The sequence below is a fragment of the Paenibacillus harenae DSM 16969 genome (genome assembly GCF_000422465.1).
GTDB classification, from domain to species: domain Bacteria; phylum Bacillota; class Bacilli; order Paenibacillales; family Paenibacillaceae; genus Pristimantibacillus; species Pristimantibacillus harenae.
The window spans coordinates 1-57,435 of sequence record NZ_AULV01000021.1 but is presented as its reverse complement, the minus strand read 5'-3'; the positions used below and the strand labels follow the sequence as shown (position 1 = coordinate 57,435).

Below are 57,435 nucleotides of genomic sequence, written 5' to 3'. Positions count from 1 at the left end.
ATCGAACTCCTCGACCAGCTTGTCCGCCAGCTTATCCATCGCCCCATAATCAATAAATCCATATCGTCCATATTGAGGCTCAAAATAGTTGCCGAGTATCATGTTCTCGCTAAGCGTGAAATCAAGCACAAGCCCATGCTTATGCCGGTCTTCCGGAATATGTCCGATGCCCGCCACCGAAATCTCCCTCGGCGATCGATTCGTGATATCCCGTCCATTGAGCTTCACGCTGCCCCCGCTGACGGAGCGCATACCCGTAATCGCATAAATAAGCTCGCTTTGACCATTACCGTCAACGCCGGCGATCCCGACGATTTCGCCAGAGCGCACATCAAAGCTTACGCCGTTCAATGCGTTCTTGCCCTGCTCGCCTTTCATTTGCAAGGAATCAACCGACAGCACGACTTCTCCCGCCTTGCGCTTTGTCTTCTCGACCTGAAAATTAACGTCACGGCCAACCATCAGCTCAGCAAGCTGCTGTTCGTTAGTCTCCTCTGTCGAGAGCGTCCGAATGACCTTGCCTCTCCTGATGACGGTCACCATATCGGCAAGAGCCATTACTTCCTTCAGCTTATGCGTAATAATGATAATGGACTTGCCCTCAGCCGCCAGGCTGCGAATGATTTCAATGAGTTCCTCAATTTCTTGTACGGTCAGCACCGCGGTAGGCTCGTCGAAAATAATGATTTCCGCTCCGCGATACAATGTTTTTAATATCTCTACCCGCTGCTGCATGCCAACGGTAATATCTTGAATCCGCACCTGCGGATCTACTTTCAAACCATAGCGCTCGGATATGTTCCGAACCTTCTCATTTGCAAGCTTATAATCGATTTTCAGCCCTTTGACAGGCTCATTGCCGAGCACAATATTTTCTGCAACCGTGAAAGGCTGTACCAGCTTAAAATGCTGATGCACCATACCGATGCCAAGATCGATCGCCTTAGCGGCACCATCAATTACCGTTTTCTGGCCATTAACCCAAATTTCGCCTTCCTCAGGCTGATATAATCCGAAGACAATGTTCATAAGCGTAGACTTGCCTGCTCCATTCTCGCCAAGCAGGGCATGAATTTGGCCTTTCTTTAACTCAAAATCAATCGAGTCGTTCGCAACAAAGCTGCCAAAGCGCTTCGTTATTCCTTTCAGCTGTACGGCTGTCAAGCTCCGGTCCATTCCTTATCATCTCCCCCGGAAAACATTTACTTTCATGCGTTTAAAAAAGGATAAAGACCGGCCGAAGCCGGTCTTGTCTGATACATCGACAAACGATCCTCACACAAAGGATACCTTTGGATGACGGAAACTATTCAGTCGGCACCTTAATTTCGCCGCTTACGATTTTTTGTTTATATTCTTCAACCTTTGCCAGTACATCGGCAGGAACATTCTTCGACGACGTCTCCGGCAAGCCTACCGCGTCATCCTTCAAACCTAGCTCTTGTGTAGTTCCGCCGGCCCAATTGCCTGCGATCAGATCCTTGGATACTTTATGAACAGCCGTATCTACGCCCTTCATCATCGAAGTAAGCGTAACTTCATCGCCAAATTCCAGCGATTGGTCTTTATCTACACCGATAACCCAAATCGCATCGCCGTTCTTCTTACGTGTAGTCGCCTCGTTGAATACCCCGTTACCTGTACCGCCTGCTGCGTGGAAAATAATATCGACGCCGGCATCGTACATCGTAGCTGCAGCCAGTTTGCCAAGATCCGGCTTGCCGAAATCGCCCGTATAGTTGATTTCAAGCTTAGCGTCCGGGTTAACGGCCGCAATCCCGGCTTTAAATCCGGCTTCAAATTTTTTGATAACCGGAATCTCCAAGCCGCCTACAAACCCGATTTTATTCGTTTTTGTCATCAAGCCTGCAACAACGCCGACTAGATAGGAGCCTTCATGCTCGGCGAAAGTAACGGAAGCCACGTTCGGCGCTTCAATAACGCTGTCGATAACCGCAAGCTTGGAATCCGGGTTCTCAGCCGCTACCTTAGTCAACGCGTCAAAAAACAAGAAGCCGATACCCCAAGTCAGATCAAAGCCTTCTTTAACGAAGCTGTTCAGGTTAGGCTCCATGTCAGCGTCGCCTTTACTTTCCAGTACTTTTATTTGTGCACCAGTCTCGGCCTTCACTTTCTCAAGAGCTTCCCATGCGCTTTGGTTAAACGACTTGTCATTTACGCCGCCAACGTCAGTAACCATCCCGATCCTGAAATCTTTGCCGGTCTCGTCCGAAGCGACCTCATCTTTATTGGTATTCGTGTTTGCGCCTGCTCCGCCCTCGTTGTTCGTCTTCGCTCCGCATGCCGATAACACAAGCGTCAGTGCTACGACCAGCACTAGCATTAAGCTAAATGTCTTTTTCATTGGTGTGCTCTCCCTTACTAAATTTTGTTTTGGCCTGCAATGCAACCCCGTTTACCTTCTTATTCTTGCTGTTCCCGGCCGCTATTATTTCATTATAGTTACAAAAAATTAAACGTCAATGATTAGATGTTAAGTTTTCTTACATATAATCAGTATTTGCGTTTACGTGTAACATGTATGTAATATTTTGGCCAAAAAAGATAAACCTTCGCGTTAGATTTCAAGTTTTTGCTGAAAGGTTTATATCCATATTATAGGCTAAATCCGAACATTAATAAAGCAAAAAATAGTCGTCCCCTACTCATTGAGTAATGGAACGACTATTTGCTTCATTCGCGGGTCGTGGGCCTACTCTTTGGTGTCCGGATCTTCAGGAAGATCGCGTTTCTCAAGGACAGGACCTTGAGACTGTTCATCCTGATCACGGGTTTGAATACGCACCTTCACGTCTCCAACCGTCTCTACGAGCGGTTCCGCTGTGGAATCGGCAGCCGGCGTTTCCGAAGATGAACCGCCTTCTCCGCCTTCTTTGCCTTTCAACGTACCCTTCTCGATCAGGCTCTTGATTTGCTCAAGCTCAAGCGTTTCTTCGCTAAGCAGCGTCTGAGCAATCAGATGCATTTCCTTGCTCTTCTCCGTAAGAAGCTTCTTCGTACGGTCGTAGCAGGTTGTAATAAAATTCTGCATCTCTTGGTCAATCTCATACGCGATCGCATCGGAGTAGTTCTGTTCATGTCCGATATCGCGTCCCAGGAATACCTGTCCTTGCGAGCTGCCGAACTGCATAGGTCCCAGCTTCTCGCTCATTCCGTACTCCATGATCATGCTGCGCACGATGCCTGTAGCTTGTTTAAAGTCGCTGTATGCGCCGGTTCCGATCTCGCCGATGAACAACTCTTCCGCTACGCGGCCAGCAAGCAAGCCGCACACTTTATCAAGCAGCTCCTGCTTCGTCACAAGCATACGGTCTTCCTTAGGCAGCATGATAACGTAGCCGCCGGCGCGTCCGCGCGGAATGATGGTAACCTTGTGCACCGTATCCGCATGCTCCAGGAAGAATCCTGCGATCGTGTGTCCCGCCTCGTGGTAGGCAACGATTCTTTTCTCGCGATCGCTGATGACACGGCTCTTCTTCTCCGTACCGACGATAACGCGGTCAATGGCATCGTCAACCTCTACCATGGCGATATCCTTCTTATTGCGGCGGGCGGCAAGAAGCGCCGCTTCGTTGAGCAAATTCTCGAGATCCGCGCCGCTGAAGCCCGTCGTGCGCTTCGCGATGACATCCAGCTTAACATCCTTCGCCAACGGCTTATTGCGGGCATGTACCTTAAGTACCGCTTCACGGCCCTTCACATCTGGACGGTCAACCGTAATTTGACGGTCGAAACGGCCTGGACGAAGGAGTGCCGGGTCAAGTATGTCCGGACGGTTCGTTGCGGCAATGATAATGATGCCTTCATTTGCGCCAAAGCCGTCCATCTCGACGAGCAATTGGTTGAGCGTCTGTTCGCGTTCGTCATGCCCGCCGCCGAGTCCGGCGCCGCGCTGACGGCCTACCGCGTCAATTTCATCGATAAAGATAATACAAGGCGCGTTCTTCTTCGCGTTCTCGAACAAATCGCGTACGCGCGATGCGCCGACACCGACAAACATTTCGACGAAATCGGAGCCGGAGATGCTGAAGAACGGCACACCCGCTTCGCCGGCAACCGCACGGGCCAGCAATGTTTTACCGGTACCCGGAGGACCGACAAGCAATACGCCCTTCGGTATGCGAGCGCCAACGAGATTGAATTTACGCGGATCCTTCAAGAAATCAACGACCTCAACGAGCTCTTGCTTCTCCTCGTCTGCCCCCGCCACATCTTCGAAAGTAATCCGTTTCTTCTCTTCGTTGTACAGGCGAGCCTTGCTCTTGCCAAAGTTCATCACTTTGCCGCCGCCGCCCTGAGCTTGATTCATTAAGAAGAAGAACAGGACGAAAATAATGATAAACGGAATAATGGAAGTAAGGAACGTCAGCCAAATGCTAGGCTGGTCCATCTCTTTATTGCTTAAAGCAAAACCGAACTCTTCCGACCACTCGCGCATCTGCGCTTCCGCGCTGATCCCTATCCTTGATACAAACTGATCGGTTTCCGCGTCTGCAGGCTTGTTATTATATTTACCTGTAACATAATACGTTTGATTCTCATACTTGAGGCTAATTTCTTTGACATTGCCCGATTCAATCGCAGCCCGAAGCTCGTCGTATCGCAATTCAACGTTCGGGTCATTTTGGCTGCTGATAAATTGAAAAATCCCAACGGTTACCAAAAAGATAATTAAATAAAAACCAGTATTACGGATGATCCGATTCATCCCCAACCTCCTCTCAGACGCTTAAAATATTTTACCATAGCATGACTTTCCATAACAATAGAGGTATACGGAGAGGGCATGTACGGGTGAATCGCTATTTCATTACCGCTATTTCTCATAAACCTGCGGCTTCAAAATACCTATATAAGGAAGATTGCGGTATTTTTCGGCGAAATCGAGACCGTAGCCGACGACAAACTCGTCCGGCAGCGTGAATCCCGTATAATCAGCTTGCAGATCGACCGTACGGCGCGCAGGCTTATCGAACAAGGTTACGACCGTAACCGATTTCGCATTGCGGCGCTCCAGCACGTCAATTAAATAACTAAGCGTCAGCCCGCTGTCAATAATATCCTCCACGATGAGTACAGCCCGGTCTTCGACGGATACGTCGAGGTCTTTAATAATCTTGACGACGCCGGAAGATTTCGTTGACTGCCCGTAGCTGGATACTGCCATAAAATCAATTTCAAGCGGCACCGTAATTTCCTTCACCAAATCGGCCATAAAAATAAATGCGCCTTTAAGGACGCAAATAACGAGCGGATTACGTCCGCTGAAGTCCTTGCTTAGTATAGCGCCCAGCTCTTTCACTTTCTCGCTGATCTGCTGCTCGTTGTACAGTACTTCTTGAATATCGTTCTGCAAAGTAGAAATCCCCCTACGCCTTAACTATGTTTATGAGTGTACCAGTGCTTCTTATTCGTTGTGCGCCCTTATGAACAGCACGTCTTGCGAGCGGGCTTCCGTAAGCGCGTGATTCGACCTGCGAATGCCGGGAATCCAGAGCAAACGCCCGGATGCATCGAAGAGCAGCGGGTACCGCTCCCGCTCCGACGGGGCAATTTTCTCGTCAACGAACATATCTTGCACTTTTTTTGAACCATTTAATCCTAAAACTTGAATTCTGTCGCCTGGACGCCGATTTCGAACGATAAGCGGGTAGGTCAACTCCGATGCATCAAAGCAGGCTTCATAACGCGAAGCAGGCTTGCAGCTTAGTCCCGGAGCCGTTTGGACGAAATGAAACGTCCAGCCGCTTGGTTCAGCCGTCAAGCTGCCCTGATCTCTTGCCACTTCATACTCATAATCCCGGGAGCCTTCAAGCGTATGCAGCCGCAGCCATCGCATCGCATCGTATTCCCGTAAGCAGCGAATTCCTGCCCCGGCATCCATTCGCCAAGTCCCCGGCGCATAATCGGAAGCGGCAAGCCGCATCGTCTCAATCTGCTCGAAGGCGATCTTTTCCGTTTCGGTAGAAAGATAACTTAATATTAGTTTAATCAATCTCCTTTGTAAAGCGACATGGAGAGCGCTGAAATCGATGCAGCTAACCGCACATTCATCGGGGGATAACGTTACGTGCTGCGCGAATAGCGCCTCGGTCTGCTTCTCCATCCAATCGTCTTCCGCGCCGGCCACTTCTGCCAGCCGTTGTAACGATTGGGACAGCTGCGGGTTATACTGCGACAAATAAGGCAAAATATCCAGCCGGATGATATTCCGGAAATAATAGCGTTCCTTGTTACTGCTGTCGATGCAGAACGGCACATGATGTTCTTCGCAGTAACGAAGAATGTCTGATTTCTTCATACGAAGCATCGGGCGAATAAGTTCCACGTTTTTTTCGCGTCTTTTGCTAAGCATGCCGGCGAGCCCCGTTAGGCCCGTTCCTCGGAGCAAACGCATAAGAACGGTTTCGGCCTGATCGTCCGCATGATGCGCAAGGGCAATGCGGGAAGCGCCGTAACGCTCTGCAATCTCATGCAAAAATGCGTACCTCCTCTCACGGGAAGCAGCTTGTCCGTTCAAACGCGTCTCTACTATATAAGAAGGCATATCCAGAACGATGGTCTCGCATGGCACACCCAGCTTCTCTGCGTAGGCCTTCACGGTCTCCATCTCATGAGCAGATTCTTTCATGCGAAAACCGTGATTCACATGCGCTGCGATGACCGTCAGCTTCCCCTCCCGAGCGAGGGCAGCCAGCATGTGAAGCATTGCCATGGAATCCGGACCGCCGGACACGGCCGCTACGATCCGGGCTCCTTCCGGCCACAGCAGCCGTTCCGCTCCGGCTCTCTCTAGTTCGTTTCGCAGATTCATTCGTATCCTCACCCTCATCTCTCTACAACGCCGGGAACTAAAGCATATACCGCAGCAGCCAAAATGCCGAAGTCGCCAGCAGCGCGGCCGTACCTGCAGCCAGTCCCTTCAACCACCCCGGAATACGGGAAGACCTGTGCGTATCCCGCCGGTGCATCAACTGCCGCCATGCCGCAGCCCCTTCGTCGGCATCCGTGAATTGCCCGGCGAACGCTTTACGCAGCCAGCCCGCAACCGGCTTCAGCGCCGCGCTTGCTTCCGCGATTTGTACAAGATCGTCTGCGCAACGGTTCTGCGGCAGCATTTCTTTCGTAAGCTGATGCAACCGCTTTGGTTCATGCAGCTGGATGCAAAGGACGCCGAAGGAAAATAAATCGTATTTCGCATCTGCCTGCCTCGAGCCCTCGTTCCAATAGCCGCGGTCATATATCTCCGTAAACTGGCGGATGCTTTTGCCGCACGCCGTTACGCCGCCGTAATCGACAAGCTCAACATGAGCATAATCGGCCACTAGCACATTTTCCACCTTCAAATCGCCGAAAACCCAGCCTGCCAGATGCAGTCTCGACAGCTTGACGAGCAAATTCAGACCCACTAGCGGAAACCACTCCGGTCCCTGGTTTTTCAAATATTCGGCAAGCGTCGAACCGAGCACATAACGCATAATATAGAAAGGATATTCGCGCCCGTCGGGTCCGTATAAATCATCTACGTCGTACAGGAAGGACTCGTGCCCCTGCTGCCTCTGCTTAGCCAGCGACTGCAGCACATTAATCTCCGACTGCAGATCTACGGCATCCGAACCCAGCTTTAGCGCAAACCAGTTCCGATCGCGCTGTACAAGATATACTTTACCGTTTGCGCCTTCCCCAAGCAACCGCTCCACTTTGTAGCTGCCCTGCTTCCACTTGCCGGTCACCACCATGCCGCGGCGAAGATCAACTTTAAACGACGTAGCCACTCATCATCCCATCCGTTTCGTCTCTGCTCTGTCTACCATAATCCCCCCGCCGATAAAAATCAATCACATGCATGATCGCAGGGCCCGTTGGCGTCGTGCCTCCCATCTGCAGCCTAGGAAAGATAGCCTGAACGCCGTTCAGATGGGTCGTCCAGTCCAGATCCATGACGCAGTCGTCACCGTGCTTTGTTCCCGGGAAATGAAATACCGCTATTTCGCTCTTGCCCTGTCTGGCCTGCAGGCTGAGCATCAAATCGCGAATCGCCTCTTCCACCGCAGCCAGCTTCGGCTTCATGCTGGCGCTTGCATCGATGAGAAGCGCAACCTGCAGCCCGGAGGTCTCGCCGAGCTCATCAATGACCCGAACGACTTCACCCCGTTTGTCCGGCGGTAACGCTTCGATCGCCCCGTTACCGAGCACTTGCTTTAATTCCTTCTGCACAGCGAGCTGAATCGTCTGCACTACGGTCTTGCGCGTCATCATTTGCACCGTCTGCGACAGCTGCCGCATATTCACGAGCCTGCTCAATCCGCCGCCGGCGCGGGCAATCTCATCTATCTCGGCCGCCCCCAGCTCACCGACATCGCCATGATCGAGCACACCGACCACATTAACGGAAATTCCTTCCGAGCTCGCATGCGCGGCAGCGACTACCGGACTTAACCCAACATTGGAGCATCCATCGGTAATCAAAAGAATTTGTTTCATCGTTACCCCTCCTGAGATGTTTGCGAAGCAAACATTGCTTCGTAAGCATAAGCTTGGTTTGCGAAGCCCATTTCGTATAGCACAGCTTCGTCAGCGCAGACTTTGCGTCAGCCTTTCTACCAGCTTTGCCTTTTTTGGGAGAGATAAACCGCTAGACTGTAAAAAGATACAAGCAGAAACGCCTGCCTTTCGTCCTTGCCGGAAGACGCAAACCGTTTCGCTGAGAATTCTAAGCGCATAAAAGTATAAAACTTATAGAGTCTTAGAATTGAACATATGCATCGTCCTTCTTCCGCACAAGACCGGAAATGGCCGATTATTTTCAACTATGGAAACTATCAATCGAAAAACCTATGTATATCGCGCGTGTTATATTCAATTATTGAAATGACCCTCCGATTTCATTTCAAAAACGCTGTCCCGCCGAAATCTTCCTTCCACGCCAAAAAAGCCCGTTAGCCGCCGGTCGCGAAAAAACGCGATTGGAACCGACAGCCTAACAGACTTCTGCAACAATCACCCGATCATGCCTCCTCCCGGATCGTTTTCCAATGCATGATGCCTTCTCCGATCCTCCTTTCCAAACCAGCTTAATGGGACTGGATTAACTCACCGTCCTTGGACGCTCCATGCGCGATACGCCCGGAAAGCGGAAGGACGCCCATTCCGGCAGATGCTTGTCGATACGCGCAACCAGCACGGTCATGTCGTCGATAATCTCCCCGTCGTGGTGACGCACCACCTTTTCTAGCAAGGCATCCGCCAGCTCCTGCGGGTCGTCCGTGTCCAGTTCGCTAATGATCCGTTTCATCCACAGCTCCTTGTTCACCGCATGTCCCGGCGCATCGTAGATACCGTCACTCATCATGACGAGCGTATCGCCGGACTGCATTTGCATCGATACGAAGTCCACGTCGATATCCTGCAGGATGCCGATCGGCAGGTTGTTAGCCGTAACCGGAATGACTTCATTTCCGCGTTTGATAAAACTCGGCGTCGAGCCGATCTTCATAAATGTCGTTTGTGCCGTATATAAATCGACGATCGCCAAATCCACCGTCGCGAATACTTCGTCACTGGACCGCAGCAGCAGCACCGAATTTACTGATTTCACGGCCAGCTTCTCATCCATCCCGGATTGAAGCAGCTGCTGCAGGATCGACAACGCCGCGCTGCTCTCCTGGCGCGCACGCTCGCCGTTGCCCATGCCGTCGCTTATCGCGACCGCAAACTTCCCGTTTCCGAGCTCGACCATACTGAAGCTGTCTCCGGACAGCAGATCCCCTCCCTTTGCGGCACCCGCAATGCCGGTCTCCACCTCGTACTGCTTAGCCGAACAAAAAGCGACGAGCGTCGGGTCGCCGTTCTTCACGGGCGGCACCTCGGTCCTCACGGCGATATGCTCGCCCAAAATATCACTGAGCAGCGGCGCTATGATTTTGCGGCATTCATCATATCCTTTCTCGAATGAGTGATAGACCTCAATGTCCACATTTCCCTCCTCTAAGCTCACAATATCGATGCCTTGAATCGATAAGCCGAGTCCTTCCACCGCCTCCCGTATTTGCTCCTCCTGCAAATGCAGCGTCTGCCCTTCCCGTTTGATTTCCTTCGCCAGATCCTCCATCACCTGCGACACGCCTTGTAATTGATCGGCAACAAGCTGACGGGAGTCGTATATTTGCTTCTTCCAGTGCATATTATTTTTATAAAGCTCGTACTGCTGACGCATGTCCACCAGAACCTGCGAAGATTTGACGCAATGCGCCGACCAGGCGCGCGGGATTTCTTTTCCCGCCGGAACACGGTCCTCCTCCACCGTCGTCATCATTTCGGTCATCATATTGTAGGTATGGAAAAATTTATCCTCCCAGCATACATGCTGCCGGTGACAGCTGACGCAGCTTCGCTCCGCTACGGCGTTCATAAAATGCGCGACCTCATCCTCCTTCTTCGGCGCCGACACCGATTTGTTCAGCTGGCCGAAGCTGCGCGACAGCTGAAGGAACACTTCCGAGTACTGCGACACGCGGTCCGCGGTCACTTCGCGAACCCGCTTCGCATATTCATGCTGCGATTTCGCATGCTCATTCGTCCCCGGCACATACCGGGAGATCGTCTTAATCATGCTGCGCGGCGTCAGCATAAGCAGAGTCGCAGCCGCAACGGACTCCCAGGTCGAGCTCATCACATCGGCCTGACTGCCAACATATATAGATAAAATCGATGTGCCGAGAAGCATTCCGAAGGCAGCCGCCATTTTACCGCCTTCACGCAGCAAGCCCGCAAGCAGACCCGCAAAGGCAAGCATGCTCATCTGCACGACCGCCCCGAAATCCGCTAAGCTCAGAATGAGTCCCGCAACTACACCGACCGAAGCACCAAGCGGCGCACCGCCTGCTAATGCGAACAGAAGAAGCATGTACCGTGACATTACGTGCTCGGCTGACATGCCGTAGAACACCCAGCCAACCGCACCGGTCATTACCGATGCGAGCAGTATCATTAAACAAATAATTTCCTCGTTCCTGAGCGTCGCTGACTTTTTGGTCATCGTGAGAACGGGAATCGCTTGCACAAAAACGAGTGTAAGCACAAATCCGAGAGCCGCCTCTACAACAACAAGCATAAAATTATACCAGCTCAGCGTATCCCCGATAAATACGCTAAACAGCTGTACGAGCAGCGTAGATGCAAATACCAGTATCGGCGCTGACGACAGCTCCGCCTTCTCGTACGCCTCCAGTCCTTTCAAGAAAAGAAACAGCACCGCAATTTCCATTGCGATCCACATCGGCGCAGGATCAGCTGTCAGCCAGCTGCCCGCTACCAAGGAGACCGCTACCCAAGGGTATATGTCGCGTCTCATGAAATAGATGACGGCAAAATAGGCGATTGCAAACGGCATGAGCGATTCCAATATAACCGCCCGTCCTAATAAGAAGGCGACGCCGACCAGCAGAAACGTCCATTTCTTTGCCAGCAAGACTTGAATGAAGCGTCGGGCTGCAGCCCATTCCCTGCCTTTTTGAATCGCCTTGCGAATTGGATTCGTCCGCTTCACACCGGGCAACACCACTGCGTTTTCCTTTTCCACTAACAGACACCACCATTCCGAATGTAATGTGTTTCCCATTATAGGAGGTTGTCCGCATGAAGTTTGTCAGTTAACGTAACATGCCAAAAATTTTTTTCCGACAAAAATAATTGATGACGCAACCATTGTCACTGCCCTGTCAAATGTACGCCCCGTATAGGTTTGCCTTATCCGCCGCCTATCCTCCCGCCTTTAAGCGACAACAAAAAGCGTGCTCTATTTTTTCTGAATGATGGCGAATAGACGTAGGAACCTGTCGGGAATGATGGAGGATGAGAGAAAAGTATTTTTTCGGAGACGGCATATGGCGTGAATACGACATCGGCCCGCTCCTGCATGCCTTTCGCCTCCCGCCGGCGTCCATTCGCCCTCGATTCGAGTCCTCCTTCGACAGAAAATTAAAGCGCTTGCAAGATTTTCAGGCGAAATCTGCAGAAAGAAGCAACCTGTAAATTTATATATAAGAACAAAGCTGCCTATTGGCAGACCTGAATGGTTAAGATGAGGGAACGAATGCCCGTCTGCAATCGATGTAACTCATCATTTCCTAACCAATCAAAAAAGGCAGAACCATTAATGGTTCTGCCCTAAGTATGATTTTATAACGATTCAGCTTATACCCGCTTGGCTCCGCGTCCGCCGCGTTTGCCCTCCGTATTCTTCTTCAGAGAGGAGATGCGCTCTTCGCTGTCTTTCAGGAAACGTGACATTTTATCTTCGAATGACGGTTTGCCGTAAGCCGGCCTGCCAGACGATTGCTTGTTGAAGGGACGTCCACCGCCACCGCCGCCGCCTCCGCGGTTGAAACGTTCACCGCCGCCGCCCATGCCTCCAGCACTGCCGCCGCCGCTGTGACGCTCGCGTTGTTGTGGCGCTGGTTGGCCTTCCGGCCGGTCAATGGCTTGCTTAATGGAAAGTCCGATCTTACCGTCTTTGTCCACGTTGATCACTTTTACCTTCACGACATCATCGATCTTCAGGTGATCCTTCACGTCCTTGACGTAGTTATCGGCAATTTCCGAAATGTGAACAAGGCCCGTGACACCTCCCGACAAGTCGACAAATGCCCCAAAATGCGTAATGCCTGTCACTTTTCCTTCTAACTTAGCGCCCACTTCAATTGCCATAAAATAAAATGTTCCTCCCTAAGAGATTTGCGGAGCAAAGCTTACTCCGTAAGCGATACTGAGATTTTTGCGAGACCGCTGTTAACGTGATTATAACCGAACGGTTCAAGTAAGGTCAACAGACGTTCACCCGATTTGAGGCCCGTATTTAATCGCTGAATATTTGCTGCTCGCCCTGCTTCACCATCCCCTGGTCCTTGGTGGCAAGCTGTTCGATATATTCCTGGTCGTTCAACCGTTCAATCTGTCGTTTGAGCTCCTCGGTTTGTTTCGTCGAAGCATCGATTTGGCTTTGAATGGCAGACATTCTCAGGACTGTCTCTTCCTTCTGCTGCATTTGGCCGAAGACCGTATACGCCGCCCAGCCCATAAATAGAACGATAAACATCATCCATAGCTTAAACCGACGTTTCGTACCGGCATTACCCGGAGATTTATTTACAGCAGCTGTTGCCATGAGCGGTGTTACCTCCTAAACCACTTACTCCAAAATCGAGCAATTATTTGTCCGGGCTTGGCCAGTCTCTCGCGAATTCGCCACTTGCTCACGATCGGCGACAGCAGCCGTTCGATCCATCGAAACAGCGGCCGAACCGTCCATGCGAGCAAACGCCAAAATGGACGTACCAATTGTATCACAATTTTGGACAGGAAAATAGTGAGTGCGGTCCCAAATCCTAAAATAACGATCAAAAGCTTATACAGCAGCTTAATCGGCTTCACAATGAGGATGTCCAAACACTTAAGCACGAATTCGATCAGCTTGCGAAAGGCGTGTATGACCCATTTTACTAGAATGACAACCAGCTTGCTCAATAATAAGTAATATAGGATAACCCCGACAGCAAGTCCGATAAAAACGTACGCCCGCACCTCGCCATTATTGCTGGCGTACAATACCCGGAAGACGACCAGCGCTGCCGCCATCCAATAGACGACGTCAAGCACAGGCAGCCACCAGCGCGGAAACTTCAGCTCATTCGATACGACCCGATAGCCGTCGAACACCGTTCCCATGCCTAAACCGGATAGCAGCATGACCGCCATCGTCATCCACTGCATGCTCAGCGTCACTTAAACAGCTTCCCGAGCAGCCCTTTGGATTTCGAGGCGTTGGCACTTCCATCCGAATAGGCGAGCGAATGGACCAGTCCCTCAATAATAACCAAGCCCTGTTCAAGGCTAAGATGCTTCATATGCAAATTTTGGCCTGAAACCGTCAAAAAACCAAGCTCCGTCTCAAGCAGAAATTCCTCGCTGTCGAAGCTTTCCACCTTCAATACGCCGGTCAGCTCCAGCTGCTTGCGGTTTACCAACTTGACTTCCTGCCGCTTCTGTCCCTTACCCTGATCCATCATGGACTCGTCCCCCGCTTCGTTAACATATCAAGCAGAAACTATTTTAAGACTAGCATATGGGAGGCAGCCGGAATTTAGAACAAAGCGGCGGGAAGCGGCATCGTATAAATCAAGCAGAAACGCCCGTCGGCGTCCTTGTCATAGGAGCCAAACGTATCATGAAAAATTCTAAGCGCATACGCATATAAGTGTGAAACTTATAAATTCTTAGAATGCAATGAAAAAAGCCGCCTGCAAAATAGCAGGGCGGCTCTCATATTATTACTTGGGCTCCCATTCGAGATCGTTCTCGCGCGGGCGCTGCTCTTCTTTCACCAAGGTGTAGAGCTCACCGGCTTCATCCTTACGGGTCGTCTCCGCAATCCGTTCTATACGAACGGTCACGATCTTCTGGCCGTATTGGATTTGGAGCTCATCTCCCGCTTTGACAGTGCTGCTCGCTTTCGCTTCGCGGCCGTTGATCCATACGCGCCCCTGCTCGGATACATCCTTCGCAACGGTGCGGCGTTTAATCAGCCGGGATACCTTGAGAAATTTATCTAATCGCATTAGACTACTTGATTGCTTCTTTCAGTTTGTTGCCGGCTTTGAAAGCAGGAACTTTCGCTTCCGAAATTTCGATTGGCGCGCCCGTTTGAGGGTTGCGGCCAACGCGTCCGGAACGTTTGCGAGTTTCGAAAGTACCGAAGCCGATCAGTTGTACTTTGTCTCCGCCGGCAAGCGCGTCAGTTACTTCGCCCAAAAATCCGTTAAGCACAGCTTCTACGTCACGTTTAGTCAAGCCGCTTTTCTCTGCGATATTGTTGATCAGATCTGTTTTGTTCATTGTAAATTCCTCCTAATTTTAAATGCCTTATTTGTGGTCAGCGCTTGCGCGCTGCCTTGTTTGGAATTTTTTACTCTCACGAAGAATAGTTATTCTGCCTTCAAGTAAAAAAATCCTGCCGGTAACTGAAATTTTTTTGCGAATAGTGCGGAATAAAGGCGTTTTGTGCCGAAATGAAGCTAGGATTGACGCTTGGCCTCTTCCCACCATCGATCCATTTCTGTTAAATCAGTCTGGTCAAATTTCTTGCCGCTTATACGAAGCTGCTCCTCAATATACGCAAATCGGCTGCGAAATTTTTTGTTCGTTCGGGTGAGCGCTTCCTCCGGATCCGCATGGATGAACCGTGAAGCATTCACAACCGCGAACAGCAGGTCGCCAAGCTCGGCGGCTTGCTCCTCCTGATCCTTGCCCGCGATCGCTTCGCGCAGCTCGGCTAATTCCTCTTCGATTTTGCTCAGAACAGGTTCGAGCTCGTCCCAGTCGAAACCGACCTTGGCCGCTTTTTTCTGCAGCTTGTACGCCTTCATCAGCGCCGGAAGGTCCGGCGGAATGCCGTCGAGCGCCGATTCCCGGTTCTCTCCCTTCCTCCGTTTCTCCTCCGCCTTCATCTGCTCCCAATTGCCAAGCGCCTCCTGCGAATCGGCTGCGCTCTGATCGCCGAACACGTGGGGATGGCGGAAAATAAGCTTCTCGTTGAGCGATTGAATAACGTCGTATACGGAGAAAGCGCCGGTCTCCTCTTCCATCTGGCTGTGGAGCATGACCTGCAGGATTACGTCGCCGAATTCCTCCTGCATCGCATCCGGATCGTCATTATCGATCGCCTCAAGCGATTCATACAGCTCCTCGATAAAGTTTTTGCGGATGGACTGGTGCGTCTGCTCGCGATCCCATGGGCAGCCTTCGGGACTGCGCAGAATCGAGACGATTTCGTGCAAACGCTCGAAGGAACGGTTGCGCAGCGCCGGATCGTCGGTCCGCGGCACCCAGATTAGCGAGAGATTGCCATAACCCGGCGTACGGTCAAGCTCATACAACGGGACGCGCAGAATCCGCTGCTCCCCCTTCACGCCAAGCGAATGTCCGACGATGACCTCGAAATCGTCCGGATAACGCTCCATCAACGCAAGTTTTACGTCGGAAGCCGTGAATGCGTCATAGACTTGCCCGATGAGCGTATGGAGCTGGGGCTGAATCTGAAAGGACTGAAGCTCGGAAGCATCAAGCAGCGCAAAACCTTCTATCGGGTCAAAGCCCAGGCTGACGAAGGCTTGGTCCAGAAAGCTCTCGCCGCCGATAATTTGCAGCCCGACGCCCGTTCCCGGACATTGTTCGCGCAGCAGCTGTACCGTGCGTTCCGCTACCATCGGATGACCCGGAACGGCATAGATAATCGAATCCGGTGCGGCGGAGCCGGCGCTCACGGCTTCGGCAATCAAGGCTTCGGCAATCGCTTTGTACACATCGGGAAACGATTCATGCTGCTCGTATAAGGCATCGAATGAAGTATACGCGATGTCGCTCTCATGCAGCAAGTTCATAGCCGGGTGCTGCGCTGTGCGGACGAATACGCGCTCCGCCTTTTGCAGCCTGCGCCATACGCCCAGCGTTAGTTGATCCGGATCCCCCGAACCGAGCCCAACGACCGTGATTTTTGGTGCTGTCATGTATGTGAAGCCTCCTTCATGTTTGGTTTGCAGGGTGTGGCGATGCCGGGTAATACTTTGCAATACGGTGTAATATGTTGAGTTCATTTAAGGTTATATATGTATTGTGCCACATAATGAGATGTGGAAACAAATGGACATGGCTATTGTGCGTTTGGCGCGGAAATGCATTGCGGCAACATTTTACATAACAACTGCCCGTTTGGAACGGATGAGAGCTATTCGCGGGTTAAAGAGAATCACGCTGTTCAGCGGTACGTTGAAACAACCTCCGTTAAGCCATGTAATGCCCGCCTGCGGGCAGCAGGGATTCGATCTGAAATACGGATGGAGATCAATATTGGAAGATCCGTCATAGCCCCGATTATCGGGCTATGACGGCACCTATCGCGGGCAGACTCCACGATAGGCAGCTCCAGGATCGCTAACCGCTGCGCCCGGGTTAGCGCTCCCGCTCCGCCGGCGGAAGAAGCCGCCAGCGTCGCAACCGGGCGGCCCATGCGCCGCCGCCCGGCAGCGCGCGCAATTCGCGCGCGCTAATGGCGCCGCCGCGCAATGCCGCGGCGCTGAAGGCGCAAGCGCCGACGGCAACGCCCGTCAGCGCAAGCGCCGTTGCTGCCGCCCGCGGCGGCAGCAGCCCGCCGAGCGCGGCGCCCAGCACTCGCTCGGCGATAAGGAGCGCTACGGCCATGACCGCGAGCGCGAAGCACGTGCCTGCGGCCGCGCGGCCAGTGCGCGGCCTTCCGCTCCACCGCTCCTCTGCGCGTTCCCGCTCACTCCCTCGCTCTCCGCTCCACTCTTCTCCGCGTCCCCGCTCACTCCCGCGCTCTCCGCTCCGCTCTTCCTCGGGCACCCGCTCGCTCCACCGCTCCGCCAGCTCCTCCTCGCGTTCCCGCTCGCTCCCGCCGAAACGGAGCCAGGCGCTCCCAACCGCTCCCGAGGCAGCGCGGCGTACGGCGAATGCGCCGAGCAGGGCGACCAGACTCAACGCGGCGACGCCGGCCAAGGCCGCGCCTTCGATTCCGTAGAATGGCACGAATGCGGCGTTTAACGCTCCCTTCAGCAGTGCGGCGACCAGCAGCAGAAGAGCAGGCGTGCGTATAGTACCCATTGCCTGGAGCACTGGCGCCGTCACCGCGTTGACGCTGCCGGCCAGAGCCGTGCAGCCTATCAGCGCAAAGGCTGCCGTCCCCTTCGCGTCTTCATACAGCATCACGTTTAGCGGCTCCGCCAGAAGCCATATGCCGATCGCCGCTGCTGCGCCTATGGCCCATGCCGCCCGCTCTGTCAGGGACAGTTGGAACCGGAGCTGCACGTAATCCCCGCGCATGCGGGCATGAGCCAAGCCTGGCACGAGAGCGGCCGCTGCGGCTCCGGCAACCATTGCAACCAGCTGAACGAGCGGCTGCGCCCGGCTGTAGATGCCGAACATCGCCATTGCCTCAGCCTCGACAAGCCCGTTTTCCCGCAATAATCTCGGCACCGTAAAGGCGTCCACAACGCCAATTGCAGGTACGACAACGGCGCCTAACGCTACCGGAAACGCAATAGCCGCAAGCCGTCTTATTTCCGCTATTATGGCTCCCTTCGCGCGTACAAGCCGGTCACGCCGGCGCCCGCGCCAGGAGAAGCCGGCCAATACGAGCAGGGAGACGCTCGCCCCAATCGCCGATCCGCTCATCACGCCGGCCGCAACGTCAGCATCCGCCCACCCGGCTGACCAGCTGACGGCAAGCACCAGCAGCATTACTGTCACACGAACCATTTGCTCCACAACTTGGGAAGCGGCTGAGAGCGCCATTCTTCCTAATCCTTGGGCATATCCGCGCAATACCGCGACAACTGGCGCAAGCAGCAGCGCTGCCGATATTGCGCGAATCGCGCGCGCCGTTTCCGAATCTCCGATCCAGCGTGACACTTCGCCGGCACCGGCCCACATGAACCCGAAAGCGGCGATTCCCGTGGCGCCCAGAAGCAGCAGCGCCGCATACAGCGTTCGTCTCGCGCCGTCCGCGTCGTTCCCGCCGCGAAGCTTCTCGGCAATTAATAAGGAAACCGCCGTCGGAAGGCCAGCCGTCGCAAGAACGGCTGCCAGCTGATAAAACGGATACACCGCATTAAAAATACCGAAAACCCGGTCGCCCGCTAAATTTTGAAGCGGAATTTTTTGAAATACGCCAATAAATTTGGACAACAGCGCCGCTCCGGCCATGACGACAACGCCATTCATCCAAAGCCGCCGGGTTTGTTGCCGTTTGTTCCTGTTTTCTTCCCCGCCAATCTCCCCGGTCTGTTCGAATTCCGGGCTCTTTCGATCCTCTTCCTTTGCCCCAGCTTCCCGTCTTTCCCGTCCGTGTGTCGCTGCAGCATGCCGCTTTATATCCGGCTTGCTTTTCATTTAAGTCCCGCCCCTGCCTGTCCATCGATTTGGTCAATATTATACCGCACAACTTGCCCTTTTGACGGCAAAATAATTTCCCGGCGGATTCCATCGAACATGAAAAAAGCCTCCTCATCCAAGTTTTTGCCTTGGTTAAGGAAGCTTCATGCTCTTCAGCGGTGTTATTGTAGATCCAATATCTACTATGTTCTACTGCTCCATTTGCTTCGCCAGAAAACCGGCTGCCGTCTCGGCCATCTTGGTTTCCATATTCGCCATTTTAACCGACTCGTCTTTGCTTACCAATACAACCGTGCCGATCGGATCGCCGCCAGCTATTATCGGCGCCACTACAAAGGAGCTGTAAGTATCTTGAACATCCTTCACCAGCTCGAACGAGCCGCCGTTCATTTCGCTCATCGTTTTACGGTTTTCCATACAGCTTTCCAGAACCGGTCCGACCGCCTTATCGAGAAGCTCTTTTTTGGAAGCTCCGGCTACGGCTATGATGGTATCCCGGTCCGTTATTAACGTAATGTGATTCGTGCCTTCAAACAGAGACTCCGCATATTCCTTCGCAAAATCGCCAAGTTCACCGATAGGAGAATACTTCTTCAAAATCACTTCGCCATCGCGATCGACAAATATTTCTAGAGGGTCTCCCTCGCGAATACGCAGAGTACGGCGGATCTCCTTCGGAATCACCACACGCCCGAGGTCATCGATGCGACGTACAATTCCAGTTGCTTTCATTTCTTGTTGCCCCGCTTTCCTAGAGGTTTTTGAATCGGCTGGATACTTGCAGCTTGTTTATAACGAAGAGGAAAGATCCTTCAAAATTTTGAATCTGCCCATAGTATTCATCCGCTCCCAGTATCTTATGCACGGACTGAAGCTTGAACCAGACAAGCCATTTTTCTGGCGAAAAGGGTACGATTACCGTCCCATGCGACAGCAACCTACTCCGCTTTCTTGCCGGGATTTCCGGATTTCTGGTCGGCCGAGTGGTTCGTCATCAGCTTCCATATGTGCTGCGCGGCTTCGCGTACGGTTCTCGGCTTATATCCGCTTGCCCCGTCCAACATCCGAAACGGACGAACAAGCCGGGGTAAATGCAAATCCGCCTGCTTCAGCAGTTCATCGTCAAACAGTAAATCCGTCGTACCCGAAGCAAGGAGCCGTCCCTCTTTCAGCAGCAGCACCCGACTCGCCCATTCCGCGGCAAAATCCACATCGTGAGTTGCCACGATCAGCGTTAGTCCCGATGCATGCATCGTTTCAAGCAGCGCTTGCAGCTCGTCGCGGCTCTTCGGATCCAGAAAGGCCATCGGCTCGTCCAAAATCATAATATCCGGTTCCATCGCCAGCACGCCGGCAATCGCCACTCTCCGCTTCTGCCCGTAGCTGAGCTCGAATGGAGAGCGGGAACGCTGATCCAGCATATGAACTGCATGTAGCGCCTTATCCACCCGGACACGCGCTTCCTCTTCCGTTAACCCGAGGTTCCGGGGGCCAAAAGCGACATCCTCCTCCACCGTTGTGGAAAAAATCTGATCATCCGGATCTTGATAAACGACGCCAATCCGGCTCCTCATCCGCTTGCCCGACTGCTCGTTCATCACTTCTCCAAATACGTAAACCGCGCCCTGGGCAGGCTTTTCTATTCCGTTCAGTAATGCAATGAGCGTGGACTTCCCAGCCCCGTTCGGCCCCATTAATACGACCTTATCGCCTTGCTCGACCTGAAAGCTGACATCGTTTAATGCGGATGTATTTCCGTAGCTGTATGTCGCATGCCGCACTTCGATGGCCGCATTCCGCTCATCCTTCTCCAGCATTCCCCGAACTCTCCTTTTGCTTGCATTTTGATTGTACATCGGGGTTGCCTGCATAAAATGACCACCGGCTTCGAGTTCCGCGGCATTCGTCAGTCCTCCGTCAAATCCGCCGCGGGCTGTAATCGACCGGTAAATCCGTTCACTTCGCCCATATGCCCGTATGAACAATACGCCGAGCATTTCACCCACTCTTTTGTAAGCTTTCCTTCCATCCCGGCCCTTCAGCCGCAAGCCCCGCGAGCGCTGCGCCTTCACCATGCTTTGCGCTTCTTCCTTCACCAAATATAAATACCTCAGCATTAAACTGATGATTTCGATCAGAACCTTCGGAATGCCTATCGATCGCAAGCTTTTGATAAGCACGAATAAAGGAGTCGCGCAGATCAGATAGGTGATCAGGAGGTTGGCGTTCATAATCTTCAGCAAAATAATCGCGGCATGCCGGACTCCTTCGGCCGTAGCCGAATAACCAAGCATGCTGAACAGCGGCTCCCCCTCCGTCTGAAAAGGAATAAAGACGACCGCGCCGAGTCCGAAAGGTACGATAAGCAGCATTCTTCGAACAACCGTTCGAAGCTGTATCCCCTTGAATAGTAGGATGAACAGAAAACATCCCGCCGCCCCGGTCAGAGCTGCAGGATGTTGAAAGAACATAACCGCCGCGAGCAGTCCCAGCACGACGAGCAGCCGCCGCTTCGCTTCCGGCAAGGAAGGCTGCTTATTGGGCTGATTCCGATGATGCTCCCGTTCCTCTTCCATGGTCGGTCCCGTCATCTCTCCCTCGCCTCCGTCCGGTTATGACTCGCATGACTGCCCACAGAACCGCTAGCATGACGATTGCTCCAATAATTCCGGCAAGACCTACGCGAAGCGCGGTCCATGGAATGCCGGCCACCTCATAATCCGGCATCGGGGCCAACTCGTGAACGGATTCCGCTTGATTCAGGAAGCCGTAATCCTCCGCTACCCGCTCAAGGCCGTCCGGATGCGAGGATGCCCACGGAGACAACAACCCCGCCGCGAGAAGGGTAACGACAAGTAGGGCAAGCCATTTTCCTTTGCGCGCAGTAAGACGCGTCTCTTTCATGGTAGGGTCACTTCCTTTGCAAGCGGGATATTCCTTTCAATCAGATATCCCGCAACTAATGTCGTTATAAGTCCCTCGCCCAGACCAATCAGCATATGCCAGCCAACCATCGCCTTAAGAGCAGTACCCGGCTCGAACGTGCCTGACCAGGCGAGCAGCAGGGCAACGCCTGCAGAAGCCGCAACAATGGAGAACCACGCCGCCGCGAAAGTTATGACCGAACGTCCTCGTCCGGTGAGCAGCTTCATACCTGCCTTGTATATGCCGTAACCGGTGAAGCTGCCTATAAACGCGGTGCATAGAATGTTGGCTCCAAGCACCGTAATGCCCCCGTCTTGAAAGACAAAGGCTTGAATAATGAGAACGGCCGTCATCACGATGGAGCCGATCCAAGGCCCGAATAAAATCGAGGCCAACGTTCCGCCGAGAAAGTGGCCGGAGGTTGCTCCCGCTATCGGGAAATTCAGCATTTGCGCGGCGAATATGAAGGATCCGATCAACGCGACCTTCGGTACCTGCTTCGAATCAACCGCAAGCTTTGTTTTTTGCAAACTGTAAGCAACCGCGGCGGCACCAATAACCGAAGTCGTTATCCAGGTTTTGGCATCCAGAAAGCCATCAGGAATATGCATGATTTCACCAACCTAACATCATTCGTTATATTATGTAACTACCGTCATTTTCTTTATTATATCAAATTCCGCATGAATTCCGTCAAGAATTGGTTGAGGGATAGAAAAGCGGCAAGCAGAAACGCATGTTGGCGTCCTTGTCAGAGGACGCCAACCGTTTCGCGGAGGATTCTAAGCGCTTATAAGCGTAAAACTTATAGATACTTAGAATTTAAGAAAGCTGCAGTTTATCCGGTGAAGAAGGTTATGGAATAAAATGGGACACCGTTTCGTCCGGTATTTTTCAGCTATATCACTATTAATAGGGGCTGCCCGGTAAGGTGTCAAGCCTTACGGAGGCGCCCCTCTCTTGTAATTATTGCCGGTCATCCCCTTTAGGGGCAGGCTTCAGCCTGTTGGCTTTGCCTAAAGCTTCGCGAAGCAAAAATTCGATATGGCCGTTAACGCTGCGGAATTCGTCGGCGGCCCATTGTTCAAGCGCGCGATGGATGTCGGGATCCAGACGGAGCGGAAATGCTTTTTTCTCCTTCGCCATCTTAATCAGCCTTAGCCGTACAGCGTTCCCGCATTAATGACCGGGGTAGCGGCACGGTCGGACACGATCGCCACCATCAGATTGTTCACCATCGCCGCGCGCCGTTCATCATCCAGGACAATCCCGTTCTCCTTCAACTGCCGCAGCGCCATATCCACCATGCCGACCGCACCTTCCACGATCTTGGTCCTTGCCGATACGATGGTGATGGCTTGCTGGCGCTGAAGCATCGCGCTCGCGATTTCCGGCGCATATGCCAGATGCGTAAGCCGCGTTTCAAGCACCTGCACGCCGGCTACGCCGAGCCGGCTTTGAAGCTCGCTCATGAGCTCGGAAGCCACTTCATCCGCGTTGCCGCGGAGCGACAGCGTGTCGTTCGACGAGAACGTATCGTAGGGGTACTGGGCAGCAATATGCCGGACGGCCGTCTCGCTTTGAATTTCCACGAACCGCTCGTAATTATCCACATCGAAGGAGGCTTTAGCCGTGTCTTTCACTTTAAATACGACAACGGCGCCTATTTCCACCGGATTGCCCTCCGCATCATTCACCTTGAGCGTCTGGCTGTTAAAGTTGCGAACCTTAAGCGATATTTTCACTTTTGTCGTAAGCGGAAGAACCATCCACAAGCCGCTCTCAAGCACAGTGCCCATATATGTTCCGAAGAAGGTAACGACCTTCGCTTCATTCGGCTGCACGATCATGAGGGAAGACAGGCAGATCATCGACAGCAGAACCAACACAATACCGATGCAGATTATGACGGCAGACGAACTCGCGCGCGAAGCCTCCGATATGATCAATATAACTCCTCCGACTGCAGCCAGGATCGCAACCAGCAGCGCCAAATACCCGCTTACGTACCAAGCTTTCTTTTCAATCATGTTACCCCGCCCTTTCACTTTTTGAGTTATATTATTATGATATAAAAATGATATCATTTTTTACAAATATAAGCAAGTGTCAGACGCACAGAAAAAGCCCGGATGCGCTTGCCATCCGGGCGGTTAACGTTCATTGCTTCAGCGTATACAAATATATTTAAAATGAATTCCTCTTGACCCTAACACTAATGTCACGGTTTATACTATATCTAAACCATTCTCATACCCCGGGGGCTTGTTATGAAAATCGGTGAGCTATCGCGCATCACGGGTGTCAGCATCCGTTCGCTGCGCCATTACGAAAAACAAGGCTTAATCACGCCGCAGCGGAAGCCTAACGGCTATCGCGAATTCACGCCGATCGCAGTCGAGACGGTGGAGACGATCAAGCTTTATCTGAATCTCGGGTTAACGACCGGGCAAATCGCCGGATTTCTTACGTGCGTGCTTCAAAATAAAGAAGCGTTTTGCACTCAGGTCATGCCGGTTTACAGGCAAAAGCTCGCCGAAATCGATAAACAGATCGTCGAATTGAATCAAATCAAGGCAAATTTGACCGATCGCATGAATGCCTTGCTGCAGGAATCGCAAACCACTAATCATAAGGAAGGTGAATGAAATGTCATTCATTACAGCAGAGAGTGACAGCATGCTGAAGTCGGTTACGATGGAAGGCGTCGTACTCGTTGAATACGGCACGCCATCGTGCCCGCCCTGCAGAACGCTGCTCGGACTGCTCGAGGAGTTGGATGAGGAAATGGGCGGCAAAGCCCGCTTCGTGAAAGTAAATTGCGAGGATCTGCCGGGCTCAGCCTCGGAGGCCGGTATCATGGGCACGCCGACCGTCATTGTATACAAAGACGGAATGCCTATGGATAAGCTGGTCGGCCTGCGCCCCAAATCGCAGTATCAAACGGTAATAGAGAGATATCTCTGAAAATCACAAACAAAAGCGCCCCTTCATGAAGGAGCGCTTTTGCTTCGAATATTAACCGGGAAATAATGACCGCCGTCTTCTCTTATACCGTCAAATATTTGCGAATGACCTCGTCATCGAGCGCGTCCAACCCGCCCTCCCAAGCAACCGCGCCTTTCTCCAGCACATAGAAATAGTCGCCGACGCTCTTCACGAAATCCAGACTTTGTTCGACGAGTAGAATCGATGTCTTGCCATCGTTCTTAATCGCGCGAATGACATCGCGGATATCATCTACGATCGAAGGCTGAATGCCTTCGCACGGCTCATCCAGCAGCAGAACCTCAGGTTTCGAGGCAAGCGCTCTCGCAAAAGCAAGCTGTTGCTGCTGTCCGCCGCTCAGGTCGCCGCCCCGCCGGGCATACATCGCAGGCAGCACGGGAAATTTTGCGATCGCCTCCTCCGGCACCTCGTTGACCTTCCCTTTCGCAGCCTCAAGGCCGAGCAGCAAATTCTCATATACCGACAGCTGGGCGAAGATTTCCCTCCCTTGCGGCACATAGCCTATTCCGCTCTTCGCTCTCAGGCCGGGCGCTTTCTTCGTCAGATCCTTCCCATTGTAGGAGACGGAGCCGCCGCGCGCCTTCAACAAGCCCATAATGCTTTTCATTAACGTCGTCTTGCCGACGCCGTTGCGTCCGAGGAGGCAGACGACCTGCCCCTTCTTCACCTTCAGCGTCACGTTCCGCAATATAATGCTTTCCCCATACCCCGCTTCAAGCTGTTGAACGGCTAACATCGGCATCCCGCCTTTTCCCCAAATACACTTCCGCTACGCGTTCATCCCCTTGCACTTCATCCATCGTGCCTTCCTTCAACAGCTTCCCTTCGTGCATAACGGTTACCTTGCTTGCGAAATTGCGGACAAACTCCATGTCGTGCTCCACGACGACGATCGAGCGTTTGCGGGCGATTTGACTCAAGAGCTCGCCTGTCTTATCCGTCTCTTTGTCCGTCATGCCGGCAACCGGCTCATCCAGCAGCAATATCTCCGGCTCCTGCAGCAGCATCATGCCGATCTCAAGCCACTGCTTCTCGCCATGCGAGAGACCGCCCGCGCGCTTCGCCGCTTTATCCTGCAAGCCGATCATCGCGAGCTGTTGATCCATCCGCTCACGTTCTTCCACTTCCATCCTCGCGAATAGGGTAGCGAATACCGAACGCTTCTGGCGCATCGCAATTTCCAGGTTCTCCGACACGGTCATCGATGGGAAAATCGAAGGCGCCTGAAATTTCCGCCCGATTCCCAGCTCCGCGATCTGATGCTCCTTTTTACGGGTAATATCGACCTTGCCTCCGAAGGTGACCTTTCCCGCGGACGGCCTTACCTTCCCGCAGATCACGTCCAGCATCGTTGTTTTTCCGGCCCCGTTCGGGCCGATCAGGAAACGCAGCTCGCCTTTCTCCAGCTTCAAGCTCATCCCTTGAACCGCCTTGAACCCGTCGAACTCCACCGTCACATCGTCACACTGCAGGATTGCGGACTCCTTCATGATCAGGCTCCCTCCTCTTTCTGCGGAATTTCAATTGACCCGCCAAACCGGCAACGCCCTTCGGCATGAAAACAACGACCACAACGAACAACGCTCCCATGAAAAATAACCAGCCCTCCGGATAAGCCGTACTGAACTCGCTCTTCGCCCAATTCATGAGGATGGCGCCGAGCACCGCGCCGATTAACGTGCCCCGCCCCCCTATCGCCACCCACAGAACCATCTCGATTGACGGCACAATGCCCAGCATCGACGGGGAAATAATGCCGACATGGAGAACAAACAGCATCCCGGCAATGCCGGCAATGGCTGCGGACAACGTAAAGATAACCATCTGATAAACCGCCGGATTATAGCCGATGAACCGGACCCGGTTTTCGCCGTCGCGGATGGCCCGGAGCACCTTGCCGAAGCGGCTGCCGATCACGATCCGGCAACCGGCGAATATCGCGATGAGCGCGGCAGCCGTAATCCAATACAGCACACGCTTCGTATCCGGCGATCCAAGTGAGAAACCCAGTATCGTCGAATAACCGGTAACGCCGTTCGTTCCGCCCGTAAATGCCTGCTGCCCGATTAATAAAGTCGTTGTAATAATGACAAGCGCCTGCGTCAGAATCGTAAAGTATACGCCGCGAATCCGATTGCGGAACGTAAAGTAACCAAGAACAAGCGCAAGCAGCGCCGGAATGATAATTCCCATCGCCACCGCAAAGCCGAAATATTCAAACGGCTTCCAGAACAACGGCAGCTCCTTCAGCCCGCTCCAGCCCATGAAATCGGGCGGCTTGCCCCCGCTTGCCTCAAGCTTCAAGTACATGGCCATCGCATAAGCGCCTAGGCCAAAGAAAATCCCGTGTCCCAAGCTCAGTATGCCGGTGTATCCCCATATGAGATCAAGCCCCAGCGCTACGATCGCGAAGGCCAGGAATTTCGCCAATAGATTAAGCCGGAAATCGCTTATGAATAACGGGGCGGAGAACAGCGCAGCCGCAGTTGCCGCGTAGCCGGCCAGAATCCAGATCCGCTGGGGCGTAAGCTTCTGTAATCGCATGCCAATCCCACCTTTAAATTCTTAGAATTTGATATAACCGCCGCGTTAGCTCTCCTAGTCGAGCGAGCGGGATCGCATCGCCACAAGTCCCATCGGCCTCCATTGCAGGAAGGCCACAATGCAGACGAACACCAGCACCTTCCCAAGAGAAGCGTTCGTCCAATATTCGAACAGCGTATTGAACATGCCGATCCCCGTTGCACCCAGCACCGTTCCAACCAGCTTGCCGACGCCGCCCAATACGACGACCATAAAGGCATCGACAATATAGTAGGTTCCCAGTGAAGGACCGATCGGTCCCAAGAGCGTAAGCGCACAGCCGGCGATTCCGGCTATGCCGGAGCCAATCGCAAATGTCATGGCGTCTACCCGGCGCGTCGATACGCCAAGACAAGCCGCCATGTCGCGATTTTGCATAACCGCCCTCATTCTCCGACCCTCATGGCTGCGGTAAATGTAGAAGTACATAGCAACCAGGCAAGCGATTACAAGCGCAATAATGAACAGGCGCTTATAAGGCAGCAGCGTGCCGTCCATTATTTTTAAACCGCCATCGAGCCAAGTCGGGCTTTTGACCGCAACGTTAGGAGCTCCGAAGATCGATCTCGCCAGCTGCTGCAGCACGAGCCCGACTCCCCAGGTGGCAAGCAAACTGTCAAGCGGCCTGCCGTAAAGAAAGCGGATAAGCGACATTTCAAGAATAAGGCCTATAACGAATGCAATTCCAAAGCTGACCGGAATCGCCAGCACGAAGTACCAATTAAACAACGATTCAGGCATTAAATCATTAAACAGGTTTTGCGTCAGATAAGTGGAATAAGCGCCGATCATGATCAGTTCGCCGTGAGCCATATTGATAACCTTCATCAGGCCGAATGTAATCGCCAGCCCTAACGCGACAAGCAGCAGAATCGAGCTGATGCTTAGGCCGTTAAACAGCTGCAGTAAAAAGACATCCATTTGACCGCTCCTTTCGCGGGTACAGTTGAACAGTGAAGGGAGTATTCGAAGCGCCGAATACTCCCTTCCTGCCTTGCTTCACGTTCGCGTTTAACCCGTTATTCGGCCGGTTGAATGCTGGCCGCCCATTCGTAGCCCTTCAAATAAGGATCAGGCTTCACCGCTTCGCCTGAATTCCACAGCTCCTTGAATTGTCCGTCCGCCTGCACTTCGCCGATCCGTACCGTTTTGTATATATGCTGCGTCTCGCCGTCAATTTTCACCGTGCCCTCCGGAGCATCCCACTCCAGCTCCTTCGCCGCTTCCTTCACCTTCGCCACATCGGTTGAACCGGCTTTTTCCACTGCAGCGGCCCATAAGTATACAGCGGTATAACCAGCCTCGATCGGGTCGGCCGTCACACGGTCCTCGCCGTATTTCTTCTTATAATTGTCAACGAAGGTTTGATTCGTCGGCGTATCCGTCGTTTGATAATAGTTCCAAGCGGCCAAATGGCCTTCCAGCACATCGACGCCGATCCCTCGGATTTCCTCCTCGGCTACCGATACCGACAGCGTCGTGATGTCCTGCGCGGTAATCCCCGCATCCTTAAGCTGCTTGAAGAAAGCAACGTTGCTGTCGCCGTTCAGCGTATTATACACGACATCCGGCTTCGCTTCTTTGATTTTGCTGATGATCGTGCTGTAGTCGGTATGTCCAAGCGGCGTATATTCTTCGCCTACCAGCTCGCCGCCCTCCGCTTTCAATTGCTCTTTGATAATCAAGTTTGCCGTGCGCGGGAATACGTAATCCGAGCCGAGCAGGTAAACCTTCTTGCCCCGATTCTCGAGCAGCCATGTAACGGACGGCACGATTTGCTGATTCGTCGTTGCTCCCGTATAGAAGATGTTCGGGGAAGCCTCAAGCCCTTCATATTGAACCGGATACCAGAGCAGGCCGTTCAGCTCCTCGAATACCGGCTTCATCGCTTTCCGGCTCGCGGATGTCCAGCCGCCGAATACGGTTGCGACTTTATCCTCGGAGATGAGCTTGCGCGCCTTCTCCGCGAATGTCGGCCAATCCGAGGCTCCATCCTCCAGTACCGGTACGATTTGCTTGCCCAGCACGCCGCCGGCAGCGTTGATTTCCTCAATCGCCATGAGCTCCGCATCGATTACCGATACTTCGCTGATCGCCATCGTGCCGCTCTGCGAATGAAGAATTCCTACTTTAATTCCCTCCTCTTCCGTCGTCCCCGCATTCGCTGCATCCGTCGGTGTATTCGACGCTTCGTTCTTCGATGCCGGCGCATTATTCGATCCGCATCCCGCCAACACGAGACTCACCGCAACTAACAGCAAACAAAATTGATAAACCACCCGTTTTCTCATCTCTCCACTCCCTATTTCCTCTATTTATCTCTAATTTCCCGAACGTTACCATGGATTAAACTCCCATCGTTCGCTTCTATATTATAGATCGGGGTTTCATTCTATGTCAATATAATTAACATATAATATCCCGAAATGTCTATTTTCCGCACAAATTCACTTATTTCATGACTAATAATCAATTTTATGTTACTTTATATAACATCAATATATTATAGTATGACTTCACATAACAAAAAAAGAACCCTCCAGCCATTTTAATTGGCTAAAGGGTCCTCACTTCTTATTCAATTGTTTTGTTTATTCGGCTGCCGGAGCTTCCGTCTCTGGAGTTTCCGTCGCAGGAGCGTCTGTAACCGGTGCATCTTCACCTTCCGGAGCATCGGTTGCCGGCGTTTCTTCTTCCGGCTTCGGAAGCTTGATTTCAATCTCCCGCTTCGGCAGCTCGTCCGACATGAACTTGTTCATGTAGGCGTAAGCAGCCGCGCTCTTGACGGCTTCCTTATCCGTATCGCTTAATTCCTCGAAAGCAGGCGTATCGCGTTTCTCGACAAGAATGACATGATATCCATATTCGGTCTCTACCGGATCGCCGATAGCACCAATTTCCTGCTTATAAGCTGCCTGCTTGAATGCTTCAACGTACGTTCCCGCTTTCTTATCCGCATACAAGCCGCCAGTATCCTTGGATCCCGGATCGTCGGAGTACTCTTTGGAAAGCGCTGCCCAGTCGCCGCCCGCCGCAAGCTTCTCCTTCACTTCTTTTGCTCTAGCCAGAGCTTCTTCCGGTGTGCGAAGCTCCTTCTGCTCTTGCGTCGCCGGATCCGTTGTCGCTACCAGAATGTGACGCAAGGTAACGGTCGCATAGTCAGCGCCGTTCGTCTCATATTCTTTCTTCATATCCTCTTCGGTTACTTGGGAGTTCATATGCTCAACTACGGTTGACGTCAGCATCATATACGACTCCATATCTTTGTCTTTCACTTTATTCGCTTCGACCGCGGCTTTTAATTCCGCATTATCCTTCAATGTCGCTTTATATTGATCCATTTGCTCTTTTACGGCATCTTTTGCCTTCTTTTTCGTTTCCTCAGAGGCCAGGCCGTCAATAATTTTGTAGGAAATGTACTGCTGCAGCAGCTGCTCCTTGAATTCCGGAATTTCGAGAATTTGCTCGTAGCCCGGCTGCAAAATATTAAATACGGCCAAATATTTGTCAAACTCCGTATCCGTCACGTTCCCGCCTTTATAAGTTGCGATTTCCGTTCCGGTTTCTTTTGCGCCGCATGCCGCCATCGTCATGACCAGCATCGCTGCAACGATCAGCAGCGCGCCTTTATGCCATACCGATTTGCGTGAAATGTGTAACATGCTGAATCCCCTTTCAATTTGTGAACTTGTTTGTATTGTATCAGAAAAGGGACGCATAAAGCGAATATTGCCTATGATGTCGCATTTTGCAATTCGTTCTGGAATAGTAGGACATCCTGATAGGCCTGCAAAAATTGCTCGAGCATATGCACCTTTTGTTCCATGCTCAATCCCTTGCCGCGAAGCATCACGATTGGATTCGGCTCTTGGTCGCCGCTCTGCTTGAAACGGTTCTCCATCTTCAGGCACAGCTGGTCAACCTTCTTCCGGTCAATCCGGCGCTTCTCCCCCGCCGCGAACCGCAGCGAGATATCGTCGCCCTTGCCGCTGATCTGCTCAATGCCGTACCATGTGCCGTATACTTTCAGCCTCGCTACGGCTAACAGATTGCTGACCGCCTGCGGCAGATCGCCGAACCGGTCCACAAGCTCGTCGATCACGTCATCATTTTCCTCGAATGAGCGAATTGCGGCTACTTTTTTGTAAATTTCAATTTTCTGAATGCTGTCGTAAATGTAATCCGAAGGCAGGTAGGCATCAATGCTTAAGTCGATAACGGTGCTGACCGGCTTCTCGACCTTAACCTCTTCTCCGGTCATCTCCGCTTTCCGCTTCGCAATCTCGTCTGCCAGCATCTGCGAATACATGTCGAAGCCGACTGAAGCGATGAAGCCATGCTGCTCGGCTCCAAGCAGATTGCCTGCTCCGCGAATAGACAAGTCGCGCATCGCAATCTTAAAGCCGGAACCAAGCTCCGTGAATTCCTTGATCGACTGCAGGCGCTTCTCCGCTACCTCCGTCAGCACCTTATCGCGCTGGTAAGTAAAGTAAGCATACGCAATGCGGTTGGAACGCCCTACGCGGCCGCGCAGCTGATAGAGCTGGGAGAGACCCATTTTGTCGGCATCGTGCACGATAAGCGTATTTACATTCGGAATATCAACGCCGGTCTCGATGATGCTCGTACTGACCAGAACGTCGGATTCGCCGTCAAGGAAGTCAAGAATCGTCTTCTCCAGCTCCTGCTCCGTCATCTGCCCGTGGCCTACGGCTACTCTAGCATCCGGAACAAGCGCATTGATCTGCTCGGCCATTTGATAGATGCCTTGGACCCGATTATACAAATAATAAACCTGACCGCCGCGCGCAAGCTCGCGCTCAATCGCCTCGCGCACCAGGGACGGGCTGTATTCCACCACATAGGTTTGCACCGGGAAACGGTTCTCCGGCGGCGTTTCAATAACCGACAGGTCGCGAACGCCAAGCATCGACATATGCAGCGTGCGCGGAATCGGCGTAGCCGTCAGCGTCAGCACGTCGACATTCGTCTTCAGCTTCTTCAGCTTCTCCTTGTGCGACACGCCGAACCGCTGCTCTTCGTCCACAATGAGCAGTCCCAGCGATTTAAAAATAATATCCTGCGATAGAAGCCGGTGCGTCCCGATTACGACATCGACCGTTCCGTTCTTCAGACCCTTCATCGTCTCGTTCTGCTCCTTGCGGGAACGGAAACGGCTCAATACCTGAACATTAATCGGATAACCCGCGAAGCGCTCGCGGAAGGTCTCGTAATGCTGCTGCGCCAATATTGTCGTCGGCACCAGCACCGCAACCTGCTTGCTGTCCATCGCCGCTTTAAAAGCCGCACGGACGGCAACCTCGGTTTTTCCGTAACCGACGTCCCCGCATAACAGCCGGTCCATCGGCTGACTTTTCTCCATATCCCTCTTGATCTCTTCGATGGCCCTTAACTGATCCCGCGTCTCATCATAAGGAAACATGGCCTCGAACTCGTTCTGGTAGGAGGTATCCCGGCCGAAGGCATAACCCGGAGCCGTCTGCCGCTCGGCATACAGCTTGATCAGATCGTCGGCAATATCCTGGACGGATGCCTTCACCTTGCTCTTCGCCCTTGTCCATTCGCTGCCGCCTAGCTTATTAACCTTCGGCTCCCGCTCCTCCGAACCGACATACTTCTGAATCATATCGACCTGTTCGATCGGAACGGACAGCTTATCGCCGCCGGCGTACAGGATATGCAAATAATCCTTATGAATGCCTGCAATCTCCAACGTTCCGATGCCAACGTATTTGCCGATGCCGTGGTTTTGATGAACGACGTAATCGCCGACCTTCAGTTCGGTGTAGCTCTTGATGCGCTCGGCATTTTCGATCTTCTTGTCGACCCTGCGCGCCTTCCGCTGCTTCTGCGTGAACATCTCGCCTTCCGTTATGACAACGAGATGAGAGGACGGAAGCTCGAAGCCGGATTGCAGGTTTCCTTCAAGCAGCATAGGCACTTCGATGCTGTAATCGTCCAGTACCCGGCGCATCCTCTCCATCCGTTCCGCATTTCCGGCAATCATCATAACCGTAGCGCCCGTCTTGCGCCAACGTTCCATTTCCGCCTTCAGCACATTCATCTGTCCGTGGAAGTTTTGCATCGAGCGGCTGGTCATATTTAATATGTTTTGCGGCTGCGTATGCGGAATTTGACGCAGAAACAGCGAAAGGAACAACGTCGGGAAAGGACGCTGATGCAGAATCTCATCCGTATCGCGGGCAAGCGGCAAGTCCGGAAGCGACTTGCCGTTCTGCAGCAAATGCAGCGCCCATTCCGCCTCATCCCGCTCCAGATGTTTTGCCGTTTCTATTAAACGCGTCGGCTCGTCTAATATTAAGAGAGTATCGCCCGGCATATAATCAACAATCGTTTGCCGCTCAGGGTATAATAGCGAAATATATTTATATATTTCCGGAAAGTAGACATGCTCGCGAAGCTTCTCCAGCTCCCCGCCGATCTCGGAACGCAGGCGCTCCTTCGCCGTACGGTCGGTCATCTTATCCAACTGCTTCTCAAGCAGCTGCTGCGCATGGTTAGCCGCAGTCTCCATCCGCTGCACGTCGGCCAGCACTTCCTGGCAAGGCGGTACAGTAAAGGCATCGAAGCGATCCGAGGAGCGTTGATCCGCCGGATCGAAAGCGCGAATAGAGTCGATGTCATCGCCAAACCATTCAATCCGGTACGCCTGCTGCGCCGTTAAAGGATAAAAATCGACGATACCGCCGCGAACGCTCATCTCTCCCCGCAGTTCCACACGGTCCGCTCTTGTGTAGCCTAATGCCGTCATTTGACGCAAAAAAGCGTCGATCGGCAGCGAATCGCCAACCTTAATGTCAATTTGGGCCTCCGCGACCACACTGCTTATAGGCAGAAACCGCCTTGCGCCCGAGAAAGGCACGACAACAATCCCGCGATAGCCCTTGGACAGCTTGATCAGCACGTCCATGCGCTGCGCCAGCGTCTCGGGACTCGAGATTGCCGCCTCGGCGGCAACCAGCTCATTCGCGGGATACAATAATACTTGTTCCGGAGAAAGACATTCCTGCAAATCCTCCGCAATCTTCTGCGCAGAGAACATATTATGCGTCACGACCAGCATCGGACGATCAACATCCTCCTGCATCGCTGCAATAAGCACTTGTCTGGAGGAACCGGCAAGGCCGGATATCATCTGCTCCCGCATGCCCTTATGAAGACCGGATATAATGGACTGAACGTCCGTATCCGCGGCAAAAGCTTTGATCAGCGCTTTCAATGTTTGCAACACCCCGTTTCTATACACAATGAGAGCATCTCTTTAAGATCGCTCCCTGTACATTGAAAAGAAGCCTCAGCCGTCCGCTAAGGCTCAAATTATGAACTTACCGTCATTGAAGTGGGTTCATTACCAAGTGTAGCTCGGGATTCGCCTCCATTGCCTCGCGGCAATAATCGCAAACCACCTTCACCGTAACGTCGCCACTCGGGTCATACGCTATTATATCGCTGCGTTCTTCGGGGGTCAAGAAATGGAATCCAAGCTGCTGCTCCGTTAGATCTGACCCGCTTAAGGTCCCGATTGACGTTTTGCAATGCCGACAAATGTAGTTTACAGCCATATGTATGCCTCCTGAAGAGTCGTTATAACCTTCAGTATGCCCGTAATATCGTAATCTAACAGATTAACGGTTGAACTTTGCCATCGTTTCTTCGAATGGAGCCTTCAACCTGAATTCAATCGCGTCGCAAGCATCCGCGATCATGGATGCTACTTGCTCCTGCTGGCTTTTCGGAAAAGCAGAGAGCACATAGTCGGCTATATTCATGCCCGGTTGCGGACGGGAAATCCCCATCCGGACGCGATCGAACGTCTGCGTTCCCAAATGCTGAATAAGCGATTTCATTCCGTTATGGCCGCCCGCGCTGCCTTGATAGCGAAGCCTCAGCTTGCCGATCTCCGTATCCAGATCATCATAAACGATGATGCCGTCCTCAATATCCGCTTTATAATAATCGAGGAATGAACGCACCGATTCACCCGACAAATTCATATATGTCATCGGCTTCAGGAGGAACACCTTCGTGCCTTGCACGTTGCCCTCTCCGATCAAAGCCTTGCACTTGCTTTGCGTTACGCCGATGCCCCACCGCCGCGCCAGCTCATCGATAACCATAAACCCGACATTATGCCGCGTTCCCTGATAAGCGGTTCCGGGGTTTCCTAATCCTGCAATCCACCTCATTGCTCGCTCCACTCCTTTACGGACAAATGTATCATAATCTCCCCTGGGCGTAAATGTCCGGCCTCACCGGCAGCAAAACAGCGCCGTCCCGATGAGGACGGCGCTGTTTCAGACTCTAACTGACGTTCGGAGCTGATCACGCGTTATAGGCTCTTCGTACCTTCAAGCTTCTCTTCCTCGGAACGGGACTCCGCTTCCTTAAGCTCTACCGCTTGATCCTCCGCTTCTTCCTCGCTTAACTCTTTCTGCGGCGACAGGATCGTGAATATAACCTGTTCCGGTTCGGAATGAATCACAACGCCTTGCGGCAGCTTCAAATCGCTGACAAGCAGGCTCTCACCGATTGCAAGCTGCGAGATGTCCGCTGTAATCGCGTCAGGAATATTACCCGGCAGGCATTCAACCTCAATGTCATGCAGGATCACCTGCAGAATGCCGCCTTCTTTTACGCCCTCCGAATCTCCTTCCGCCTGAATGCGTACGTTCGCCCGCACCTTCTCGTTCATGTTGATTTGGAGAAAGTCGACATGAAGGACATCACGGCTCATTGTATCGCGCTGTACCTCGGATATCATAACGGATTGCTTGCCGTGCGCCGGAATATTTATTTCAATGACCGCATTGGGATGAGAGCGCAGAAGCGCTTGCAATTCTTTACTATCCACCGCTACCATTGCCGGTTCACTAATTTGTTTACCGTAAATAATGCCCGGGATTTTACCCTGATTCCGCAATTGCCGCAGATCTGCTTTCGTCGAGCTCACTCTTTGGTCAGCTTGCATTGCTATCGCCATTAGTTGGAACCTCCTGAAAAGTTTACAAAGCAAAACTCAAGTTACTTTTTAACTTACCCATTCGGCCCGGTTCTTAAACTTTCTAATCTATATTCATCCTGTCTGCTTCAAGTCATTCTATCAAAACCAAAACCATTCCTTCCAAACCTGAGGTTTAGTCCTGAATCCCGGTGCATTTATAAGCTAAAAAGACGCTGCAACATACTCATCTACATGCTTGAGTCCGTTACAACGCCTTTTATCCTGCATGATTACATCTATCTTACTGCTTCTTTTCCTTCTTCGCCTTGGCGCGTCCGCGAATCTTCTCCGCATAACCAGACTTGTTGACTTGACGCTCACGCGCTATAGCCAAATCTCCTGCAGGCACATCGTGCGTAACCGTTGAGCCGGCGACAACATAAGCGCCTTCGCCGATCTTGACAGGAGCGATTAAGTTGACGTTGCTGCCGATAAAAGCATGGTCACCGATTTCCGTTACGAATTTGTTATACCCGTCATAGTTTACGGTGATGGCGCCGCAGCCGATATTCACGTCCTTGCCGACTTTGGCATCGCCAACATAGCTCAAATGCGACACTTTGCTTCCATCATCAAGCGAGGCGTTCTTCAGCTCTACGAAGTCGCCGATTTTGCAGCCGACTCCAAGCTTCGAGCCCGGGCGCAGGTTCGCGTAAGGACCGACCATACTCGTATCGCCGATAACCGATTCCGCAATCACCGAATATTTGACCGCTACGCCGCTGCCGATTGTGCTGTCCGTAATGTCCGCTTGCGGTCCAATGACGCAGTCCTCGCCAATAACGGTCGAACCGCGAAGGATCGTACCCGGATAAATAACCGTGTCGGAACCGATTCGTACTCCCGCTTCGATATAGGTTGACGCCGCATCGATCAGGGTGACGCCATTCAACAGATGGCTGCGGTTAATCCGCTCCCGCATGAGCCGTTCGGCTTCCGCCAGAGCCACACGGTCGTTCACGCCGATGGCTTCCGCCGGGTCTGACGTGCAGCGGCCTTGAACGGAGTGTCCGGCCTCGCGGAAGATCCCGATCACATCGGTCAAATAATACTCGCCCTGCGCATTATTACTCGTCACCTTAGCGAGCGCGGCGAACAGCTTCTTGTTATCAAAGCAGTACGTTCCCGTATTAATCTCCTTCACGGCCGCTTCGGCAGGAGTGCAATCCTTCTGCTCGACAATCCGCTGAACCGATCCGTCTTCGCCGCGAATGACACGGCCGTAGCCTGTCGGGTTATCGAACGAAGCCGTCATTACCGTTGCGGCTGCGCCGCTTGAAGCATGCAGCTCCAGCATGGATTGAATCGTGGACGCTTGCACCAGCGGGGTATCGCCGCAGATGACAATCGTTGTGCCTTCTTCTTCGCCGAGCAAAGCTTCCGCTTGCCTTACCGCATGACCCGTGCCGAGCTGCTGCTCCTGCAGCACATATTCCGCTCCATCGCCCAAATACGATTTGACCTTCTCGGCACCATGACCGACAATAACAACCGCGCGTTCGGCCGACACTTCTCTTACGACATCCAGCGCATGGCCCACCATCGGCTTTCCGCAGACCGGATGTAGTACTTTATATAATTTCGATTTCATACGTTTGCCTTGCCCTGCAGCAAGCACAATCGCCATAACCTTCAAATAAATAACCTCCTAGGCTTGCAATGATGCAAATGAATTATGATTTGAATATAGCTCAATATACAAAAAAAGAAAAGAGAGCCGCGGCTCTCTTCTCCAATCATTCCCTTAAAACATGAAATGCTCTGCTCTGGTTAAGCTCCTTCTTCAATCGCTACTTCTTCCGCTGCACGCTCGTACTCGGCGAGAACAGCTGCCTGGATTTTCTCCCGGGTGGTTGAAGAGATCGGATGAGCGATATCCCGAAATTCTCCATCCGGAGTACGTTTGCTAGGCATTGCAACGAACATACCATTGTTTCCGTCGATTACACGAATATCGTGAACAACGAATTCATTGTCAATAGTAATGGAAGCGATTGCCTTCATACGCCCTTCCGAATTTACACGGCGGAGTCTGACATCAGTAATTTGCACTTGTGTTCACCACCTTTGTCAATCAGAGACTTGGTGTATACTTCCACGTTTTAGGGCGAATTCCTTCTGCTTTTTTGGTAAAATCATGCACATTTTAAAATATTTTTTCGGGTTTAAATTTTTTTCGTTTTCATTCGACACCAGTCGATGCGATGACTTCAATTTCGACAAAAACATCCTTAGGCAGCCTAGCTACCTCAACGGTCGAACGCGCCGGTTTATGCTCTCCGAAGTAGGAAGAATAAATGTCGTTCACTACTCCAAACTGGTTCATGTCCTTCATAAATACGGTTGCCTTAACCACATCCGAGAAACTCGCGCCCGCTTCCGCCAGCACAGCCTCCAAATTACGAAATACTTGATGAGTTTGCTCCTCGATGCCGCCTGCCACAAGCTGCCCCGACGCATCAAGCGGAATTTGTCCCGAAGTAAATAACAAGCCCCCCAGCTTAATCGCCTGCGAATAAGGTCCAATCGCTGCAGGCGCTTTATCCGTTGCGATTACCTGCGGTTGCTGCTTCGTTGTCAATTTGATCACAACCCCTCTATCAAGATCAATATGAGTTCGTACGCGCGTTAGCCTTTAAAATAATTGCCTGGCACGACCGTCGTTTGCTTCGTCTTCATATCTACGGCCGTCAGCTTGGCGAGCGACACGTAGTCCTCCAGCAGCCGCTCCTCGAGCTCTACTTCGCCGGATTCCACGAATACCCCGACGCCGGCCACGGTGGCTTTAAATTCAAACAACAGATCCATCATCCCTTGAATCGTGCCGCCTGCTTTCATGAAGTCGTCGATAATGAGAACGCGGGACTGTTCCTTAAGCGCCCTGCGCGCGAGGGACATCGTCTGAATCCGTTTGGTTGATCCGGAGACGTAATTGATGCTGACCGCAGAGCCCTCCGTCACCTTATTGTCGCGCCGCACGATCACGACAGGGATGTTCAAGCAAGCGGCGGTTGCGTAAGCGAGCGGAATCCCTTTCGTCTCAACCGTCATGATCACGTCAATCTTCCTGTCCGCAAAAGCGGAGGCGAACATTCTTCCGACATCCGCCAGCAGTTCCGGCTGCCCCAGCATATCCGTTATATATAAATAACCGCCGGGAAGAACCCTGTCAGGCTGCTCCAGCTGCCGGCATATGCCCGTCATAATGGTAAGCGCTGAAGCCTCCTTCATTCTAGGCGTGTACTTCACGCCGCCTGCCGCTCCGGCAAGCGTATGAAGCTCGCCGATGCCCTCTTCCTCGAACACTTCTTTAATAATCGCCAAATCCTCGCTGATTGAAGATTTTGCGGATTGATATCGGTCGGCAAATGCTGTCAGTGAAATTAACGTGTGGGGTCGACTTAGCAGGTATTGCGTCATTTCTACTAACCGCGAGCTCCGTTTTAATTTTTTCATCCGCTTCTCTCCCCACTAAATCCGAATAATATAATGTCAATATAACATTTTTATACGGATTTAATCAAGAAGTACGTTAGCACTATGTTAGCATTCTTACCACATACACTTCTTTGCAGAAGCCGCGCAGTCCATTATAGATCCGGGGGAGCTTTGCTTCCTTCGATACGAGTCCGAAGACAGTCGGCCCGCTTCCGGACATCAGCACCCCGTCCGCGCCGAGTCGAATCATGCTTTCCTTCAGCTGCATGACCTCCGGATACAGGTCTAACGTCACCTTCTCCAAAACATTGCCAAGGCCGTCGCAAATATCGGCAAAAGAGCCCCGCTCGATTGCCTCTACCATATGGGAGAGCGAAGGATGCTCCTTCAGCTCGTTTGCGCGGAACCGGCCGTACACATCGGCCGTCGATACATTGATCGGCGGCTTCGCGAGCACAACCCAGCACTGCGGCGGATTGGCGATATGCTCGAGCTTCTCTCCGCGGCCCCTGGCGATGGCTGTTCCGCCTGTTACGCAGAAGGGCACATCCGAGCCCAGCTCCGCTCCAAGCTTGCACAGCTCTTCCTCCGGGATCTGCAGCTTCCACAACCTGTTAAGCCCGCGCAGGGCGGCGGCGGCGTCACTGCTTCCGCCGGCCAGTCCGGCAGCAACCGGGATTTTTTTGTCCAAATGTATGTATACGCCCTGCTTTACATCGTAGCGCTCTTTAATAAGCCTGGCCGCTTGAAAGGCCAAGTTCTTCTCGTCGAGCGGAATGTAGCCCACTTGGCTGGAAATAATGATCGTATCCCTTGGCAGCTCTTCCATCTCGAGCCGGTCCGCAAGGTCTACCATCGTCATGATCATTTCAACTTCGTGATAGCCGTCTTCACGCTTGCGGAGGACGTCGAGCAGCAAATTGATTTTAGCAGGAGCTTTTTCATAAATTTTCATCCGATAAGTTCACCCGTTCGTTCGTAAGCTTAAGCCTCATTATAACAAACGAAAGCAATAAAAGCTAAGCGCCGGCAATCGGCCGGGTTCCGGCTGCCAGCAGCTTAGCTTTTGAAAGTGAAAGCCTTTAAATGGGCATTAGGGCTGGTTTGATTTGGCGGCAGCTTGCTCGGCGAGCTGAATCGCCCTTTTGACCATATTTCCGGCATCCTTGGCGCGAATACCGCCCCAGCCCTCCTGCTGTACCGTATCATAAAATCCAAGATCCTTGGCGAGCTCATATTTCAACTGCTCCGACATCACGCTTCGTCTTCTGCGACTCATTGACATAACCTCCATATCCATTTGGATGCTCCTCTTGCACGGTTAGTATGCTTCATTACGGATGGGTCAATACGCGGAGGTCCGGCGGCCAGAATAAACAAAAAAAAAGCGCAGAACGTGTCTGCGCTAGCTTTTGCCTTATAGGGCGGTCAATCATCTATTGCTGCAAATGGGCGATACGGACTTGACCTTCATCATTGCATACGGTCACTTCCACCGATTCTGTCAGTATATCCGCATAACTGTAAGAAACCCGCTTAAATGCGTGCTGCTCCTCATCCAGTTTAACAATGAAAACAGAAGGGTAGATTTCTTCTAACGTACCGGTTCGTTCGATGGTCTTTCGTCGGCCACCATTAGCTCGAAGACGGATTTTGGAGCCAACGTGAGCTTCCAAACTGCGTTTTATATCCAATAGCGAATTTTTTGCCATTGTCCACTACCACCTCTTTCCTTGTCCATTATAACTAAAAATGAGGGGTTTGTCAAACAAAGCAAAATATTATATCAGCAGGTTTATTTACTTGTCAACGGTGATTTCACCCATTTTTTAAAAAACAACACATAGAAATTCAAAAAAAATACATATTAAGAAGTTGCTGTAGAGGTTGACGATAATGATGATGTAATTTTGGGCTTAGGCAGCCCTACTCGAAAGCGTCCCATCGTCTCGATTCCACCGACTCCGTCAATACCGCTTATCGTTCCATGTATGACATCGGATAAGTTAATCGTATCCTTTATCGATGTAAAGCTTGCTTTTATCGCAATATAAACAGGATCGAGCGCGTGAATTAATATTCGGCCCGGAGAACTGGCGAAATTAGACCCCGCCTGAAGCAGCGCTTCAAAATGGGATTGACATGCGCCTGCGATCACTATCAAGTTGTCTCGGTTTTTCTCATATTGGCGGGCGACGCGTACCGCATTAACAAAATGCTGCGAATTCTTGTAGCTGCTCAGGCTGTACAGATCCGTCGGGGTCCGGTTCTTCAGTACGCCGTCATGTCCGGTAATGACTACAATATCCGGTTTGATTTGCGGCAGCAATCGATACAGCATGTCGGCCATTTGCGATTCGTGCACATGAAGCCCATGGGAAGGAACTTGCATGGTATTGTACAGCTGTATGCTTTTCTTTAAATAGTTTCCATCGCCATCTAGATGAAGCACCTTTCCGGGCACTTCAAAGAATGGCTGGCTCTGCTGTGTCGCAAGCCGGATATGGTCTTCCGTTCCTACCGTTTGTCGTTCTCGCTCGCTATGCATACGTTTTAAGGAATTGTTCACTTTAATTCTCACTTGCTGTACCGCTCTCGTCGATTCTGGATCGCTTACGACCGACAGATCGGGAATTGGAGCATCCGCAAGTAATCGGTAGTCCGTGCCTTTAAGTAAGGCATACTGTGAGCGAACAGCTTCAACTCGGAACAGCACGTCACCGCCATATGAATTGCGGACAACCAGGTCCCCCTGCTTCATGGGTTAATCACCTCTTCATCTATCCTATGGGTGGAAAGGGCGAATGGTGAGTATTTTATACCCAATCGGCTTATGTGTCCCAGCCCGCTTCCAGCAGGCTCCGGCTAATTCGCGCAAACTCCTCAAGCGACAGCGTCTCGCCTCGTCTTACGGGATCAACCTCGCAGCGGTGCAGCAGCTCCGTTAACGCCTCTCGGCGCTCCTTGCCGACGAAGGCGGTCAAGTTATTCGCGAGCGTCTTGCGGCGTTGAGCGAAGCTGGCTTGGACAACGCGGAAATAATGGTCTTCGTCAGGCACATCTACCGCCGGTTTGTCTCTCAGGGATAGCTTGATGACGGCAGAATCCACGTTCGGCTGCGGAATAAATACGGTATGCGGCACCATACATACAAGCTGCGGCACGCAATAATATTGTACGGCTACGCTCAGGCTGCCATACTCCTTGCCGCCCGGCTTCGCAGCCATCCGTTCCGCTACTTCCTTCTGGATCATGACAACGATGTGCTCAAGAGGGAGCTTCTCCTCCAGCAGCTTCATCAAGATCGGGGTGGTCACGTAGTAAGGCAGATTCGCGACGACGCTCACGCCGGTTACGTCGGCAAACTGCTCCGCAAACAGCTGCTTCAGGTCCAACTTCAGTATATCTCCATGAATAACCGCTGCATGCTGCTCATCTTTAAGAATATCGCGCAGGATCGGAATAAGCCGGTTATCGATCTCGACGGCCGTTACTTTTCCCGCCTCTTCCGCAAGCCTCTGCGTCAATGCGCCGATGCCCGGTCCGATCTCGAGCGCTCCTTTTGTTTTATCCAGCCCGGCTGCATCAACGATCTTATTTAAAATATTTTGATCGATCAGAAAATTTTGGCCCAGACTTTTCTTGAATGAAAATCCGTATTTCGCAATAATCTCCTTGGTCCGTTTAGGCGTTCCAATCTCCATGCTTCTATGCCCCCAGTTCCTCTTCCATTTGACGGAGTGCCGCCGTAAATTCTTGTTTCGAAATCCGGAAGCTTGTACAGCGCTTATAGAACTGCTTCCCGTTCGCATAACCGATGCCAAGCAGCTTACCGATACAGAGGCGTCTGTTCGCCGCATCCGGATGGACGATCAGCCCCGCTTCCATCAGATCCTCCCAGCTGATTTCTCCTGACGCTTCATCCGCCGTTTCCGTACGCAGCTCGGAGAGCGCCTGACGGATCGCCTCGGGACTCGCGTTCTCAATCCCAATATCCCCTTTATACATCGCCTTCTCCTGCGGCAAAAAAGCATGCTTGCAGCCGGGGGCATGTCGCGCGACGATTTTGCGAATCCTCTCCCCCGCATGGTCGGGATCCGTAAATATAATAATGCCACGGCGTTCGTTCGCGAGAGCAATGCGCCGGAGCACCTCATCCCCGATGGCCGATCCGTTCGTTTCAATCGTATCCGCATCAACCGCTCTTTTTATCGCAACGGTATCATCCTTGCCTTCAACGACAATGATCTCCTTGATCACTAAGAACATTCCCTTCCTGATGCGCTATTCGTTCACAAACATGCAAAAAGAAGAGGCAGTGCCTCTCCTTATGATGGCATATTTAATTAAAATAAATGAATGATGCCCGCTCCGTCAGCTTGCGCTCGGCTTATTAGGACCTAACACATAAACGGTAATGCCTTTCTTCCGGCCGAACTTATCCGCATATTTAGCGCTATCGAAATACACGTCGATCTTATTGCCCTTAATCGCGCTGCCTTTATCTTCGGCACGGCGGAAACCGATCCCTTCAATATAGACCCACCAGCCGATTGGAATGACTTTAGGGTCAACCGCGATCGTGCGCCCCTCTTGCACGCGGGTTCCCGAAGCGGTGATGCCGTATTGCGGATGATCCTCATCCTTGCCCGTAGATTCCACGCCTGCCGTATAAGCGGTTAGAGTGACGTTCTTCAGTACTCGCTTCGCCTTAAACGTTACCCCGGCCTTCGTCAAGGTCGCGATGCTCGGACTGCTATTGGATAGCACCGTTACTTTAGGCTCTTTCTTCTTCGTGCCAATGGCGACGACCTGATCAACCGCGGCTGTCTCCACAACCTTGCTGACCATCTTCTTCGATATCAGGACGCCATCCTCGTACTGTTTCTCGATTTGTTCGACAATACGGCCTTCTTTGCCGGTCTGAACAAGCTTTTCTTTGCCCGCTTCCAGCGTCGGATCAACTTTCTTCACGATAGAGAACGGCATCTTGCGCTCCGTCTCCGACACTCTTGTGTCAACACGTACAACAGTTACGTTTAACTCCGCATTCACTTGCGTATGAAGCGGAGGTATTACTTTATCATGTTCACGAACCGGAATATTTAATTCCTCGATCGCCGCCTGCACTGTTTTTTCTGTCGTGTATACCGTTGATGTCTTGCCATCCGCTTTCACATTAACCGGTACCGCGTGAGTGACCTCAACCCGGTCCCCATCCTTAATCGCCGCATTCAGCGGGACTGATACTTTATCATGAGGTCCAATTGTGATAGCTTGTTCATCCAGTAGGCGTTGCAGGACCCATTGTTTTGTTTCAACAACGGTTTCTTGTCCATTCACCACTACGGAGACGCTTTTGACAGCCGTTCCGTACAACAACACCAAAAACATGAAAGTCATAGCGATTGAGATAGCAGCACTCAAAAGAATCAAACGCAAGTTTTCACGCTTCCATCGCAATGCGAAAGACATGCTGGATGATCGTTTCCCATGGGTGTCCTTAACCTGGAGTAGTCCCACTTCTTCGGTCCTCCTTCATAGCCCCGCCGCCAAGTGTTACGCATGATACAACTGACGCGACTATAGTATATTGGCGTGCAAGCACGCAATCCAGAAGCTTTATCCAGCCTCCCACCTCCATTTTTCCACCCTATGTCGGCCCAGTTCCGTTTATTCGAAAATAAAAAGAAGCCGCCGACAGAGGATCTGTTTCGTGGCTTCCCGGGTAGCAAAATGCTCAGGGATACAGAAATAATGGCTGCACGAGGTTGATCACTCTCTATAGACGCTTACGAGGTTAGCTGTCGGGTTCGGGAAAGAGAGTCTCCCTAATCGATGCGCAATGCTCATGGCAAAGGCTCCGAAATTCACCCCTGAAGAATTCAATATGCGGACCTGTTAGCCCCGCATTCGGTTCCCCCGCTCTCCAAAAGGAGATTAAGCGTTAACTGGAAATCCAATACAAAATGTTATGCTCTGAAATGAATCATAACCTCATCCGTGGTCAATTGTAAAGATACGATAAAAAGCGATTTTAGCGAAAAAGGTGGATAAACTCGGAAAAATTCGGTGATTGTCGCTATAAAAATTAGTTTTTACGCGAGAAAGGTCTCTCATTCTCATGATTTCACGTGATTTTATACAATACCGAAACATTTTTTACCGTTTTCGGTCGTAATTGCGCCGATTTCTTCGACCGATTTACCCAATAGCTCGGCCGCTGTCTCTGCTACTTTTACCACATAAGCGGACTCATTTCGCCTCCCTCGAAATGGATGCGGAGCAAGATATGGAGCATCGGTTTCGATCAAAATCCGGTCAAGCGGAACCTGCTTCAGCACCTCTTTGGGAACTTTTGCATTTTGGAACGTAACCGGTCCTCCGAACGAAATATAGAAGTTCATATCGAGACATTGCCTCGCCGTCTCCCAGCTTCCGGAGAAGCAGTGCATAACCCCTCCAACCTCGCTGGCGTTCTCTTCCCGCAATATGCGGATCACATCCTCATGCGCATCGCGGTTATGAATAACGATTGGTTTCTTAAGCCGGCGGGCAAGCCTAATTTGCTCACGGAAGACGCGCTGCTGAACATCCTTCGGGGAGGTGTCCCAATGGTAATCGAGTCCGATTTCACCTATGGCGACGACCTTCTTATGAGCGCAGAGCCGTTCGATCCATTCTAAATCCTCCGGAAGCATATCGATGCTGTCTACCGGATGCCAGCCGACTGCCGCGTATATAAAATCATATTGCTCTGCCAGCGCCATCGTTGACGGGATGGTCTCCCGATTAAAGCCGATATTGACAAGCATATGTACGCCGGCATCCCTTGCGCGTTTAATTACTTCTTCACGGTCCGCGTCATACTTATGAGAGTCCAGGTGGGAATGTGTGTCAAATAGTAATGTCATGTTAATGTCAAGCTCCTTTAATCTAAATTAAACAAACGCTTGATATGTGCCGGTAGCAAATCAGCCGAATCTTGAAGCGGCTCAGCCGGATAATACAGATGGTATCGTCCTTGATGCAAACCGGTAATCGAGCGGACAATGTCGGATTTCGCAGATATTTCACATATTTCATCGTCGCCGTGTAACAACAAAATCGGCGCTTTTTCTTGCTTTTCGCCTTCTTTTTTATCCAGGCGGTATACGTCGTATGGCAAATCGAACGGGAAATCAATTTCCATATGATAGTCGGGATTCAATCCGATCGAAGAGAATGAATCGCTTATTTCATTTAATAACGTTTCGTCCGGATTATCAATCGTTATGTACTTGTATAATCGCCGATTCATAAAGCGGTCGCATAAATCGTTTAACAACGGATCCCGTTCCTCAGCCCATTGCGTGAATACCGTCTGCACGAGCGCTTCATCCAATTTGAGGTAATCGTGCACATTCATCCTATCGCCAAGCAGGCCTCTGAGAGAATCAGGTATCCACCTAAATGCGTAGCCACCCACATAAAGCTGATGCGCTCTACGAAATATTTGCCTTAAGATGATTTCAGAACTTCTCGTTACCGGGTGGAAGTAAATCTGCCAATACATTTGATATCGCGACATTAAATAATGTTCGACTGCGTGCATGCCGCTTTCTTTAACAACAATTTTCCCCTTATACGGCCGAAGTACACGTAAAATTCGCTCTAAATCAAAGGTGCCGTAATTAACGCCTGTAAAATAAGCATCGCGCAGCAAATAATCCATACGATCGGCATCCATTTGGCTGGAAATGAGGCTGACGACAATCGGCTTCGGATAGGTCTTACGAATGACCGCTGCGACCTTATCAGGAAAATCGTCCGATACCTCGCGCAGAACGCGGTTAATTTCCGTATTTTCAAGCAATATTTTGCACGTCCACTCCTCATGATTCGTGGCGAATACTTCCTCCAGGGAGTGCGAGAACGGCCCATGGCCGACATCGTGCAGGAGCGCGGCGCACAGCGATACCAATCGTTCATCCTTTGGCCAATCCGGGTAGCCGTTACGTTCGAATTGTGAAATGATTTTACGCGTTATTTCATACACGCCGAGTGAATGCGAGAACCGGCTGTGCTCCGCTCCGTGAAAAGTTAAATAGGAGGTGCCGAGCTGTCTGATTCTTCTTAACCGCTGAAACTCTTTCGTATTAATTAAGTCCCATATCGTCTGATCCTGCACGTAAATATAATGATGTACAGGGTCTTTAAATACTTTTTCTTCGGTTAGCTTTTCCTTCATGATCATCAACTCCTTTTGTTCAAGTATTCGACACAAACTTCGTTTATTATGTCGAATAATGTCGTATAATGGTTTCCAAATTGTCGAAGCTGCTGTATTCTATTACAAAGTAGTAGGACCCATACAGCCAGTCAAATTGCCTGTACCAATGGCTTTCGCGAACAATATTACCAGTTGACTATTATGGTAATGGTTGGTATTATAGTAATCAGTAAAGTAAAAACTATGTCGAACGATGACGAACAACATTTTGAGAGGGGCAATGATAGATTATGATGAAATCCACTGGTATTGTTCGTAAGGTTGATGAACTGGGACGCGTTGTTATTCCGATTGAATTACGACGCACACTCGGTATTGGCGAGAAAGACGCGCTTGAGATTTATGTAGACGGCGAGCGCATCATGCTTAAGAAATATGAGCCTGCTTGTATCTTCTGCGGCAATGCCGAGAATGTGTCCTACTTCAAAGGAAAAATAGTTTGCCATATTTGTTTATCGGAAATGCCAACACCTGTGACAAAATAAGAAAAATAGGTTATACTGTACTTATCAACTTGTTAATTCTAACCTTTTTTATACTCCTTGATACCTTCCTGCGCTAGAACCCGGCCAGGAAGGTCTTTTTTTCCTAAACTTATAAATATTCGCTCTCTATCGGTTTACTTCATTATATACATCCCGCTTCGGCAGTCCGCGGTCTAATGCCGTTTTCTTGATGGCCTCCTTGCGGTCAAACTGCTGCTTCTCGTAATGCGCCACATGAGCGGCAAGATCGAGCTCCGTCCACCACGCTTCGTCTGAAGCTTGTCCCTCAGCGGCTTCTTCGCTGATTCCTTCCACAACGATGCAAAATTCGCCCAGTGGCGGATGCTCGTTAAACCAAGCTATGCATTCCGATACATGTCCGCGAACAGCTTCTTCATGACGCTTGGTCAGCTCTCTCACGCATGCAATCGACCGGTCACCTAAGCATTCCATTAGGGCACTTAACGTTTTTTCAACTCGATGCGGAGATTCATAGAAGATCAGCGTCTCTTGCCTGCCTTTCAAATCACCCAGCCACTTTGTAATCGACTTCCGTTCACGCGGCGGGAAGCCGGCGAACAGAAAATGGTCCGTCGGCAGGCCGGACATAATAAGGGCGGATAATGCCGCATTGGCGCCAGGAACCGGAATGACCGGAATATGATTTTCTACTGCTTCCTTCACCAGGTCAGCTCCGGGGTCCGAGATGGCAGGCAATCCGGCATCGCTGACAAGCGCAATCGATTGCCCCTCCAGCAGCAGACGGATAAGCTCAGGTCCGCTCGCCCGTTTATTATGTTCGTGATAGCTAACCATACGGGTACTAATCTCAAAGTGGGAAAGAAGCTTGCGCGTCTGCCTTGTGTCCTCTGCGGCAATAAGCTGTACCTCCCTTAACATTCGGATAGCACGGTATGTCATATCCTCCAGATTGCCGATCGGCGTTGCCACTAAATATAAACGGCCTGTGCTCTGCTCCGCGGAGTCCGAGAAGCTTTTTTGTATATTCAAACGATCTGCACCCCATTCTCATACACCATGATCGGCGGAAGAAGCTTAATATCAGGTTTTCCATCCCGCATGGCTTCTATTAATATCATATTCGCTTCCGCATTAGCATGCGGATGAACAAATTGCATGCGTTTGGGCTCGAGACGCCATTTGCGCATCGTTTCTACGATATCCAGCAGGCGCGACGGACGGTGCACCATCGCTACTTTTCCGCCCGGACGGACGAGTCTGGCGCATGCCTCCGCCACGTCCTCCAGCGTACAATGAATTTCGTGCCGCGCAATCGCATAATGCTCATTCTCATTCTGATCCCCTGCAGTAACCGGCATATACGGAGGATTCACCGTAACGGCGTCGTACACGCCATTGCCGGCAAGCTTTGGATATATTCGCAAATCCTGCTCAATGATCGTTATTTGCCCGGATAAGCCATTTAGCGTTACGCTTCTTCGCGCCATATCCGCGAGTCGCGGCTGAATTTCGACAGCATCGATTCGTGCTTGCGTTTTATCGGAGAGCAGAAGAGGAATTACGCCGTTCCCCGCACACAAGTCGGCGATCCTTCCATACTTTGGTATACTTGCGAACCGGGAAAGCAGCACCGCATCAAGCGAGAAGCTGAACACTTCCCGGCTTTGTATAATTTTCAAGCCTGATTCCGTCATTAAATCGTCAAGCCGCTCATTCTCGGCTAATTGTATCGTTTCCGACAAGATCTGCGCCTCTCCTTTGCTCTATTCTTTAAAAAAAATACCGTCCTATAAAGCAAGGACGGCTTGTCGTTACGGATTCCATTATTTATTTAGAAAGGATAAACAGAATAAGCAGTCACCTTCCGTCCGCAAATGCCCGTAATACACGTTGCATATGTGGAATCCTTCATGATACAAGCGGGTTAAATTATCATGGCCTTCCCCAATCGCGACACCCGATTCAGTCAAAGCGTCGGTGGAGACGGCCGGCGACTCATGACCCGCTTCGGCTATCTTTCTCTTCGCCGGAGCGCTTGCGCTTACGACCTTACGATCAAGCTCGGCTTCTCTCTTAAACAGCTGACGCAGCTGATCGTTTTCCTCGCTTAGACGCTTATTGTCTTCAAGCAGCTCTTTCACCTTCTGCTTCAAAGCGCCTAATTCGGTATGAATGGCACCTACGCGAATATCCAACTCGTCCATTTGTACGAAAATATCTTTCTTCTCCAAGTTCCCACCCCAGAGCTTCAAGCGTGAGTGTGTTACCTCACCCGTGAGAATCGCACTCTGCCTTACTTGATGACCACGTCATCCATCGGCAGTTCTTTCGGTTTACCTGGTATATCAAATAATTGCACATACACGCTCTTGGTGGATGTGTTAATGCCTGTCACTTTGCCTTCACCGTAAGAGGTGATAACGATCTTGCCGATAGCCGGCAGCTCTTCTCGAACGCTCTCGTAATTGTCATGCTCAAACTTCAAGCAGCACATAAGACGTCCGCATAACCCGGATATCTTCGTCGGATTAAGCGATAGATTCTGATCCTTTGCCATCTTGATTGAGACAGGTTCAAAATCACCAAGCCACGAAGAGCAGCAAAGCACTCGTCCGCAAGGGCCAATTCCGCCAAGCATCTTCGCCTCATCCCGAACACCGATCTGACGAAGCTCAATTCGGGTACGGAACACGCTGGCTAAATCCTTCACCAGCTCGCGGAAATCGACTCTGCCTTCGGCCGTAAAGTAAAAAATAATTTTGTTGCGGTCAAACGTAAACTCGACGTCTACCAGCTTCATGCGGAGCTGATGACTTTTAATCTTTTCAAGACAAGTTCCAAATGCATTCTTCGCTGCCGAACGATTTTCTTCGACGATCTTCGCATCGGCATTGCTTGCAATTCGAATTACTTTCTTGAGAGGAAGGACGACATCCGATTCACCGACTTGCTTCTGTCCCACCACCACTTTACCGTATTCGATACCGCGCGCGGTTTCAACAATAACATGTTGCTCCTTGTCCACGGGATGCTCGACCGGATCAAAGTAATAGATCTTGCCCGCTTTCTTGAAGCGGACACCGATGACATTATACAAGGATTAGCCCTCCTGTAGGTTTACCAATAGTTGCTCAAAAGCAAGCTGAGGCGTCACATTCGCACGCATACGCTTACCCGCTTCGAGCGTATGCTCCATGCAGCACACCCACTGCGGAATCGATCGATTAAAGGCGTGCTTGCTTATCCATTCCAACTGATCTATAAAAACGATGTTGTCCTGCCTGCCGGCTTGGAACTGTATCAAATCTTTAAACCAAATAACTAACAACGACAACAGCAATTGAATATGTTCGACTAAGTCTGTCTTAAACAGCTGTTGCTGGGCAGTGATCATCGCCGCGGTGAATCGGGTCAAACTCTCCTTGCCTAATTGTATCACTAGGTTTCTGATTTCTGCAAACTGATTCTGCTGGAGAAATTCTCTAGCACCGGTAAGTCCCGACGTTAATTGAACAACCGTTCGAGCCAATGTGGGAGGCGCTCCCTCTGCTACAAGCTTTTGGAGCATGTTTTCCGGCGGCATTGGCAGAAAAGGGACCCACTGCGTACGGGATCGTATCGTTGGCAGAACTGCTTGTCCATTATCGGTTAACAGAATGGCAACGACCGGCGATACCGGCTCCTCCAAAAATTTAAGCAAGCTGTTCGCAGCTTGAAGCGTCATCTTATCTGCCTGCTCGATCATATAGATTTTACGCTTCGTACCGCTGTTGCGATAAGAGAAATCACGCTGCAGTTCGCGGATTTGATCTATTTTGATGGATTGTCCTTCCGGCGCAATCGTCGTTAAATCGGTCTGGTTGCCATGCTCGAACTTCCGGCACTCCAGGCATACCCCGCAAGCATCATCACCGTTTGCCGTACAGAACAGCGCTTTGGCAAACGCCCGAGCCATCGCCATTCTGCCAGTGCCCGATGGCCCGTTAAATAAATAAGCATGAGAGATTTTGCCGCTTTGCAGGGCATGCTTTAATATACGCTGCGCCTTCCATTGCCCGGCAATTTGTTCAAGGCTCATAACGACTCCTAACCTTTCCCTGCTCTCCCTTTATTTAGAACAATAAATTGATAAGCAGTCCTCGTATTTCGCCAATTTTGTTCAGCAGTTCTATTCTTCCCTGCTCACTGTCGAGCAGATCATCGGCCATCGATACGAGCGTCTCGTCAATTTCGTCAAGCAGCTTATAACGTTTCATCCGTCCTCTGCGATCGAAGCCTTTCACTTCCTTCAGAACGACGCCTCGTCTAATCGTTTCCTCCAAGAAATGTTTGATCATCTGGCGGTACAGCTTCAGCTCGCGAACCGTCATCGTTCTCGCCAGCCGGTCGCCTTGTCTATGAATGTCCTGCAGCTTCTGCTGAAGCTGCTCCTGCGTCCGGTTTGCGTCCTGCTGTACCATGACCTCGGCGAAGCTTCTATGCTGTACCTGCTTCGACCCCGCGTCATTGCCTGAGCGACTTTGCCCCAGCGGTCGGAAGCCCTGATCAATCTTCATCTTTAGTCACGCCCAATCAGAAATGTTCAAAGCGCTCGACTGGAACGACGAATACGGCTGCGCCCCCAACCTGCACCTCGACAGGGAATGGGATGTAAGAATCCGTCGAACCGCCCATTGGCGACACCGGAGTTACCAGTTGATCGCGTACTTTACAATTTGAATTTATAACTTGGAGCACCTCGTGCACTCTCTCGTCCTCGATTCCAATCATAAACGTGGTGTTGCCCGCGCGTAGAAACCCGCCCGTACTAGCCAGCTTAGTCGCCCTAAAGCCTTCACGCACCAATGCGTTCGACAGACGGTTGCTGTCCTTATCTTGAATAACCGCGATTACTAATTTCATCCTCGTTCCTCCTTGACTACTATTAGAATTGGTTATTGAATGCTTTCATATTACTTTAGTGATGGGTCCATCTATTAAGATTTGACATCGGTTGCAAAAAATCCTGCAAAACGTTGTTCAATCACCGTTAAAACATCACAAAAAACCTTTTCAGGACTTTGTTCGGCATTAATCAGCACGATTCGATCCGGATGCTTTTTTAATAGCTGCATATAGCCTTCACGCACTCGCTCATGGAAGGAGCGCTTCTCCAGGTCCAGCCGGTTAACTTCCCTCTCTGCCGATTGTTTGATACGCGAAAGACCGATTTCCGGACTTGCGTCCATATAAATCGTCAGATCGGGCATCAGGTTCTGAATCGCGAAGCTGTTAATGGCCCATACCTCATCCATGCCAAGCCCCCGGGCATACCCTTGATATGCCAGGCTGCTGTCGACGAAGCGGTCGCATATGACATGCGTGCCTTTCTCCAGTGCAGGAACGACCTTCTCGACCAAATGCTGTCTTCGGGCAGCCGCATATAACAGCGCTTCCGTGCGGGCATCCATCGTTATATTGCCGCGATCTAAAATAACGGAGCGAATTTGTTCAGCGATCGGTATTCCCCCGGGCTCTCTAGTCGTCATAACCAATCTGCCCTTTTGAATCATTGTATTCGAAAGCTGTTCAATCAGTGTCGATTTGCCGGCTCCCTCGCCGCCTTCTATGGTAATGAAAACACCTTTTTTCAATCTTGTACTTCCCCTAACGTATAAGTTAATCAAATCTTTTCTCTATCTTAACAAAGCGGCTTATCTTGTACAATCAACAATTGTCGCATGATCGGCGATCAATTGGTTTCATAAACCTCGATCTTAGCCATTGAAGGATCAGCTGCTCCTTGAAATTTTGCGCCTAGTGTCGACAGCTCTTTTATTTGCTCAATGACGCTTGACGTGATAACCTCTCCCGGATACAAAATCGCAATGCCCGGCGGATAAGGTACCACCATCTCGGCAGCTATTCTTTGTTCGGCTTGATCGAGCTCTATGCGAATACGGGTATGCGTAAACCGTTCCCTTGCGAACGAAACGGGTTCGGAGATCCTTTGCTTTGTATAACTATCTGAGAATGTTCTTGCTTTAGCCGATGAAGACGCGCAGGCTTCCGCTTTTTTCTCTATTAAACAAGTTATCTTTATTATTGCTTGCTGAAGCTTGAGAATGTCCTTTTGTGAGATATTAATACCAAATATGAGCACCGTATAGCGAGGATCAGCCATTTCCGCAAAACAACCATACTTCTCGAGCCAACGCTGCAGTTCAAAGCCGGAGAGCCGGTCACTGCTATCGTAAAGCACAATCCGAAGAGGATCGGCAAATGGAGTTGTATCCTGGTTTTCCTTATTAGCCATCTCTTTAATAACGGATGAATGCCGATCTAACCATTTACGAAAGGATGCTGCAGCGGTCAAGCTTTGTTCAAATAATTGGCTTCCAAGCGCATCAATCATTGCTCGGGAAATATCCAGGGACGCCAGAATCGGAAAGGAAGGGCTTGAGCTCTGGAGTATGGCCAGGGCCTGGCGAAGCCGGTCTCGTTGTACTCTATCCCCCTGAACGTGAAGCATCGCCCCCATCGTTAATGCGGGCAAGGTTTTGTGTGCGGATTGCACAACCGCATCTGCGCCTGCCGCAAGCGCGGATTGGGGCAGATGCGGGTGGAAGCCGTAGTGAGCGCCATGCGCCTCATCTACAATGAGAGGTTTATAATACCGATGAACGAGCTCTGCGTAGGGCCTTATACTCATACCCATTCCGTAATAATTCGGGTTCGATAGGAAAACCGCCTTGGCTTCCGGGTATCGTATTAGCGCCTCTTCTATCTGTCCTTCCGTCGGAATCAAGGCCAGGCCGGTATGCAGATCAATCTGCGGACTTAAGAAGACAGCGGATGCCCCTGCAAGCTTTAACCCGTTTATAACCGACTTATGGACGTTACGCTGCACGATGACGATGTCTCCAGGGTTACAAATAGCCAGGAATAATGAAAGATTGCCTGAAGTGCTGCCTCCAACCAGAAAAAAAGTCTCTTCCGCGCCAAACGTTCGTGCGGCTAGCTGCTGCGCTTCCATGATGGAGGCTTCCGGATGATGCAGATCATCAGTCGTGGACAGCTCGGTCACATCCAACCGCATAATCGACGAAAACCATTCAGCCGGATGGTTAGTCGGATCGTCCAGCAGCAGTTCTTGCTGCAATGCCTGTCCATAATGATGTCCGGGAACATGAAAGCTGACCGGATCGTTTTTGGCATGTGCGGTTAGTGCACGTAGAAGAGGAGAGAAAAATGGCTTCATGAATAAGACATTCCTTTCGATGTTATCGCCCGCTTGAGAATTATATTCTTTATTGTAACCTATATGAAGGTCAAAAAAAGAGCAGCTTCTGTCGCCAGAAACCGCTCATGCATTTTTTTCTAAAAATATTTGCTTCATTTGGTGGATGAAAAAAGGATATTTGTCATCCCTCACATCGGTCCGAACCATTTCTTCCTCACACGTCTCGCATATAAATCCGGAAACAATTCGAATTCCTTGCCCTTCCGCCTTAAGCTGATCGCAAATGATACAATGATTATAATGTTCATGATTTTGGAGCTCATGATTCTCTTCCATAGCAATCCCCGCTTTCTTACGCTTTCCTATATTGCTACTATTATGGCACATAATCTATCGTTTTATACTTGTTTCATAGCCCATTTCAAATATTTATATATCGTATGCAGCATGCGGGCTAATGGTTACTGAATGCTGCAACAAATTGTTTCAAGGCCTCTATGGAGAGATGCCGAGCAAATACCGATATAATGGTATAGAGTTCCATCATTACCGTCAGGAAGGACGTACACGGATGCGCCAGCCTTTATCCGATCAAAAAAATGCAACTGTTTATCAATATCAGCTTGTAAAACGGAAAGTGATTCGCACAGAGCTTATTCATAGTCACTTACTAATCGCAGCTATATTGCTTGCCTTTCAAATGCTTATGTACGAGATGGACGGGTTGTTTTCCTGGTTATTTGGCTTCGCAGTCGTTCAAGTCATTCATCTTGTAATCTTATTGCTTACATTCATTCGCGTTGATGAAGCTGCCGATCGAAAATGGGTATGGCGAATTATTCCCCCCTGGATTGGCTTCAAGCCAGCCAACGATATCAAACTTCTGCTGTTTCGCAGGGTTCACCGCCATTTATTCTGGATCGGCCTTTGTGCGATTGCCCTGCTTTATCCATGGATCCAGGAATCGTTGATGATCAGTATCGCGGGCTGGCATTTATGGCTCCTGATCCCAAGGCTTCTTTTATCATTCGCGTTCCGTAAAGAGCGGAATGACGGCGTGCTGCGACTGCAAGCCAGGGAAGCGTCCTATTACAGAAGATAATCAGAAGCTCTTAGATCGCTCTTAAGGAGCGTCTAAGAGCTTAATCCTCTAACCCTTGAGGTATGGGACCTTGCGGCTTAGCTTATCCCTAAACACAACAAAAAACCTACCGCAATTATGCGATAGGTTATTCGTGCTTGGCGACGTCCTACTCTCCCAAGACCCTGCGGTCTAAGTACCATTGGCGCTGGAGGGCTTAACGGTCGTGTTCGGTATGGGAACGCGTGGTTCCCCTCCGCCATCGCCACCAAACGGGGATATTCGCTGAATCGCTTTCTGAATAACTTCAGAAAAGATTCAAGCCTTTATCCTTCAAGGCGCTTGCGCCCTGAAAACCGGATACGAAAGAAATTGCTGCTGAACTTTAGCTGTTTGTCTGCCGGATGTATG

The 57,435-nt window shown here is 51.2% G+C and carries 60 protein-coding genes, 1 rRNA gene and 1 riboswitch (1 of these 62 only partly in view); of the genes, 4 read left to right on the top strand and 57 right to left on the bottom strand.

Annotated features, from left to right (window positions below):
* From H581_RS0108220 to H581_RS0108095, 23 genes are all read right to left on the bottom strand, one after another.
* A protein-coding gene (locus tag H581_RS0108220) for an ABC transporter ATP-binding protein (protein WP_028609599.1) crosses the window boundary here: on the bottom strand, window positions 1-1,176 show its 5' portion. It extends 369 nt beyond the left edge of the window; 1,176 of the gene's 1,545 nt are visible here — the first part of the coding sequence; it begins with the start codon at window positions 1,174-1,176; the stop codon falls past the left edge of the window.
* A gap of 130 nt (window positions 1,177-1,306) precedes the next feature.
* Window positions 1,307-2,365 carry a BMP family lipoprotein gene (locus tag H581_RS0108215; RefSeq protein WP_028609598.1) on the bottom strand — a complete coding sequence of 353 codons (1,059 nt, stop codon included), beginning with the start codon at window positions 2,363-2,365 and terminating at the stop codon, window positions 1,307-1,309.
* A 348-nt stretch (window positions 2,366-2,713) separates the two neighbouring features.
* A complete protein-coding gene (gene ftsH, locus H581_RS0108210) occupies window positions 2,714-4,729 on the bottom strand; it encodes an ATP-dependent zinc metalloprotease FtsH (protein WP_028609597.1) in 2,016 nt (671 codons plus the stop codon).
* A 108-nt stretch (window positions 4,730-4,837) separates the two neighbouring features.
* A complete protein-coding gene (hpt, locus tag H581_RS0108205) occupies window positions 4,838-5,377 on the bottom strand; it encodes a hypoxanthine phosphoribosyltransferase (protein WP_028609596.1) in 540 nt (179 codons plus the stop codon).
* 51 nt (window positions 5,378-5,428) lie between these two features.
* Window positions 5,429-6,835, bottom strand: coding sequence for a tRNA lysidine(34) synthetase TilS (gene tilS / locus H581_RS0108200; RefSeq protein WP_051250563.1), 1,407 nt, complete (start codon window positions 6,833-6,835; stop codon window positions 5,429-5,431).
* A 37-nt stretch (window positions 6,836-6,872) separates the two neighbouring features.
* Window positions 6,873-7,796: a protein kinase domain-containing protein gene (locus H581_RS0108195; protein ID WP_028609594.1), complete on the bottom strand. Its 924-nt coding sequence runs from the start codon at window positions 7,794-7,796 to the stop codon at window positions 6,873-6,875.
* Window positions 7,780-8,505: a vWA domain-containing protein gene (locus H581_RS0108190; RefSeq protein WP_028609593.1), complete on the bottom strand. Its 726-nt coding sequence runs from the start codon at window positions 8,503-8,505 to the stop codon at window positions 7,780-7,782. Before H581_RS0108190 ends, H581_RS0108195 begins: the two co-directional genes overlap by 17 nt.
* 604 nt (window positions 8,506-9,109) lie before the next feature.
* Window positions 9,110-11,602 (bottom strand): stage II sporulation protein E, encoded by a 2,493-nt coding sequence (spoIIE, locus tag H581_RS0108180; RefSeq protein ID WP_028609592.1) that lies wholly within the window; start codon window positions 11,600-11,602, stop codon window positions 9,110-9,112.
* A gap of 614 nt (window positions 11,603-12,216) precedes the next feature.
* Window positions 12,217-12,729: a S1 domain-containing RNA-binding protein gene (locus H581_RS0108170; RefSeq protein ID WP_028609590.1), complete on the bottom strand. Its 513-nt coding sequence runs from the start codon at window positions 12,727-12,729 to the stop codon at window positions 12,217-12,219.
* A gap of 148 nt (window positions 12,730-12,877) precedes the next feature.
* Entirely contained in the window at window positions 12,878-13,186 is a 309-nt protein-coding gene (locus tag H581_RS0108165; protein WP_028609589.1) for an FtsB family cell division protein, read from the bottom strand.
* A gap of 8 nt (window positions 13,187-13,194) precedes the next feature.
* Window positions 13,195-13,803, bottom strand: coding sequence for a spore cortex biosynthesis protein YabQ (yabQ, locus tag H581_RS33400; RefSeq protein ID WP_245599972.1), 609 nt, complete (start codon window positions 13,801-13,803; stop codon window positions 13,195-13,197).
* Window positions 13,800-14,087 carry a sporulation protein YabP gene (gene yabP / locus H581_RS0108155; protein ID WP_028609588.1) on the bottom strand — a complete coding sequence of 96 codons (288 nt, stop codon included), beginning with the start codon at window positions 14,085-14,087 and terminating at the stop codon, window positions 13,800-13,802. Before yabP ends, yabQ begins: the two co-directional genes overlap by 4 nt.
* Before the next feature lie 261 nt (window positions 14,088-14,348).
* Entirely contained in the window at window positions 14,349-14,636 is a 288-nt protein-coding gene (locus H581_RS0108150) for an RNA-binding S4 domain-containing protein (protein ID WP_028609587.1), read from the bottom strand.
* A gap of 4 nt (window positions 14,637-14,640) precedes the next feature.
* Window positions 14,641-14,913, bottom strand: coding sequence for an HU family DNA-binding protein (locus H581_RS0108145; RefSeq protein ID WP_028609586.1), 273 nt, complete (start codon window positions 14,911-14,913; stop codon window positions 14,641-14,643).
* 179 nt (window positions 14,914-15,092) lie between these two features.
* A complete protein-coding gene (gene yabN / locus H581_RS0108140) occupies window positions 15,093-16,583 on the bottom strand; it encodes a bifunctional methyltransferase/pyrophosphohydrolase YabN (protein WP_028609585.1) in 1,491 nt (496 codons plus the stop codon).
* Window positions 16,584-16,831: 248 nt separating this feature from the next.
* Window positions 16,832-17,083 (bottom strand): hypothetical protein, encoded by a 252-nt coding sequence (locus H581_RS37760; RefSeq protein ID WP_156889527.1) that lies wholly within the window; start codon window positions 17,081-17,083, stop codon window positions 16,832-16,834.
* Window positions 17,026-18,981 (bottom strand): oligosaccharide flippase family protein, encoded by a 1,956-nt coding sequence (locus H581_RS33395; RefSeq protein WP_051250560.1) that lies wholly within the window; start codon window positions 18,979-18,981, stop codon window positions 17,026-17,028. The genes H581_RS37760 and H581_RS33395 overlap by 58 nt, the downstream gene beginning before the upstream one ends.
* Window positions 18,982-19,173: 192 nt before the next feature.
* Complete coding sequence (gene spoVT / locus H581_RS0108125; RefSeq protein WP_028609584.1) at window positions 19,174-19,716, bottom strand: stage V sporulation protein T; 543 nt, start codon at window positions 19,714-19,716, stop codon at window positions 19,174-19,176.
* Between the two features lie 206 nt (window positions 19,717-19,922).
* Window positions 19,923-21,575 carry a cobalt ECF transporter T component CbiQ gene (gene cbiQ / locus H581_RS36985; protein WP_084134504.1) on the bottom strand — a complete coding sequence of 551 codons (1,653 nt, stop codon included), beginning with the start codon at window positions 21,573-21,575 and terminating at the stop codon, window positions 19,923-19,925.
* Window positions 21,520-21,888, bottom strand: coding sequence for a PDGLE domain-containing protein (locus tag H581_RS33385; RefSeq protein WP_084134503.1), 369 nt, complete (start codon window positions 21,886-21,888; stop codon window positions 21,520-21,522). Before H581_RS33385 ends, cbiQ begins: the two co-directional genes overlap by 56 nt.
* A complete protein-coding gene (locus tag H581_RS0108105) occupies window positions 21,885-22,520 on the bottom strand; it encodes an energy-coupling factor ABC transporter permease (protein ID WP_028609582.1) in 636 nt (211 codons plus the stop codon). The genes H581_RS33385 and H581_RS0108105 overlap by 4 nt, the downstream gene beginning before the upstream one ends.
* A gap of 355 nt (window positions 22,521-22,875) precedes the next feature.
* Window positions 22,876-23,055 (bottom strand): type II toxin-antitoxin system antitoxin, encoded by a 180-nt coding sequence (locus H581_RS0108100; protein ID WP_028609581.1) that lies wholly within the window; start codon window positions 23,053-23,055, stop codon window positions 22,876-22,878.
* An 11-nt stretch (window positions 23,056-23,066) separates the two neighbouring features.
* Window positions 23,067-23,939 carry an SPFH domain-containing protein gene (locus H581_RS0108095; RefSeq protein ID WP_028609580.1) on the bottom strand — a complete coding sequence of 291 codons (873 nt, stop codon included), beginning with the start codon at window positions 23,937-23,939 and terminating at the stop codon, window positions 23,067-23,069.
* A 240-nt stretch (window positions 23,940-24,179) separates the two neighbouring features.
* Between H581_RS0108095 and H581_RS0108090 the strand changes: the two genes are divergently transcribed.
* Together H581_RS0108090 and H581_RS0108085 are read left to right on the top strand one after the other, a co-directional pair.
* On the top strand, window positions 24,180-24,557 hold the full coding sequence (locus tag H581_RS0108090; RefSeq protein ID WP_028609579.1) for a MerR family transcriptional regulator: 378 nt from the start codon (window positions 24,180-24,182) through the stop codon (window positions 24,555-24,557).
* Window position 24,558: 1 nt separating this feature from the next.
* Window positions 24,559-24,876, top strand: coding sequence for a thioredoxin family protein (locus H581_RS0108085; protein ID WP_028609578.1), 318 nt, complete (start codon window positions 24,559-24,561; stop codon window positions 24,874-24,876).
* 82 nt (window positions 24,877-24,958) lie between these two features.
* Here H581_RS0108085 and urtE read toward each other — a convergent pair whose 3' ends face one another.
* From urtE to H581_RS0107970, 23 genes are all read right to left on the bottom strand, one after another.
* Entirely contained in the window at window positions 24,959-25,654 is a 696-nt protein-coding gene (urtE, locus tag H581_RS0108080; RefSeq protein ID WP_028609577.1) for an urea ABC transporter ATP-binding subunit UrtE, read from the bottom strand.
* The gene (urtD, locus tag H581_RS0108075; protein WP_051250558.1) at window positions 25,632-26,408 is read right to left on the bottom strand and encodes an urea ABC transporter ATP-binding protein UrtD; all 777 of its coding nucleotides are present in this window, start codon (window positions 26,406-26,408) and stop codon (window positions 25,632-25,634) included. The genes urtE and urtD overlap by 23 nt, the downstream gene beginning before the upstream one ends.
* A complete protein-coding gene (gene urtC / locus H581_RS0108070) occupies window positions 26,380-27,462 on the bottom strand; it encodes an urea ABC transporter permease subunit UrtC (protein ID WP_028609575.1) in 1,083 nt (360 codons plus the stop codon). Before urtC ends, urtD begins: the two co-directional genes overlap by 29 nt.
* Window positions 27,463-27,516: 54 nt before the next feature.
* Window positions 27,517-28,422 (bottom strand): urea ABC transporter permease subunit UrtB, encoded by a 906-nt coding sequence (gene urtB, locus H581_RS0108065; protein ID WP_028609574.1) that lies wholly within the window; start codon window positions 28,420-28,422, stop codon window positions 27,517-27,519.
* 98 nt (window positions 28,423-28,520) lie between these two features.
* The gene (gene urtA / locus H581_RS0108060) at window positions 28,521-29,792 is read right to left on the bottom strand and encodes an urea ABC transporter substrate-binding protein (protein ID WP_028609573.1); all 1,272 of its coding nucleotides are present in this window, start codon (window positions 29,790-29,792) and stop codon (window positions 28,521-28,523) included.
* 300 nt (window positions 29,793-30,092) lie between these two features.
* On the bottom strand, window positions 30,093-31,163 hold the full coding sequence (locus H581_RS0108055; RefSeq protein ID WP_028609572.1) for a peptidylprolyl isomerase: 1,071 nt from the start codon (window positions 31,161-31,163) through the stop codon (window positions 30,093-30,095).
* A 71-nt stretch (window positions 31,164-31,234) separates the two neighbouring features.
* Window positions 31,235-34,762, bottom strand: coding sequence for a transcription-repair coupling factor (gene mfd, locus H581_RS0108050; protein ID WP_028609571.1), 3,528 nt, complete (start codon window positions 34,760-34,762; stop codon window positions 31,235-31,237).
* A 112-nt stretch (window positions 34,763-34,874) separates the two neighbouring features.
* A complete protein-coding gene (gene fin, locus H581_RS0108045) occupies window positions 34,875-35,105 on the bottom strand; it encodes an anti-sigma-F factor Fin (RefSeq protein ID WP_028609570.1) in 231 nt (76 codons plus the stop codon).
* A 63-nt stretch (window positions 35,106-35,168) separates the two neighbouring features.
* The gene (gene pth, locus H581_RS0108040; RefSeq protein WP_028609569.1) at window positions 35,169-35,729 is read right to left on the bottom strand and encodes an aminoacyl-tRNA hydrolase; all 561 of its coding nucleotides are present in this window, start codon (window positions 35,727-35,729) and stop codon (window positions 35,169-35,171) included.
* A 143-nt stretch (window positions 35,730-35,872) separates the two neighbouring features.
* On the bottom strand, window positions 35,873-36,523 hold the full coding sequence (locus H581_RS0108035; protein WP_028609568.1) for a 50S ribosomal protein L25/general stress protein Ctc: 651 nt from the start codon (window positions 36,521-36,523) through the stop codon (window positions 35,873-35,875).
* Between the two features lie 262 nt (window positions 36,524-36,785).
* Window positions 36,786-38,180: a bifunctional UDP-N-acetylglucosamine diphosphorylase/glucosamine-1-phosphate N-acetyltransferase GlmU gene (gene glmU / locus H581_RS0108030; RefSeq protein ID WP_028609567.1), complete on the bottom strand. Its 1,395-nt coding sequence runs from the start codon at window positions 38,178-38,180 to the stop codon at window positions 36,786-36,788.
* A 134-nt stretch (window positions 38,181-38,314) separates the two neighbouring features.
* The gene (gene spoVG, locus H581_RS0108025; protein ID WP_028609566.1) at window positions 38,315-38,596 is read right to left on the bottom strand and encodes a septation regulator SpoVG; all 282 of its coding nucleotides are present in this window, start codon (window positions 38,594-38,596) and stop codon (window positions 38,315-38,317) included.
* A gap of 130 nt (window positions 38,597-38,726) precedes the next feature.
* Window positions 38,727-39,125: a RidA family protein gene (locus H581_RS0108020; protein WP_028609565.1), complete on the bottom strand. Its 399-nt coding sequence runs from the start codon at window positions 39,123-39,125 to the stop codon at window positions 38,727-38,729.
* Window positions 39,126-39,172: 47 nt separating this feature from the next.
* Complete coding sequence (purR, locus tag H581_RS0108015; RefSeq protein ID WP_028609564.1) at window positions 39,173-40,000, bottom strand: pur operon repressor; 828 nt, start codon at window positions 39,998-40,000, stop codon at window positions 39,173-39,175.
* Window positions 40,001-40,082: 82 nt separating this feature from the next.
* On the bottom strand, window positions 40,083-40,937 hold the full coding sequence (ispE, locus tag H581_RS0108010; protein ID WP_028609563.1) for a 4-(cytidine 5'-diphospho)-2-C-methyl-D-erythritol kinase: 855 nt from the start codon (window positions 40,935-40,937) through the stop codon (window positions 40,083-40,085).
* 138 nt (window positions 40,938-41,075) lie between these two features.
* Window positions 41,076-41,261, bottom strand: coding sequence for a small, acid-soluble spore protein, alpha/beta type (locus H581_RS0108005; RefSeq protein WP_028609562.1), 186 nt, complete (start codon window positions 41,259-41,261; stop codon window positions 41,076-41,078).
* 157 nt (window positions 41,262-41,418) lie between these two features.
* Window positions 41,419-41,694 carry a biofilm formation stimulator Veg gene (gene veg, locus H581_RS0108000; RefSeq protein WP_028609561.1) on the bottom strand — a complete coding sequence of 92 codons (276 nt, stop codon included), beginning with the start codon at window positions 41,692-41,694 and terminating at the stop codon, window positions 41,419-41,421.
* 155 nt (window positions 41,695-41,849) lie between these two features.
* Window positions 41,850-42,743, bottom strand: coding sequence for a sporulation peptidase YabG (gene yabG, locus H581_RS0107995; protein WP_028609560.1), 894 nt, complete (start codon window positions 42,741-42,743; stop codon window positions 41,850-41,852).
* 70 nt (window positions 42,744-42,813) lie between these two features.
* Window positions 42,814-43,686 carry a 16S rRNA (adenine(1518)-N(6)/adenine(1519)-N(6))-dimethyltransferase RsmA gene (rsmA, locus tag H581_RS0107990; RefSeq protein ID WP_028609559.1) on the bottom strand — a complete coding sequence of 291 codons (873 nt, stop codon included), beginning with the start codon at window positions 43,684-43,686 and terminating at the stop codon, window positions 42,814-42,816.
* Window positions 43,687-43,690: 4 nt separating this feature from the next.
* Window positions 43,691-44,242, bottom strand: coding sequence for a ribonuclease M5 (gene rnmV, locus H581_RS0107985; protein ID WP_028609558.1), 552 nt, complete (start codon window positions 44,240-44,242; stop codon window positions 43,691-43,693).
* A 114-nt stretch (window positions 44,243-44,356) separates the two neighbouring features.
* Window positions 44,357-45,505: a resuscitation-promoting factor gene (locus tag H581_RS0107980; protein WP_028609557.1), complete on the bottom strand. Its 1,149-nt coding sequence runs from the start codon at window positions 45,503-45,505 to the stop codon at window positions 44,357-44,359.
* Window positions 45,506-45,755: 250 nt separating this feature from the next.
* Window positions 45,756-45,939: riboswitch (cyclic di-AMP (ydaO/yuaA leader) on the bottom strand.
* A gap of 183 nt (window positions 45,940-46,122) precedes the next feature.
* Window positions 46,123-46,896, bottom strand: a complete 774-nt coding sequence (locus H581_RS0107975) for a TatD family hydrolase (RefSeq protein ID WP_028609556.1) — start codon at window positions 46,894-46,896, stop codon at window positions 46,123-46,125.
* Between the two features lie 17 nt (window positions 46,897-46,913).
* Window positions 46,914-48,212: an HD domain-containing protein gene (locus tag H581_RS0107970; RefSeq protein WP_028609555.1), complete on the bottom strand. Its 1,299-nt coding sequence runs from the start codon at window positions 48,210-48,212 to the stop codon at window positions 46,914-46,916.
* Window positions 48,213-48,484: 272 nt separating this feature from the next.
* Between H581_RS0107970 and H581_RS0107965 the strand changes: the two genes are divergently transcribed.
* Window positions 48,485-48,739: an AbrB/MazE/SpoVT family DNA-binding domain-containing protein gene (locus H581_RS0107965; RefSeq protein ID WP_028609554.1), complete on the top strand. Its 255-nt coding sequence runs from the start codon at window positions 48,485-48,487 to the stop codon at window positions 48,737-48,739.
* A gap of 126 nt (window positions 48,740-48,865) precedes the next feature.
* Here the strand turns inward: H581_RS0107965 and rsmI are convergent, their stop codons facing one another.
* The 10 genes from rsmI to H581_RS36980 all read right to left on the bottom strand — a co-directional run bounded on the left by rsmI (window position 48,866) and on the right by H581_RS36980 (window position 56,279).
* On the bottom strand, window positions 48,866-49,750 hold the full coding sequence (gene rsmI, locus H581_RS0107960; protein WP_028609553.1) for a 16S rRNA (cytidine(1402)-2'-O)-methyltransferase: 885 nt from the start codon (window positions 49,748-49,750) through the stop codon (window positions 48,866-48,868).
* Window positions 49,747-50,415 (bottom strand): tRNA1(Val) (adenine(37)-N6)-methyltransferase, encoded by a 669-nt coding sequence (locus tag H581_RS0107955; RefSeq protein WP_084134505.1) that lies wholly within the window; start codon window positions 50,413-50,415, stop codon window positions 49,747-49,749. Before H581_RS0107955 ends, rsmI begins: the two co-directional genes overlap by 4 nt.
* Before the next feature lie 129 nt (window positions 50,416-50,544).
* Window positions 50,545-50,952 (bottom strand): initiation-control protein YabA, encoded by a 408-nt coding sequence (locus H581_RS0107950; RefSeq protein WP_028609551.1) that lies wholly within the window; start codon window positions 50,950-50,952, stop codon window positions 50,545-50,547.
* 62 nt (window positions 50,953-51,014) lie between these two features.
* Window positions 51,015-51,818, bottom strand: coding sequence for a PSP1 domain-containing protein (locus H581_RS0107945; protein ID WP_028609550.1), 804 nt, complete (start codon window positions 51,816-51,818; stop codon window positions 51,015-51,017).
* 3 nt (window positions 51,819-51,821) lie between these two features.
* Complete coding sequence (gene holB / locus H581_RS0107940; RefSeq protein ID WP_028609549.1) at window positions 51,822-52,799, bottom strand: DNA polymerase III subunit delta'; 978 nt, start codon at window positions 52,797-52,799, stop codon at window positions 51,822-51,824.
* Window positions 52,800-52,833: 34 nt separating this feature from the next.
* Window positions 52,834-53,277 carry a YaaR family protein gene (locus H581_RS0107935; protein ID WP_028609548.1) on the bottom strand — a complete coding sequence of 148 codons (444 nt, stop codon included), beginning with the start codon at window positions 53,275-53,277 and terminating at the stop codon, window positions 52,834-52,836.
* A gap of 16 nt (window positions 53,278-53,293) precedes the next feature.
* Complete coding sequence (locus H581_RS0107930) at window positions 53,294-53,623, bottom strand: cyclic-di-AMP receptor (RefSeq protein ID WP_028609547.1); 330 nt, start codon at window positions 53,621-53,623, stop codon at window positions 53,294-53,296.
* A 74-nt stretch (window positions 53,624-53,697) separates the two neighbouring features.
* Window positions 53,698-54,354, bottom strand: coding sequence for a dTMP kinase (gene tmk, locus H581_RS0107925; protein ID WP_028609546.1), 657 nt, complete (start codon window positions 54,352-54,354; stop codon window positions 53,698-53,700).
* A gap of 98 nt (window positions 54,355-54,452) precedes the next feature.
* Entirely contained in the window at window positions 54,453-55,961 is a 1,509-nt protein-coding gene (locus H581_RS0107920) for an aminotransferase class I/II-fold pyridoxal phosphate-dependent enzyme (RefSeq protein ID WP_028609545.1), read from the bottom strand.
* Between the two features lie 105 nt (window positions 55,962-56,066).
* Entirely contained in the window at window positions 56,067-56,279 is a 213-nt protein-coding gene (locus H581_RS36980) for a sigma factor G inhibitor Gin (RefSeq protein ID WP_084134501.1), read from the bottom strand.
* 235 nt (window positions 56,280-56,514) lie between these two features.
* Here H581_RS36980 and H581_RS0107910 point away from each other — a divergent pair, with 235 nt between their 5' ends.
* Entirely contained in the window at window positions 56,515-57,045 is a 531-nt protein-coding gene (locus H581_RS0107910; RefSeq protein WP_028609544.1) for a hypothetical protein, read from the top strand.
* 135 nt (window positions 57,046-57,180) lie between these two features.
* Here the strand turns inward: H581_RS0107910 and rrf are convergent.
* Window positions 57,181-57,297: ribosomal RNA gene (rrf, locus tag H581_RS0107905) — 5S ribosomal RNA — on the bottom strand.
* Window positions 57,298-57,435 lie beyond the last annotated feature (138 nt).

What these genes read in the sequence shown, in the direction of transcription:
- H581_RS0108215 (WP_028609598.1), bottom strand. Translation starts at nt 2,365, where the DNA reads ATGAAAAAGACATTTAGCTTAATGCTAGTGCTGGTCGTAGCACTGACG.
- ftsH (WP_028609597.1), bottom strand. Translation starts at nt 4,729, where the DNA reads ATGAATCGGATCATCCGTAATACTGGTTTTTATTTAATTATCTTTTTG.
- tilS (WP_051250563.1), bottom strand. Translation starts at nt 6,835, where the DNA reads ATGAATCTGCGAAACGAACTAGAGAGAGCCGGAGCGGAACGGCTGCTG.
- H581_RS0108190 (WP_028609593.1), bottom strand. Translation starts at nt 8,505, where the DNA reads ATGAAACAAATTCTTTTGATTACCGATGGATGCTCCAATGTTGGGTTA.
- H581_RS0108170 (WP_028609590.1), bottom strand. Translation starts at nt 12,729, where the DNA reads ATGGCAATTGAAGTGGGCGCTAAGTTAGAAGGAAAAGTGACAGGCATT.
- H581_RS0108165 (WP_028609589.1), bottom strand. Translation starts at nt 13,186, where the DNA reads ATGGCAACAGCTGCTGTAAATAAATCTCCGGGTAATGCCGGTACGAAA.
- yabP (WP_028609588.1), bottom strand. Translation starts at nt 14,087, where the DNA reads ATGATGGATCAGGGTAAGGGACAGAAGCGGCAGGAAGTCAAGTTGGTA.
- H581_RS0108150 (WP_028609587.1), bottom strand. Translation starts at nt 14,636, where the DNA reads ATGCGATTAGATAAATTTCTCAAGGTATCCCGGCTGATTAAACGCCGC.
- H581_RS0108145 (WP_028609586.1), bottom strand. Translation starts at nt 14,913, where the DNA reads ATGAACAAAACAGATCTGATCAACAATATCGCAGAGAAAAGCGGCTTG.
- yabN (WP_028609585.1), bottom strand. Translation starts at nt 16,583, where the DNA reads ATGACAGCACCAAAAATCACGGTCGTTGGGCTCGGTTCGGGGGATCCG.
- H581_RS37760 (WP_156889527.1), bottom strand. Translation starts at nt 17,083, where the DNA reads ATGGGCCGCCCGGTTGCGACGCTGGCGGCTTCTTCCGCCGGCGGAGCG.
- H581_RS33395 (WP_051250560.1), bottom strand. Translation starts at nt 18,981, where the DNA reads ATGAAAAGCAAGCCGGATATAAAGCGGCATGCTGCAGCGACACACGGA.
- spoVT (WP_028609584.1), bottom strand. Translation starts at nt 19,716, where the DNA reads ATGAAAGCAACTGGAATTGTACGTCGCATCGATGACCTCGGGCGTGTG.
- cbiQ (WP_084134504.1), bottom strand. Translation starts at nt 21,575, where the DNA reads ATGACGGGACCGACCATGGAAGAGGAACGGGAGCATCATCGGAATCAG.
- H581_RS33385 (WP_084134503.1), bottom strand. Translation starts at nt 21,888, where the DNA reads ATGAAAGAGACGCGTCTTACTGCGCGCAAAGGAAAATGGCTTGCCCTA.
- H581_RS0108105 (WP_028609582.1), bottom strand. Translation starts at nt 22,520, where the DNA reads ATGCATATTCCTGATGGCTTTCTGGATGCCAAAACCTGGATAACGACT.
- H581_RS0108100 (WP_028609581.1), bottom strand. Translation starts at nt 23,055, where the DNA reads ATGGCGAAGGAGAAAAAAGCATTTCCGCTCCGTCTGGATCCCGACATC.
- H581_RS0108095 (WP_028609580.1), bottom strand. Translation starts at nt 23,939, where the DNA reads ATGATTGAAAAGAAAGCTTGGTACGTAAGCGGGTATTTGGCGCTGCTG.
- H581_RS0108090 (WP_028609579.1), top strand. Translation starts at nt 24,180, where the DNA reads ATGAAAATCGGTGAGCTATCGCGCATCACGGGTGTCAGCATCCGTTCG.
- H581_RS0108085 (WP_028609578.1), top strand. Translation starts at nt 24,559, where the DNA reads ATGTCATTCATTACAGCAGAGAGTGACAGCATGCTGAAGTCGGTTACG.
- urtE (WP_028609577.1), bottom strand. Translation starts at nt 25,654, where the DNA reads ATGTTAGCCGTTCAACAGCTTGAAGCGGGGTATGGGGAAAGCATTATA.
- urtD (WP_051250558.1), bottom strand. Translation starts at nt 26,408, where the DNA reads ATGAAGGAGTCCGCAATCCTGCAGTGTGACGATGTGACGGTGGAGTTC.
- urtC (WP_028609575.1), bottom strand. Translation starts at nt 27,462, where the DNA reads ATGCGATTACAGAAGCTTACGCCCCAGCGGATCTGGATTCTGGCCGGC.
- urtB (WP_028609574.1), bottom strand. Translation starts at nt 28,422, where the DNA reads ATGGATGTCTTTTTACTGCAGCTGTTTAACGGCCTAAGCATCAGCTCG.
- urtA (WP_028609573.1), bottom strand. Translation starts at nt 29,792, where the DNA reads ATGAGAAAACGGGTGGTTTATCAATTTTGTTTGCTGTTAGTTGCGGTG.
- H581_RS0108055 (WP_028609572.1), bottom strand. Translation starts at nt 31,163, where the DNA reads ATGTTACACATTTCACGCAAATCGGTATGGCATAAAGGCGCGCTGCTG.
- fin (WP_028609570.1), bottom strand. Translation starts at nt 35,105, where the DNA reads ATGGCTGTAAACTACATTTGTCGGCATTGCAAAACGTCAATCGGGACC.
- pth (WP_028609569.1), bottom strand. Translation starts at nt 35,729, where the DNA reads ATGAGGTGGATTGCAGGATTAGGAAACCCCGGAACCGCTTATCAGGGA.
- H581_RS0108035 (WP_028609568.1), bottom strand. Translation starts at nt 36,523, where the DNA reads ATGGCGATAGCAATGCAAGCTGACCAAAGAGTGAGCTCGACGAAAGCA.
- purR (WP_028609564.1), bottom strand. Translation starts at nt 40,000, where the DNA reads ATGAAAAAATTAAAACGGAGCTCGCGGTTAGTAGAAATGACGCAATAC.
- ispE (WP_028609563.1), bottom strand. Translation starts at nt 40,937, where the DNA reads ATGAAAATTTATGAAAAAGCTCCTGCTAAAATCAATTTGCTGCTCGAC.
- H581_RS0108005 (WP_028609562.1), bottom strand. Translation starts at nt 41,261, where the DNA reads ATGAGTCGCAGAAGACGAAGCGTGATGTCGGAGCAGTTGAAATATGAG.
- veg (WP_028609561.1), bottom strand. Translation starts at nt 41,694, where the DNA reads ATGGCAAAAAATTCGCTATTGGATATAAAACGCAGTTTGGAAGCTCAC.
- yabG (WP_028609560.1), bottom strand. Translation starts at nt 42,743, where the DNA reads ATGAAGCAGGGGGACCTGGTTGTCCGCAATTCATATGGCGGTGACGTG.
- rsmA (WP_028609559.1), bottom strand. Translation starts at nt 43,686, where the DNA reads ATGGAGATTGGAACGCCTAAACGGACCAAGGAGATTATTGCGAAATAC.
- H581_RS0107975 (WP_028609556.1), bottom strand. Translation starts at nt 46,896, where the DNA reads ATGACATTACTATTTGACACACATTCCCACCTGGACTCTCATAAGTAT.
- H581_RS0107970 (WP_028609555.1), bottom strand. Translation starts at nt 48,212, where the DNA reads ATGAAGGAAAAGCTAACCGAAGAAAAAGTATTTAAAGACCCTGTACAT.
- H581_RS0107965 (WP_028609554.1), top strand. Translation starts at nt 48,485, where the DNA reads ATGATGAAATCCACTGGTATTGTTCGTAAGGTTGATGAACTGGGACGC.
- H581_RS0107955 (WP_084134505.1), bottom strand. Translation starts at nt 50,415, where the DNA reads ATGACGGAATCAGGCTTGAAAATTATACAAAGCCGGGAAGTGTTCAGC.
- holB (WP_028609549.1), bottom strand. Translation starts at nt 52,799, where the DNA reads ATGAGCCTTGAACAAATTGCCGGGCAATGGAAGGCGCAGCGTATATTA.
- H581_RS0107935 (WP_028609548.1), bottom strand. Translation starts at nt 53,277, where the DNA reads ATGAAGATTGATCAGGGCTTCCGACCGCTGGGGCAAAGTCGCTCAGGC.
- H581_RS0107930 (WP_028609547.1), bottom strand. Translation starts at nt 53,623, where the DNA reads ATGAAATTAGTAATCGCGGTTATTCAAGATAAGGACAGCAACCGTCTG.
- H581_RS0107920 (WP_028609545.1), bottom strand. Translation starts at nt 55,961, where the DNA reads ATGAAGCCATTTTTCTCTCCTCTTCTACGTGCACTAACCGCACATGCC.
- H581_RS36980 (WP_084134501.1), bottom strand. Translation starts at nt 56,279, where the DNA reads ATGGAAGAGAATCATGAGCTCCAAAATCATGAACATTATAATCATTGT.
- H581_RS0107910 (WP_028609544.1), top strand. Translation starts at nt 56,515, where the DNA reads ATGCGCCAGCCTTTATCCGATCAAAAAAATGCAACTGTTTATCAATAT.